The 53,740-nt window shown below is 60.6% G+C and carries 37 protein-coding genes and 1 riboswitch (1 of these 38 cut by a window edge); of the genes, 16 read left to right on the forward strand and 21 right to left on the reverse strand.

Features of this window, described 5'->3' with window-relative positions:
- The 4 genes from HMPREF2712_RS07540 to HMPREF2712_RS07555 all read right to left on the reverse strand — a co-directional run.
- On the reverse strand, positions 1-697 hold the beginning of the coding sequence (locus HMPREF2712_RS07540) for a primosomal protein N' family DNA-binding protein (protein ID WP_070819654.1). Its footprint begins 1,715 nt before the window's first position; the window shows 697 of its 2,412 coding nt (coding positions 1-697); its start codon is at positions 695-697; the stop codon falls past the left edge of the window.
- Positions 698-728: 31 nt separating this feature from the next.
- Entirely contained in the window at positions 729-1,934 is a 1,206-nt protein-coding gene (gene metK / locus HMPREF2712_RS07545) for a methionine adenosyltransferase (RefSeq protein ID WP_049353130.1), read from the reverse strand.
- A gap of 175 nt (positions 1,935-2,109) precedes the next feature.
- Positions 2,110-4,050 carry an excinuclease ABC subunit UvrC gene (gene uvrC, locus HMPREF2712_RS07550; RefSeq protein ID WP_070616317.1) on the reverse strand — a complete coding sequence of 647 codons (1,941 nt, stop codon included), beginning with the start codon at positions 4,048-4,050 and terminating at the stop codon, positions 2,110-2,112.
- A gap of 193 nt (positions 4,051-4,243) precedes the next feature.
- On the reverse strand, positions 4,244-4,924 hold the full coding sequence (locus tag HMPREF2712_RS07555) for a lysophospholipid acyltransferase family protein (protein ID WP_070819655.1): 681 nt from the start codon (positions 4,922-4,924) through the stop codon (positions 4,244-4,246).
- A 630-nt stretch (positions 4,925-5,554) separates the two neighbouring features.
- On the opposite strand from HMPREF2712_RS07555, the gene HMPREF2712_RS07560 reads away from it, so the two are divergent.
- From HMPREF2712_RS07560 to HMPREF2712_RS07575, 4 genes are all read left to right on the forward strand, one after another.
- On the forward strand, positions 5,555-7,972 hold the full coding sequence (locus tag HMPREF2712_RS07560) for a nitric-oxide reductase large subunit (RefSeq protein ID WP_005509139.1): 2,418 nt from the start codon (positions 5,555-5,557) through the stop codon (positions 7,970-7,972).
- Positions 7,973-7,974: 2 nt separating this feature from the next.
- Positions 7,975-8,817, forward strand: coding sequence for a transposase (locus HMPREF2712_RS07565; protein ID WP_005509140.1), 843 nt, complete (start codon positions 7,975-7,977; stop codon positions 8,815-8,817).
- A gap of 286 nt (positions 8,818-9,103) precedes the next feature.
- Positions 9,104-9,877, forward strand: a complete 774-nt coding sequence (locus HMPREF2712_RS07570; RefSeq protein ID WP_005506196.1) for a slipin family protein — start codon at positions 9,104-9,106, stop codon at positions 9,875-9,877.
- Between the two features lie 252 nt (positions 9,878-10,129).
- Positions 10,130-10,840, forward strand: a complete 711-nt coding sequence (locus HMPREF2712_RS07575; RefSeq protein ID WP_158676578.1) for a YoaK family protein — start codon at positions 10,130-10,132, stop codon at positions 10,838-10,840.
- 457 nt (positions 10,841-11,297) lie between these two features.
- On the opposite strand, the gene HMPREF2712_RS07580 is transcribed toward HMPREF2712_RS07575, so the two are convergent.
- The 3 genes from HMPREF2712_RS07580 to HMPREF2712_RS07590 form a co-directional block, all read right to left on the reverse strand.
- Positions 11,298-13,058, reverse strand: coding sequence for a bifunctional hydroxymethylpyrimidine kinase/phosphomethylpyrimidine kinase (locus HMPREF2712_RS07580; protein WP_083323949.1), 1,761 nt, complete (start codon positions 13,056-13,058; stop codon positions 11,298-11,300).
- Positions 13,047-13,245: riboswitch (TPP riboswitch) on the reverse strand. (Overlaps the previous gene by 12 nt.)
- Positions 13,246-13,479: 234 nt before the next feature.
- Positions 13,480-15,228 (reverse strand): ABC transporter ATP-binding protein, encoded by a 1,749-nt coding sequence (locus HMPREF2712_RS07585; protein ID WP_070819656.1) that lies wholly within the window; start codon positions 15,226-15,228, stop codon positions 13,480-13,482.
- Position 15,229: 1 nt separating this feature from the next.
- Entirely contained in the window at positions 15,230-17,125 is a 1,896-nt protein-coding gene (locus HMPREF2712_RS07590; protein ID WP_070819657.1) for an ABC transporter transmembrane domain-containing protein, read from the reverse strand.
- A gap of 446 nt (positions 17,126-17,571) precedes the next feature.
- On the opposite strand from HMPREF2712_RS07590, the gene HMPREF2712_RS07595 reads away from it, so the two are divergent.
- Positions 17,572-20,172 (forward strand): DEAD/DEAH box helicase, encoded by a 2,601-nt coding sequence (locus HMPREF2712_RS07595; protein ID WP_070819658.1) that lies wholly within the window; start codon positions 17,572-17,574, stop codon positions 20,170-20,172.
- A 93-nt stretch (positions 20,173-20,265) separates the two neighbouring features.
- Positions 20,266-21,717, forward strand: coding sequence for an alpha/beta fold hydrolase (locus tag HMPREF2712_RS07600; protein ID WP_070819659.1), 1,452 nt, complete (start codon positions 20,266-20,268; stop codon positions 21,715-21,717).
- Between the two features lie 115 nt (positions 21,718-21,832).
- Here the strand turns inward: HMPREF2712_RS07600 and HMPREF2712_RS07605 are convergent, their stop codons facing one another.
- From HMPREF2712_RS07605 to HMPREF2712_RS07615, 3 genes are all read right to left on the reverse strand, one after another.
- Positions 21,833-23,038 carry a TerC family protein gene (locus HMPREF2712_RS07605; protein ID WP_070819660.1) on the reverse strand — a complete coding sequence of 402 codons (1,206 nt, stop codon included), beginning with the start codon at positions 23,036-23,038 and terminating at the stop codon, positions 21,833-21,835.
- A gap of 387 nt (positions 23,039-23,425) precedes the next feature.
- The gene (locus HMPREF2712_RS07610; RefSeq protein WP_049357055.1) at positions 23,426-23,974 is read right to left on the reverse strand and encodes an NAD(P)H-dependent oxidoreductase; all 549 of its coding nucleotides are present in this window, start codon (positions 23,972-23,974) and stop codon (positions 23,426-23,428) included.
- A gap of 137 nt (positions 23,975-24,111) precedes the next feature.
- Complete coding sequence (locus HMPREF2712_RS07615; RefSeq protein WP_070819661.1) at positions 24,112-24,714, reverse strand: NAD(P)-dependent oxidoreductase; 603 nt, start codon at positions 24,712-24,714, stop codon at positions 24,112-24,114.
- Positions 24,715-24,906: 192 nt separating this feature from the next.
- On the opposite strand from HMPREF2712_RS07615, the gene HMPREF2712_RS07620 reads away from it, so the two are divergent.
- Positions 24,907-25,350, forward strand: coding sequence for a winged helix-turn-helix transcriptional regulator (locus tag HMPREF2712_RS07620; protein ID WP_070616470.1), 444 nt, complete (start codon positions 24,907-24,909; stop codon positions 25,348-25,350).
- 177 nt (positions 25,351-25,527) lie between these two features.
- Here HMPREF2712_RS07620 and HMPREF2712_RS07625 read toward each other — a convergent pair whose 3' ends face one another.
- Entirely contained in the window at positions 25,528-26,307 is a 780-nt protein-coding gene (locus HMPREF2712_RS07625) for an ornithinee aminotransferase (protein ID WP_246828694.1), read from the reverse strand.
- A 165-nt stretch (positions 26,308-26,472) separates the two neighbouring features.
- Positions 26,473-28,641 (reverse strand): excinuclease ABC subunit UvrB, encoded by a 2,169-nt coding sequence (uvrB, locus tag HMPREF2712_RS07630; RefSeq protein WP_005509151.1) that lies wholly within the window; start codon positions 28,639-28,641, stop codon positions 26,473-26,475.
- Between the two features lie 422 nt (positions 28,642-29,063).
- Between uvrB and HMPREF2712_RS07635 the strand changes: the two genes are divergently transcribed.
- The 3 genes from HMPREF2712_RS07635 to HMPREF2712_RS07645 all read left to right on the forward strand — a co-directional run bounded on the left by HMPREF2712_RS07635 (position 29,064) and on the right by HMPREF2712_RS07645 (position 32,474).
- Entirely contained in the window at positions 29,064-30,206 is a 1,143-nt protein-coding gene (locus tag HMPREF2712_RS07635) for a FecCD family ABC transporter permease (protein WP_083309168.1), read from the forward strand.
- Positions 30,206-31,162 carry an ABC transporter ATP-binding protein gene (locus tag HMPREF2712_RS07640; protein ID WP_083323950.1) on the forward strand — a complete coding sequence of 319 codons (957 nt, stop codon included), beginning with the start codon at positions 30,206-30,208 and terminating at the stop codon, positions 31,160-31,162. The genes HMPREF2712_RS07635 and HMPREF2712_RS07640 overlap by 1 nt, the downstream gene beginning before the upstream one ends.
- 160 nt (positions 31,163-31,322) lie before the next feature.
- Entirely contained in the window at positions 31,323-32,474 is a 1,152-nt protein-coding gene (locus HMPREF2712_RS07645) for an ABC transporter substrate-binding protein (RefSeq protein ID WP_246828695.1), read from the forward strand.
- Positions 32,475-32,625: 151 nt separating this feature from the next.
- Here HMPREF2712_RS07645 and HMPREF2712_RS07650 read toward each other — a convergent pair whose 3' ends face one another.
- Positions 32,626-33,954 carry a 2-oxoglutarate dehydrogenase gene (locus HMPREF2712_RS07650; protein ID WP_070819662.1) on the reverse strand — a complete coding sequence of 443 codons (1,329 nt, stop codon included), beginning with the start codon at positions 33,952-33,954 and terminating at the stop codon, positions 32,626-32,628.
- Positions 33,955-34,496: 542 nt separating this feature from the next.
- A complete protein-coding gene (locus HMPREF2712_RS07655; protein ID WP_005506219.1) occupies positions 34,497-35,183 on the reverse strand; it encodes an IMPACT family protein in 687 nt (228 codons plus the stop codon).
- A gap of 58 nt (positions 35,184-35,241) precedes the next feature.
- Between HMPREF2712_RS07655 and coaE the strand changes: the two genes are divergently transcribed.
- Positions 35,242-35,877, forward strand: coding sequence for a dephospho-CoA kinase (coaE, locus tag HMPREF2712_RS07660; RefSeq protein ID WP_070819663.1), 636 nt, complete (start codon positions 35,242-35,244; stop codon positions 35,875-35,877).
- A 203-nt stretch (positions 35,878-36,080) separates the two neighbouring features.
- Here the strand turns inward: coaE and rpsA are convergent, their stop codons facing one another.
- A complete protein-coding gene (gene rpsA / locus HMPREF2712_RS07665; protein ID WP_070819664.1) occupies positions 36,081-37,535 on the reverse strand; it encodes a 30S ribosomal protein S1 in 1,455 nt (484 codons plus the stop codon).
- Positions 37,536-38,238: 703 nt separating this feature from the next.
- The gene (gene polA / locus HMPREF2712_RS07670; RefSeq protein WP_070629626.1) at positions 38,239-41,250 is read right to left on the reverse strand and encodes a DNA polymerase I; all 3,012 of its coding nucleotides are present in this window, start codon (positions 41,248-41,250) and stop codon (positions 38,239-38,241) included.
- A gap of 411 nt (positions 41,251-41,661) precedes the next feature.
- Here polA and HMPREF2712_RS07675 point away from each other — a divergent pair, with 411 nt between their 5' ends.
- The 3 genes from HMPREF2712_RS07675 (at position 41,662) to HMPREF2712_RS07685 (ending at position 43,926) form a co-directional block, all read left to right on the forward strand.
- Positions 41,662-42,939 (forward strand): dicarboxylate/amino acid:cation symporter, encoded by a 1,278-nt coding sequence (locus HMPREF2712_RS07675; RefSeq protein WP_070629625.1) that lies wholly within the window; start codon positions 41,662-41,664, stop codon positions 42,937-42,939.
- A 133-nt stretch (positions 42,940-43,072) separates the two neighbouring features.
- Positions 43,073-43,579 (forward strand): PaaI family thioesterase, encoded by a 507-nt coding sequence (locus HMPREF2712_RS07680; protein ID WP_070678042.1) that lies wholly within the window; start codon positions 43,073-43,075, stop codon positions 43,577-43,579.
- Positions 43,580-43,677: 98 nt separating this feature from the next.
- Positions 43,678-43,926, forward strand: a complete 249-nt coding sequence (locus tag HMPREF2712_RS07685; RefSeq protein WP_005506231.1) for a hypothetical protein — start codon at positions 43,678-43,680, stop codon at positions 43,924-43,926.
- Between the two features lie 240 nt (positions 43,927-44,166).
- On the opposite strand, the gene HMPREF2712_RS07690 is transcribed toward HMPREF2712_RS07685, so the two are convergent.
- The gene (locus tag HMPREF2712_RS07690) at positions 44,167-44,778 is read right to left on the reverse strand and encodes an ANTAR domain-containing response regulator (RefSeq protein WP_049327112.1); all 612 of its coding nucleotides are present in this window, start codon (positions 44,776-44,778) and stop codon (positions 44,167-44,169) included.
- Positions 44,779-45,218: 440 nt separating this feature from the next.
- Here HMPREF2712_RS07690 and HMPREF2712_RS07695 point away from each other — a divergent pair, with 440 nt between their 5' ends.
- Positions 45,219-46,121: a PIN-like domain-containing protein gene (locus HMPREF2712_RS07695; protein ID WP_070819665.1), complete on the forward strand. Its 903-nt coding sequence runs from the start codon at positions 45,219-45,221 to the stop codon at positions 46,119-46,121.
- Positions 46,122-46,254: 133 nt separating this feature from the next.
- Here the strand turns inward: HMPREF2712_RS07695 and HMPREF2712_RS07700 are convergent, their stop codons facing one another.
- Together HMPREF2712_RS07700 and ftsY are read right to left on the reverse strand one after the other, a co-directional pair.
- A complete protein-coding gene (locus HMPREF2712_RS07700; protein WP_070819666.1) occupies positions 46,255-47,301 on the reverse strand; it encodes a glycosyltransferase in 1,047 nt (348 codons plus the stop codon).
- Between the two features lie 205 nt (positions 47,302-47,506).
- Positions 47,507-48,616 carry a signal recognition particle-docking protein FtsY gene (ftsY, locus tag HMPREF2712_RS07705; RefSeq protein WP_070819667.1) on the reverse strand — a complete coding sequence of 370 codons (1,110 nt, stop codon included), beginning with the start codon at positions 48,614-48,616 and terminating at the stop codon, positions 47,507-47,509.
- Positions 48,617-48,796: 180 nt separating this feature from the next.
- Here ftsY and HMPREF2712_RS07710 point away from each other — a divergent pair, with 180 nt between their 5' ends.
- Positions 48,797-50,215 carry an MFS transporter gene (locus tag HMPREF2712_RS07710; RefSeq protein WP_070819668.1) on the forward strand — a complete coding sequence of 473 codons (1,419 nt, stop codon included), beginning with the start codon at positions 48,797-48,799 and terminating at the stop codon, positions 50,213-50,215.
- 83 nt (positions 50,216-50,298) lie between these two features.
- Here the strand turns inward: HMPREF2712_RS07710 and HMPREF2712_RS07715 are convergent, their stop codons facing one another.
- Both HMPREF2712_RS07715 and HMPREF2712_RS07720 read right to left on the reverse strand, forming a co-directional pair.
- The gene (locus HMPREF2712_RS07715) at positions 50,299-51,336 is read right to left on the reverse strand and encodes a hypothetical protein (RefSeq protein ID WP_141762573.1); all 1,038 of its coding nucleotides are present in this window, start codon (positions 51,334-51,336) and stop codon (positions 50,299-50,301) included.
- Positions 51,337-52,042: 706 nt separating this feature from the next.
- Positions 52,043-52,354, reverse strand: coding sequence for a hypothetical protein (locus HMPREF2712_RS07720; protein ID WP_141762574.1), 312 nt, complete (start codon positions 52,352-52,354; stop codon positions 52,043-52,045).
- Between the last annotated feature and the right edge of the window lie 1,386 nt (positions 52,355-53,740).

A 53,740-nucleotide genomic window follows, 5' to 3' on the forward strand; every position in this document is an offset into this window, starting at 1 on the left:
ACGCGTACGGGTCGGTAGCGTTGGAGGTAGCGGAGACGGCGGCAGGCTCAGATTCCGCGCTCTCGGAAGCCACATGCTCGGAAGCCGCATGCTCCGGATCCGCGCTCTCGGGAGCATCGGAAGTGCTTACCAGGGCAGAATCACCCAAATACGCCGACTCGTAACCCGGCAGAAGAGGCGCGTACTTCTTATCCAGCGCGGCAATGCGCGGCGGCACCGCAAGGCGCAGCACGTTCGCCACCGTGGAGGCGTAACGGTCGGCAAGCGCCTCGGCAAGCGCAAAAATTTCGGGCGCAACAGAGGGCACACGCGACAGCACCGACTTGAGCGGCAGTAGCGAAGTGCGCGTCCAATCGGTTGTGGCGGCGCGCTCCTCAATGTAGCCGGTCATCTCGTGACCGTTGAACAGCACGCGCACGCGGGCGCCGGGCACCGCATCCTCACTCAGCTCGGCGGGCACGCGGTAATCAAACGTGCGGTCCACCTGCGGCAGGGTGCTATCCACGCGCACACGCGCCACAGGGTTCGGCACACCGCTCGCCTCCAGCTCGGCGGCAACGTTCACCGGCTCCGGGGTAGCCGGAATCAGGGCATCACGAAGAGCAGGAAATCCCTGCAACAGGTCAAGCTGTTGCAGGGATTCCTGCTGAGCACCCAACGGTGCCGAAGAGTTCGATTCAGAACTGCTCTGAGTCACCCGAATCAGCGTGCTCCTACCCTGACAGATATTAGGAGGAGGACACTGCCGAACGCAGTGCATCCACGCGGTTCAGGCGCTCCCAGGTGAATTCCGGCTCGGTACGACCGAAGTGGCCGTGAGCTGCGGTCTTCTTGTAAATCGGGCGGCGCAGATCCAGTTCGTTAATGATTGCCAGCGGGCGCAGGTCGAAGACCTCATGCACAGCCTTCTCAATCTTGATCGGGTCGACCTTCTCGGTGCCGAAGGTTTCAACGTACAGACCGACCGGCGCTGCCTGGCCGATAGCGTACGCAACCTGAACCTCGGCGCGGTCGGCAAGACCGGCACCCACAATGTTCTTCGCAACCCAACGCATTGCGTACGCTGCGGAACGGTCCACCTTCGACGGGTCCTTACCGGAGAACGCGCCACCACCGTGACGAGCCGAACCGCCGTAGGTGTCCACAATAATCTTGCGGCCGGTCAGGCCCGCGTCACCCACGGGGCCACCCTGAACGAAGCGGCCAGCGGGGTTCACAATGAACTTAGCGTTGGAGGAATCCAGCTCGACGCTACCCAGAACCGGTGCGATAACGTGCTTCTCAATGTCTGCACGCAGGTCAGCCAGGTCGTAGCTTGCGGTGTGCTGGCTCGAAACAACGACGGTGTCCACGGAGACAGGCACGTTGTTCGAATCGTAGCCGAGGGTCACCTGAGTCTTGCCGTCGGGGCGCAGCTCAGTCAGCAGGCCGTCCTTACGGACCTTGGTCAGACGCTCAGAGAGGCGGTGTGCCAGCCAAATCGGGGCGGGCATCAGCACGTTCGTCTCGTTGGATGCGTAACCGAACATGATGCCCTGGTCGCCCGCACCCTGGCGGTCGTACTCGTCAGCAGCAATACCCTGACGAACCTCGAGGGACTCGTACACGCCGGCGTTGATGTCCGGGGACTGCTCGCCAATGGAGACAGACACGCCGCAGAACTCGCCGTCGAAGCCGCGGGTAGAGGAATCGTAGCCGATACCCAGAATGGTCTCGCGCACGATGGAGGGGATTTCGACGTAGCTAGAGGTGGTCACCTCACCCGCAACGTGCACCTGCCCGGTGGTTACCATGGTCTCCACAGCAACGTTCGCTGCGGGATCCTGGGCGATGATGCCGTCGAGGATGGCGTCAGAAATCTGGTCACAAATCTTATCGGGGTGGCCTTCAGTCACCGACTCGCTGGTGAATAGGCGCAGATGGTTATTACTCACGGTTTCCACTCTACTGGTTGAGGGCGCGCGAAGATAGCGCGCTCGTAATGATGACGGTTTCCTTCAATTATGACACGTTTGTTAAGCGCCATTACGAGGCGGGGTGCTGCGTTCACACCCCGGGCGGGCCTTCATCCAGCGCCAGCCAGAGGATTAGGTCAGCGCCAGCAGGCATTTAGGCAAGCGCCGCCAGAATCTTCTGAGCCAACGCCGGACCAATACCCGGCACCACCGTCAGCTCCTCGGCACTCGCCTGCTTAATCTGAGCCACCGACCCGAAATGCTTAATCAGCGCGGCACGCTTCACCTCGCCCAGACCGGGCACCTCATCCAGGGCGGAGGCGACCATCGCCTTACCGCGCTTGGAACGGTGGAAGGTGATAGCGAAACGGTGCGCCTCATCGCGGAGGCGCTGCACCAGGTACAGCGCCTGCGAGGTGCGCGGCAGCACGACCGGGTAGTCGTCGTCCGGTAGCCACAGCTCCTCCAGGCGCTTAGCGATGCCGGCAACGTACACGTCCGTGATGCCCAGGTCGCTCAGCGCGGCGGATGCGGCAGCCACCTGAGGCGGGCCGCCGTCCACGAGCACTAGGTTCGGCGGGTAGGCGAACTTCGCAGGCTCGGGCGTGGAGGCGTCAATCTCGCCGGAGTGCACGGGCGCAGCTTCGCGTTCCGCCTGCTGCGCCAGGTGCCTCTTGAAGCGGCGCGTAATGACGTCGTACATGCTGGCGGTATCGTCACGCGCGGCGTCACCGGTAATGCTGTAGGTGCGGTAGGCGTTCTTCGCGGGCATGCCGTCCTCAAAGACGACCATGGACGCGACCACGTTCGTGCCCTGCACATGCGAAATGTCGTAGCACTCGATGCGCAGCAGCGGGTCGGGCAGTTCCAGCGCCTCCTGCAGCTCCACGAGGGAGGCGCTGCGGGTGGTCAAATCACCGGCACGGCGGCTCTTGTGCAGGGTCAGCGACTGGCGCGCATTCTCGGCAACCGTCTTCATAAGTTCTGCCTTGTCGCCGCGCTGCGGAACGCTAATCTCCACGGGCCCGCCGCGCACCTCCGCCAGCCAGGACGCCAGCTGCTCCTTATTCTCGGGCTCCACCGGCACGAGCACGGAACGCGGAATATCGTAGCTGTTCAGGCTCTTCTCGGCGTCCTTCTGGGAGGCGAGGCTCGCCGCAATATCGCTGTACACCTGCGCGATCAGCTGCTCAATGAGCTGCGCATCGGTGCTGTCGTTGACCTTCTCCACGATCCAGCCGCGCTGGCCGCGGATCCTGCCGCCGCGCACGAAGAACACCTGAACGGATGCCTCCAGATCGTCCTCAGCGTAGGCGAACAGGTCGGCATCCACGGTCGCGCCAAGCACCACGGCGTTACGCTCAAACGCCTTAGTCAGTGCGGCAATATCGTCGCGAAGAATCGCGGCGCGCTCAAAGTCCATATCAGCTGCGGCGGCTTTCATTTCCGCGGTCAGCTGGGCGATATGCTTCTCAGCGCCACCACCCATAAACCGGGTCAGCCCGCGCGCCAACTCGCGGTGCTCCTCGGCGCTAATCTTGCCCACGCACGGCGCCGCGCACTTATCGATATAACCGAGCAGGCACGGGCGGCCGCTATTCTTCGCGCGGTTGAACACGCCGTTCGTGCAGGTGCGCACCGGGAACACACGCAGCAGCGCATCCAGGGTTTCACGAATCGCCCACGCCTGCGAATACGGGCCAAAATAGCGCACGCCCTTACGGCGCTCGCCGCGGGTCACCATGGCGCGCGGGTACACGTCATTGACGGTAATCGCCAGGTACGGGTACGACTTATCGTCGCGGAACGCAATGTTGAAGCGCGGCGAAAACTCCTTAATCCAGGTGTATTCGAGCTGCAGCGACTCCATTTCGCTCGCCACCACGGTCCACTCCACGCTCGCCGCCGTATGCACCATTGCGTAGGTCTTCGGGCTCAGCGTCTGCGGCGACGCAAAATAGCTGTTGAGGCGGTTGCGCAGGTTCTTCGCCTTACCCACGTAGATGACGCGGCCGTCAGCATCGCGAAAACGGTAAACGCCCGGGTCGGTGGGGATTTCGCCGGGGGCGGGGCGGTAGCTGGAAGGCTCTGCCATGGGTACTTTCTCCTCGCTCTACTGGGCTTTCTGCTGGGGTGCCGGGGTCGGTGTGGGCCGCTGCTGGGCTGCCGGAGGGCATCTCAGGCTCGCGCATACGACAAACCGCGCATCCTACACCCATCTCCCCAATGCGCGGGGGTTGGTGCGTGAATGCGCGGTTTAAGTCTACGCGGTATAGGCGGCGTGTGCCCTAGCCTGCGTCACGTGCGGCTGAGGGCGAAACGTTGTACTCGTGCTTTCGCGCCTGACCGGACAGCTGAGCAATCTCATTCATGATCGTGTCGGTGGTGACGCGGCGCTGCTTGCCGGTCATCTTCTCGCCGATCTTCTCAAAGTAGAGCGGCTTACCCACACGAATCGTGAAGCGGCGCGGGTAAATCATGTTCGATCCGGGCTTCTGCAGGCGGTCGGTGCCAATCAGACCGACCGGCACCACGGGCGCGCCGGTCATGTGCGCCAGCCACGCCACACCAATCTTGCCGCGGTACAGGTAGCCGTCGCGGGAGCGGGTGCCCTCGGGGTAAATGCCAAAGACCTTACCCTCCTGCAGCTTCTCCAGGGCAATGTCGAGCGCCTTGAGCGACTCGGAACGGTCGGAGCGGTTCACGGGAATGATGTCGACGGCCTCAAAGAATGCCTTCATCATCTTGCCGCGCGGGCCGGGGGTGTTCACGTACTCAGCCTTGGCGAGGAACGCCACGCGGCGCGGCATCATGGCAGAAATAATGATGGAGTCCAGGAAGGACAGGTGGTTGGAGGCGACAATCACCGGGCCGTTGGCGGGGAAGTTTTCGAGTCCGGTCACGCGGGCGCGGAAGACGGTGCGCAGGATTCCGGTGATTGCTTTCTGGGTGGATTTGTAGAGAAGCACGTGAACTCTCCTGAGGTGCCGATAGATTGCGGGCTGTGGCGGCGACCCGCCGTGGATGCGGGGTGAGTGGCCCCTTCTGAATATACGCCGCCAAAGAGCACAAAATCTGTACTGCGGTAACCTGTGCCGCAAAAAATTTGTACTGTGTTTAGTAGCGTCGGGTTTTATTATTCCACACCCGAGTGTAGGCACGTGAGGGGTGCCGCGCTCCCCTTCCACATGCTGGGATGCGCCTCCCGCCCAGGTTCCTGCGAGTGCCCCGGTAGGAGCTCGAGTAGGAGCCTAAGCAAAAGCCCCGATTGAGGGAGTCTGCACAGCTTCCACCCCGGCGCCTCCTCCCCCGTTACAGGCGGGGAAGTGGCACGGAAGCTAAGGGTTCAACCTCAACGTAATATTTCAGGTTTTCCGCCTGATGATTACTGATTTCCCCGCCAAATAGCCGTGTCACATTATGACGCTACGTCAGCAAAGTTTCGTAAATGCGCATTTAATATGCAAAAATGAGAGCAGGGTGGGCTGTCGCACCTCCCTCAAGGACGATTCACCCTGAACATAGTGAGCCGCCCCTCCAGCGGATGTGCGTCGGGACCACTCCACCTACAAATTCCACGCACACTGGAGACATACACTATGGCTACAAAACCCGTCTCGCGTGCGCAGGCAGCAAAGATTGCCCGCCGCTCAGACACGGTCGGTGCCTATGCCGGAAAAGGCTGGGTACAGGCTGTTGCGTTTGTGATGCTCCTGGGCTTCACCATCATGGCAGTCCTTGCAATGCGCACCTACGCACTCTCCATGCCGCTCCCCGATAAAATCGTCGGCAACGACGGCAAAACTATCGCAACCCAAGAACAGATCCTGCACGGTCAGGAACTGTTCCAGGGACGCGGCCTGCAGCAGTACGGATCCGTCCTCGGCCACGGTGCCTACCTCGGCCCCGACTACACTGCAGAATACCTGCGCCTGACCACCGATGCTGCCGTCAAGGAGTACCGTGAACAGGGCAAGCAGGACCCCCGCGAACTCGTCAAGAACGAGTGGCGCAAGGAGAACAAGTACGACGAGCAGACTAAGACCATCACCTGGTCCGCTGGTGAGACCAAGGGCTACCAGCTCATGCTCAAGCACTACCGCGAAACCCTCATGAAGGGTGACACCTCGCAGGGCCTGTTCCCCAACGCCATTAAGAACGACGAAGAACTGCACGACATCGTCGCATTCTTCGGCTGGACCGCATGGGCATCGGCGGCAGACCGCCCCGACCAGCCCTACTCCTACACCAACAACTGGCCCTCCGAACCCAACGTGGACAACAAGCCCACCGCGGATTTGATGGTCTGGTCGGCACTCTCCCTGATTGCCCTCATCGGTGGTACCGGTCTGATGTTCGCCATCTACGGCCGCTGGTCCCGCGCTATCGGCTGGCACGCGGAAGAGGCACCCGTCCTCGACTTCCGTCAGCCCGACGAAGTTCGCCTGACCCCCTCGCAGAAGGCAGCCTGCCTGCTCTTCGCAACGATTCTGGTGCTGTTCCTGCTGCAGGCTCTGGTGGGTGCGCTCACCGAGCACTACCGTGAAGAACTCACCGGATTCTTCGGTATCGACATGGGCCAGTTGCTGCCCTACACGGTATCCCGAACCTGGCACCTTCAGCTCTCCCTCTTCTGGACCGCAGGCGCGTTCCTGGCGGGCGGTATCTTCATCGCCCCGCTGATTACCCGCCGCGAACCCAAGAAGCAGGGTCTGCTCACCTATGTTCTCATCGGCGCCGTGGTCTTCGTGGTCCTCGGCTCGCTGCTGAACGAATGGTTCTCTCAGAAGGGCCTCATCCCCAAGGAATTCACCGGCTTCTTCTCGCAGCAGTGGGAGTTCCTGGACCTGCCGCGATTCTTCCAGATTCTGCTCACCGCGGGTATGTTCATCTGGATTGTCATCGTCTGGCGTACCCTCTCCGCTCGCCTGAAGGGCTCGAAGAAGACCTCCCTGCCGTGGCTGTTCCTCTTCTCCGGCCTCGCCATCCCCATGTTCTACGCAGTCGGCCTGCTCGCAGGTCAGCGTACTCACGTGACCGTCGCCGAATTCTGGCGATTCTGGGTGGTTCACCTCTGGGTGGAGGACTTCCTCGAACTGTTCACCACCGTCATGGTGGCGTACATCTTCGTGCTGCTCGGTGTGGTCCGCGAGCGCATCGCGATCTCCATCATCATGATGGACGCCGTGCTCTACTCCGCCGGTGGTGTGATCGGTACTCTGCACCACACCTACTTCGTCGGTACCCCCTCCGAGCAGATGGCATTCGGTGCGTTCTTCTCGGCTGCTGAGGTTATCCCGCTGACCTTCCTGACCGTTGAGGCGTGGGGCTTCATGCAGCTGGGTGCTCGCCAGTACTCCAACCGCACCAAGCCTTTCCCGCACCGTTGGGCTGTTATGTTCCTGATTGCTGTGGGCTTCTGGAACTTCCTCGGCGCAGGTGTGTTCGGCTTCCTGATTAACCTGCCGATCGTGTCCTACTTCGAGATTGGTACCGCGCTGACCGCAAACCACGCACACGCATCCATGATGGGTGTGTACGGTATGCTCGCAATCGCGTTCGCGGTGTTTGGTCTGCGCTACCTGATCCCTGAGGACAAGTGGCCTGAGAAGGGTCTGAAGTTCTCCTTCTGGACCCTGAACATTGGTCTGCTGTGGATGTCCTTCATCTCGCTGCTGCCGCTGGGTATTGCTCAGCTGTACAAGTCCGTGGGTGAAGGCTACTACGAGGCTCGTTCCTTCGCGTTCATTCACGACGGTGCTTCCGCCGTGATGGGTTGGATGCGTATGCCCGGTGACGTCATCTTCCTGGTCGGCATTATCCCGCTGATTAAGCTGGCGCTGCTGGGTATCAAGGAGATCTTCTCCAAGAACGCTAAGGAAACCGTCCTGGAGCTGCCCGAACCGCCGCTGTACGAGGTGGTTGAGGACGCTCGCATCGCAGAGTTCGCCGGCGCTAAGGCTGCCGAGGAGCTGCCCGAGCAGACCAGCCCCTACCGTAGCGATCGTCGAGGCTAACCATGCCTGAGCAGATTGCTGGAGTTTCTTTCCTCGTGTGGCTGGCCTGCGTGTACGCGCTCGGCCTGGTCGCCGTGGGTTGGGGCTTCGATATTCTCGCCAAGCGCACCAGCCAGCGCATGGTGGCGGCGCGAACCTTCGGGTTCACCTACCACCAAGAGAGCGACGCGTGGCTCTGCCCCGAAGACCAGTGGCTGTGGGCGACCGCATTCGACTCGGACAACCGAGTGATGCGTTACCGCGCCAAGCCCAGCGTGTGCAACACCTGCCCGATTAAGGACAGCTGCACCGTCTCGGCGAACGGTCGCGAGCTCACCCGCGAAGTGGATGAATGGCCCTACTCCGAGTCGGGTCGTTTCCACCGCGGGCTCGCGGTTGCCGTGTCGCTGCTGGGTGTGGTCATCCTGATTGGTGCCGCCATCGTCTGGCACTCCCCGCTGGAGCTTCTGGTGGAGGGTGCCGCCGCGGTGGTCTGCCTGTCGCTGACCTACCCGCTGGCTGTGAAGCTCATGCGTTCCCCCGCGAACTTCGAGAACGATCCGAAGCATATTCACGCATCCACCGCTGACGAATCGGTGAACGTGAAGATGGACCGTTTCGCGGCGAAGTGGGGTGGCGTGTCGAATGAGCGTAAGCGCCGTACCGAGCAGACCCGCAAGCAGATGATTGCGGATGCAACCCTGCCGGTTCGTACCTCTGCCCTCGACCCGGACCGCCCCGCATGGAGCGGTACCGGCACCTCGGTTAAGCGACTGCACAAGACCACGAATGAGGTCCTGCAGGAGCAGAACCTGGCTGAGGTTGAGGCTGCCGAAAAACTGGCAGAGCAGATGGCGAAGAAGTAGCGCTGCACAAGTTTTTCCGTTCCGGCGGCTGACCGGTCGATTGGTCCCGTCTGTTAGCTTCGGCGGCCACCCCGTGTGGAATTCTCTTTTATTCCTCTTTTGAGTTTTCCATGCGGGGTGCCGCTAAAGCACCGACCGCCGCGAGGTACGCCGGGACGGAAAATTCCCCTCCCAAAACTCCCCCACACACAGCCCGGTACCGGGCACCCCCTACTACCTGCACCGTACGAGGCGCGGGCAGGTGGGCACACATACCGTCCTCCCCCAATATTTGTGAAGGAAAACCATGGATCCCGTCACTTTGGCAACTATCCTCATCCCAGTTGCCGTCATTGTTCTTTTTATTCTGATTCGTATGTTCCGCGTCATCCCCGAATACGAGCGTGGCATCTCTTTCCGCTTCGGCCACCTGCGTTCGGAGCTGAAGCCCGGCCTGAACGTCGTCTTCCCCCTCGTTGACTCCCTGCAGCGCGTTGATATGCGTGTTATCACCCTGACCATTCCCCCGCAGGAAGTCATCACCAAGGACAACGTTCCCGCCCGCGTGAACGCCGTGGTCCTCTTCCGCGTGACCAACGCCAAGAACGCGGTGCTTGAGGTTGAGAACTACCCGATTGCCACCAGCCAGATCGCGCAGACCACCCTGCGTTCCCTGCTCGGCCGCGTTGACTTGGACACCCTGCTCGCACACCGCGAGGACCTGAACGAGGACCTGCGTTCCATCATCGGTTCCCGCACCGAGCCGTGGGGTATTCAGGTGGAGCTCGTCGAAATCAAGGACGTTGAGATTCCCGAGGCTATGCAGCGCGCCATGGCTCGCGAGGCTGAGGCTGAGCGTGAGCGCCGCGCAAAGATCATTTCGGCACGCGGTGAGCTGGAGGCTTCCAGCGAGCTGAAGGAAGCATCCGACATTCTGAGCCAGTCCCCCGCTTCCCTGCAGCTGCGTTACCTGCAGACCCTGCTGGAGCTGGGTGCCGACCAGAACTCGACCGTGGTCTTCCCGCTGCCCATGGACGTGATTGGTCCGCTCGTGGGTGCACTCAAGGGCGAGAGCAAGTAAGCTACTCTCCCCGAGCTAAAAACCGAATAGTATGCAGGCCCCGAGCAGACACCTGCTCGGGGCCTTCGCTTTAACAGGGGTTACCCGGCGGGGTGCTTATCCTCTCCGGTACCCTGCTGACTTATGCCGTAGCATGGAACCAGCGGCATTACTGCTACGCACAGACCCACCCACCGTGAGAGAAGGCGCATGCTACACCACCTCCGCGAGATGCTACACCGCATCCCAGCACCTCGACGCTACGGGCGCGTCATGGCTCTGCTCCTCGCCTCCCTGGGCGGCGCAGTGGACGTCTTCTCGCACATCCACTATGAAGCGCTCGTTGCCACGCAGACCGGTAACTTTATTCTGCTCATCGCCGATCTGCACCGTGACGCACCGCATGTGGTGCACCTGCGCTGGCTCTCCGTTATTCTTTTCAGCTTCGGGTATCTGGCAGGGCATTTCATTCATGATCTACTCGGTCAACGTGCCCGGATGAGACACTGGCGCATCGGCACACTCCTGCCGTTCCTTCTGGTCTGCTTCGCGGTACCCTTCATGGATAGAACTCTGAGCAATAGCTTTCAGGTGGGCGCGCTGGCGTTCACCGTCGGTCTGATGATTCACGCCCTCGCGGATACACGCATTGGCGAAAACCCCTTTTCGCTCTTCATGACCAGCGGCAACTGGCGCAAAATGCTCAGTGCCTGGTACACCGCCGGTTCGCTGTACCTCACGCGGAAAACCCCCGACGGAGACACAAAAAATGAGGCGAAGGCACAGCGCCGTACGGCTCTGCTCAAAGCCATTGATTACTCTCTCGTAGTCGCCTCTTTCATAGCTGGCGTGATTCTCATGGCGCTTGTCACCCGATGGTTTGGCGTATTTTCCATCTGGTTGGCGGCGCTGATCGCGGGCGCTGCGTTCTGCTTCGGCTACCAGGCGGAAAAGAAAGAGGTTCGTGAGAACCAGGGCGCATAAGATTCACCCAATCTGCGGCTATAGACGAGGGCAGAGCAGAAAACAGAACAGCAAAATATCCCGTGCAGATGAGAGTATCTGCACGGGATATTTCTATGCGGGATTTACACGCCACACGCTTTCAAACGAAGCCCCGAAAACTGGGAAGGAAGGCGTTTGGCCCGCCGCGGGGGTTGGATGAGGTGGTTGCGACGGGCCAAACTGGTCGGTTACACGCCGTAGAGGTGCGGGCGCGGCAGGTACATCAGCCAGTTGGGTGAGGGCCGGAATCCTGCCGCTAACGGTTTTCACCGACGCCTTAAGCATAACCGGCAAGGCACCCGAACCGGCGGCAGGTTGAGTGAAGCATCAATCACCCATCTCACGCCATGCCGGGGCGGTATTCAGCCCCAAAATCGGCACCTAAAGCACCGGCGTCCCAAACCCCGCGCGAGCCTCTAGCGCAGCGCCCGACGAACTACCGCAGTGCCCGGTGAGCCTGGTCGAAGAACTCACGCTCATACACGCACGCCGACAGGTACGCCCGCGCCGCGCGGACACGCTGAGCCGGTGAAGCCGCCTCAAACGCACGCTCCACCTCCGCGAGACTACGCTCCACCTCCGCGGCGAACTCTTCGCCACCGTACAGGCTCAACCACTCCGCGTACGGGTGGTCCGCGTGGTTCTGCGAGGAGAGCACAGCGCCCACCTCTTCGTACAGCCAGTAGCAGGGCAGAATCGCGGCAGCGCCGACCACATAATCCTCACCAGCTGCGGAGGCACGCAGGAAATTCGTGTACCCCATGGTGATGGGCGAAGGCCCACCCAGGCGTGCGCGGTTCGCCAACCAGCCCTCGTGCAGCTGCGATTCGGCGGCAATCGCCTCATGCGCGCCAGCCGCCCAGTGCACCTGCGCCTCAGCGGTGTCGGCACGCGCCGAAAGGGTCGCGAGCGCACGCGAATAGTCGCGCAGGTAGAGGGCGTCCTGGTCCAGGTAGAAGGAGAACAGGTCCTCGTCGAGGGTGCCGTCGCCGAGGGCACGCACGAAGGGCAAGTCCAGAATCTGGCGCCAGGTTTCGCCTCCCGCAGCCCAGAGCGCGGCGGTCCAGGGGCCGGCGGGCTTTACGACGGCTTCACCGGCGGATACGGGGCTGACCGGCAGCAGTCGCTCCGGGCTGGTGCCATCAAGAGCGTTGCCCTCAGAGTCGGTAGTGGCGAGCAGGTGATGCCACGGGTAGGCGGAGGCTGCAGCCTCCAGACGGCGGGCACGGGCGGCGTGATCCACCGGGCCGTGACCCTCACCGGAACCGACCTGCAAACCGGCACCTGCGGCAATGGACTCGTGGAGCCAGCGGGTGCTCCACTGCAGGGCGCGGTGGGTATCGTCGCTGGTCAGAGTGTTCTTCTCGCCCGCAGAAGATTCTGCGGCTTCGGTGTGCTGCAGCAGCTCCACGCCCAGGCGGGTTGCCAGCGAAGAGGATAGGGAGCATCCGGTGCCGTGCGTATTGCGGCTGTCCAGACGCGGGGTGCGCACGTGCGCGCAGGTGCCGTCCGGGAAGACCGCGGTGTTACCGGCGTCCTGACCGCACAGGTGGCCGCCCTTCACAATCACGGTGGTTCCGGTCGCCGCCGCAAGGTTCGCCGCCTGCTCGTGCGCCTCATCGAAAGTCTGGGCGGGCTCCTTCTGACAGAGCACGGCGAGCTCCGGAATGTTCGGGGTAATCACATTCACGAGCGGCACGAGGTCGCGCAACGCCTGCTCCGCTTCTGCCTGCAGCAGGCGGTCACCACTGGAAGCAATCATGACCGGGTCGAGCACGACCACGGGCACGGGATGCTCACTCAGCCAGGTACGAACCGTGCGGATCGTGTCTGCGTCGCCGAGCATGCCGATTTTCACGGCGTCAACCGTGACATCATCAAAAACGGCGGAAAGTTGCGCGGTCAAAAATTCCAGGGGCGGGGTGAATACTTCACGAACCCCGCATGTGTTCTGGGCAACCAGTGAGGTGGTCACGCACATGCCGTAACCGCCGGATGCGGCAATGGACTTGAGGTCCGCCTGAATACCCGCACCGCCGGAGGGGTCGGTTCCAGCAATGGAAAGAACCCTCGGCACTCGAGCTGCCTGAGGTATCTGAGCTGTCTGCGGTGCCCGGGATGCTCCGGGGGTGCTCGCGTCGGGTACATGGTTGGTGGTGGGTGCGCACGCGGGCGCGGTAGGCTGCTCTGCCATCATCGATAATCCCTTCGCTAGTTCGAACTAGAGCAGGTTCAATGGGTGATTCTCTCAGCCTTGAGTGTTCTTACGCTGTTTCGTGCGTCCACTGTGCCGTAGCTCTTCGCTGTGCCGTAGCCCTTCGTTGGGCGGTCAGTTGGGCGGGTTAGCGGGTCGCGGGCGTCTCAAGGCACCCCATATCGCTCTGCCAGGTTATCACAATGGTTCTTAGTAACTGAAAGTTTTACGGGTGACAAGTGAATCTCTCCGAAATTTTCGTTTGAGTCTTGCGTTACGGCAAGGGCTCCCCGCCGCCGATTTCAGCGCACCCTTGTGCGGAAACCACCCGTTAAACAAGTAGTGCCCGGCACCGCTTCACGCAGTGCCGGGCACTATCAGCTGGACATATCGCCGGGCATATCCTCCGGGCTTAGGTCAGAGCTTAGGTCAGGGCGAAAATCTCTGCCGGTGAGCCCTCCGCAATGATCCTGCCCTCGTGTAGCAGGACCGCACGGTCAGCCAGCGAGGCGATACGCGCATCGTGTGAAATAATCAGCACCGCACGGTTCGCCAGCACGGCCCTCAGGGACTCGGTTGCGTCCGCGAGCTCCAGCTGGGTGGTGGATTCGTCCAGAATCACGGCGTGCGGGTCAGCAAGCACAATACGTGCCAGTGCTAGCTGCTGAATCTGGTCACGAGTCAGAGGCGAATCCGCGCCGCTGACGATGGTGTCCATGCCCTGCGGCAGGTCGCGCCACCAGCGGGCACCGATAGCGTCCAGTGCCTCGCCCATCTGCTCGACGGTTGCATCCGGTACGACCACCGTAAAGTTATCGGCGAGAGTACCGAAGAAGACGTGTGCTTCCTGGGTGCAGACCAGCAGGCGCGGGCGGCCATCGGCGGCGGCATCGGTCGGGAAGTCGCCGTGACCGACCGGGTGCCCCATCACGTTAATGGTGCCGTCCAGGGCGGTCAGCGAACCACCAATCAGACGAGCCAGGGTGGTCTTACCCGAACCGGAACGGCCCACCAGGGCGAGCGCCTCACCGCGGCGAATCTTCAGGTTGATGTCTTCCAGAACGAGGGCATCGGGCGAGTAGCCGTAAGAGACGTGGGAGCAGTCAATGGCGTACTCCGGGTTCTTCACGGCTTCATCAGAAACGGCAGCGAACGCTTCGGCGCGGTGCTGTGCACGCTCCTCACGCTGCTTCTTCGCCAAGGAGACCACGCCGAACACGCGGCCCATGTTCACAAGCATGATGCGCAGGTTACTGACGTGATTGTTCAGCATATCAGCGAGGGTTCGCAGGCTAAAAACCATGACCGAGGCGGTCGCCACGGCGCCCCAGCTTGCCCAGCCGAGAGCCACGCAGGCGGCACCCCAGAGCATACACAGAACCGTGGGGATCCAGGCGTTGATGGCGTCCACGGTGAAGTACAGCTGGCGGATGCGCACCATGCCCAGCTGCGCGGCGAACTGGCGCTTGTTCTCACCGGCGAAGGCGTCTTCGCGGGCGGTGTGAACACCCAGCTCACGAATCGTGGAGGTGCCGCGAATGTTCTCGGTCAGCACACTGTTGAGGTCGCTCACGCGCTCCTGGGTGGTCTGGTTGCGTGCCGCCATGAGCGGTAGCATCTTCGACATGATGAGGGCAAGACCAGCAATCATGGGCAGCATAATCAGACCCATTGCGGGGCTCACAAACGCCAGAGAGATCGTGGAAACCAGGAAGTACAGGACCACGTAGATTGCACCGAGAAGGTCTGTGCTGACAGCGTTTGCGGCCGAGGACAGGTCGTCGGTCACGCGGGTGAGCAGGTCGCCGCTGCCGGCTTCTTCCACGGTGCGTGCATCCAGGTCGAGGGTGCCGTCGAGGGTGTCCTGGTTGGCGTCACGGGTGACGAGCGCACCCAATCGGGCCGCACTGTACGAGGAGACCATGAGGGTTATCGCCTGCACGATGAACGCCGCCAGGATAATCAGAATCGGCTGCCACGGGTAGCTGGAGAACTTGCCCGTCACCACGTCGTCCACGGTGGCACCAATCTGCAGAGGCACCACCGCACCCATGAGGGTGCTGACCATGTAGATGACGAAGGTGTAGAGGGCTCGCCCCTTATGCGCTGCGAGGTAGTTCCACATGCGGCGTGCCACGTAGGCGGGGGTTTCGATGGGGAGCTGCTTTGCCATGCTAGTTCACCTCCTGATTCTGAGTGGTTTCGGTCTGAGCAGTTTCAGACTGAGCGGTTTCCGGGTAGCCGTCACGTTCCATGCGGCGGGTCGTCTCCGCGGTCGTGGAGATAACGTAGACCTGCTCCAAATCCTGTAGCAGGCCGGGGTAGCCGACGGGCAGGCGGTCGCTACCGATCTGGGTTTCCATCGCATCGTAGATGTAGCGCTGGCTGGGTTCGTCCACGGAGTTCAGCGGCTCGGTCAGGATGAGCACCTGCGCGTCCTGTGCGAGCGCACGGGCGAGTGCCAGACGCTGACGCTGACCACCGGAGAGGTTCGCGCCTTCGCTGGTGATGCGGGCGGCGAAGTAGTCTTCGGGGTTGCGTCCGCCCAGTCGGTAGGCGATTTCGCGGGAGTCGGTAATCTTCAGCAGCTCCTGGTCCTTTGCCTGTGCCAGCTCCTCGTCGGGGTTCGGCACGGTGCCCAGGCGCAGGTGCTCCTGCAGGGTTCCCGCGAAAATCATGGGGTTCGGTTCGCTCAGCAGCACGCGGCGGCCGGTAGCGTCCTTGAGGTCCTCTCCCCCGCGTCGCAGGGTGCGGGCAAGCGCCTCGGCGTAGTCTTGCGCGGTGAGGTTGTAGTCGCGCGGGTTGACGTACACGATGCGCGGGTTGCTAGCACCGGCGGGGGCGACGGGTACGGGCACCTCGAAGGTGCTCGCCTCGACTGCCTGTTCGGCGCGTGCCAACTGCGCCATTTCTTCGTCGGTGCGCGGGCTCTTCAGCACGCCCTGGCGCACGCCCGCGTGACCTTCGAGGCGGGCGACCTTGGCGAGCGCAATTTTGGCGTAACGCCATTCCGTCAGAAAGTTCTGGGTAATCCAGATGGGGCCACCCATCATCGCAATAATGGAGGCAACGGTCACCAGGGACGCGGCGGGGGTGTCGGAGACCCAGCGGCCATTTTCGACATGGCCGGTGAGGGCGAAGCCGACGCCGAGCAGGGTCACGGCACCGCCGAGCAGCGCGCGGATGAGGAACATCCAGCGGTGCGTCTTTTCATAGCGCATGTAGCTGTCGAAGACTTCGTCAGTGCCGCGGTGGTAGCGCTCACGCATCTGTTCTTCGGCACCGAGGCCGGCGATGGTGCGCAGGCCGGTGGCGATGTCGGAGGCGCGTGAGGAGGCTTCGCCATCCTTCTCACGGTATTCGCCAATCTTGGATTCGAGGAAGGACGAGTACCAGGCAATCACGCCGACCACGATGAGCGTACCGATGAGGGTGACAATCGCGGTGACGGGGTTGATGAGCCAGAGCTGCACGGCACCGAGGGTCGCGATAATCATGGCATTGACGAATAGCGGCAGTGAGAAGTAGACGGCCGTGATGCGGCGTACGTCTTTGTTCATGACGGTGACTGCTTCACCCGCATCAACGGTTGTGCGGGTGCGTCCCATGAGTCGGTTGATGTAGACGCGCCAGTCGCGGCCGAGTTCTGCGCTGAGGGTCATGGAGGTGCCCCAGCCGAAGAACTCGTTGATCACGATGAAGGTGATGGCTGCGACGACCACCCAGAACATGGGCCAGGCGTCGGGGGCTTTTCCGGCGATGTGCTGGTTAATGAATTGGCCCACCATGACGGGGATCAGGATTGCGCCGATGCCTGCGGTGGTTTCACCCACGATGGGGATTGCCCAGCGGTGCCAGGGGTATTTGTGTCCGGGCGCGGTGACGCGCAGGGCGAGGCGCTTTTTGAGGGCTTCTTCTTCAGCCTTGCGCAGTTCACTGCTGGTTATTTCCTGTGCAGGTTTTTTCTGCGCGGCTTTTTCCTGCGTGGTTTTGTTATGCATGTATTCTTCATGCATAGCTTCTTCACGCGCAGCGTTTTCTTGTGCCTTGTCAGCGTTGTATTCAGTCATTCAACGTCTCTCCTTTCTCTTACCCTATTCCTTTATCAATGTGGCACGCAACACTATTTGCGTCATAGATGGGCGTGTCGTCATTTATGCAACGTATTTTGGGGCGTGCATCAGCCGCTCAATATGCACCGACATCAATCGGCGGATTCTGCATCTACGCGGTAATCTATGCGGCATGGAGGCCTACGTTTTCGACCTTCTGAGCACCAGGTTTTTGCACCACTGCACTTTTAGTGCTTTGTTCTACACTACACGAATTTGGGGAATTCCCACGTTAGCGCGGCACCGCGCCTCCCGAACGCCCTATAAACGCCCCGCGAAGGAACCGCGAACCACCCTGCAAAGATGCAGCGAACACCCCCGCAAACACTCCGCGAGTACCCGTTTGTTCCCTCGTAACGATAACGCCCCCGCGTCCGCGTTATTCCCGATAGACTGGAATTCTCATGAGTATTTTGAATTTTCTTTCTCCCACGCTGGGTGAGAATCCCGGCGACTACAATCGACGCGATTTTAAGGGCAACCCCCTCACCGCCGAAGAAATCTATGAATCCTTCACCGAGTGGATTTCGACCCGCGGCATGACCCTGTACCCCGCCCAGGACGAGGCCGTTCTGAGCATTGCCGCCGGACATAACGTGGTGCTGGCAACCCCGACCGGTTCCGGTAAGTCCACTGTGGCTGTTGCCGCGCATTTTACGGGCCTGGCGACCGGTCAGCGCTCCTACTACACCGCCCCCATTAAGGCGCTGGTGTCTGAGAAGTTCTTTGACCTGATTAATATTTTTGGTGCCGAAAACGTGGGCATGATTACCGGCGACTCCGCCATTAATACGGAGGCGCCCATTATCTGCTGCACCGCGGAAATTCTCGCCAATATTGCCCTGCGCGAGGGTAAGGATGCGGACCTGTGCCAGGTCATTATGGACGAGTTCCACTTCTACTCCGACCCGCAGCGCGGCTGGGCGTGGCAGCTTCCCCTGCTGGAGCTTCCGCAGGCGCAGTTCCTGCTGATGAGCGCGACCCTGGGCGATACGACTCGCTTCCAGGAGGAGATGACGGCGCTGACCGGTCGTGAGAGTGACCTGGTGGCGCATTCTGAGCGTCCCATTCCGCTGCATTTCTACTACTCCACCACCCCGGTTCAGGAGACGGTGCAGGAGCTCGTGCAGACCAAGCAAACTCCGGTCTACATTGTGCACTTCTCGCAGAAGGCGGCGCTGGAGCAGGCGAACGCGCTGCTGTCGGTGGCTATTGCTTCCAAGGAAGATAAGGAACGCATCTCAGAGCTCATCGCGAAGTTCCGTTTCGGCCCGGGCTTCGGTAAGGCGCTGAACAAGCTGGTGCGTGCCGGTATCGGTATTCACCACGCGGGTATGCTGCCCAAGTACCGCCGCCTCGTGGAGCAACTGGCTCAGGAGGGTCTGCTCAAGGTCATCTGCGGCACCGACACCCTGGGCGTGGGCATTAACGTGCCGATTCGTACCGTGCTGATTACGGCGCTGTCGAAGTTCGACGGCGCCCGTAGCCGTCGTCTGCGCGCCCGCGAGTTCCACCAGATTGCTGGACGCGCTGGCCGCGCCGGTTTTGATACCGCCGGTACCGTGGTGGTTCAGGCACCCGAGCACGATATTGAGAACGCTCGCCTGCTGGCTAAGGCTCAGGCGAAGTTCGGTGACGACACCAAGCGCATTAACCAGTCGCTGTCCTCCAAGCGTAAGAAGGCGCCGGAAGGCTTCGTTGGCTGGTCCGAGAAGACCTTCGAGCAGCTGGTAGAAGCAGCCCCGGAGCCGCTGACCTCCTCCTTCGACATCACCCATTCGATGCTGCTGAACCTGATGCACCGCCCGGAGAACCCGGTCATTGCCGCGTACCGCATCATTCAGGAGAACCACGAGAGCCCCGCGCGCCGCCGCGAGCTGCTGCGCAAGGCAATCGGCATCTACAAGGAGCTGCTGACCGGCGGCGTGATTGAGCGAACCAACACCCCGGACGAGCACGGCTCCTACCTGCGCCTGACCGAGGATCTACAGGATAACTTTGCCCTGAACCAGCCGCTGTCCGCTTTTGCGGTCGCCGCGCTGGAACTGCTCGACCCCGAATCCCCCAGCTACGCGCTGGACGCGCTCTCCCTCATCGAGGCGACCCTGGATTCGCCGAACCAGGTGCTGTACGCACAGGAACGCAAGGCGAAGAACGAACTGTCGGCACAGCTGAAGGCGGACGGTGTGGACTACACCGAACGCATGAACGAGCTGGACAAGGTCACCTACCCGCAGCCCCTGGCGGAGCTCATCGATCAGGCGTACACGACCTACAAGCAGTCCGCGCCGTGGGTGGCACGTTTTGAGCCGCGCCCCAAGTCAATCGTGCGTGACATGTACGAACGCGCGATGGGCTTCAACGACTTCGTGCAGTACTACTCGCTCGAACGTGCCGAGGGCGTGCTCCTGCGTTACCTCTCTGACGCATACAAGGCGCTGCGCCACACCATCCCCGATTCTGCCGTGACCGACGAGCTCGACGACATTATCGAGTGGCTCGGCGAGCTGGTACGCCAGACCGACTCCTCTCTGGTGGACGAATGGGAGAAGCTGGCTGCCGGCGAAGATACCGCGACCATTGCAGCCGAGCACGCCTCCATCGAGGAGGAAGAGCCTCCCGCCGTGACGAAGAACCTGCGTGCCTTCCGCGTGATGGTGCGCAACGCCCTCTTCCGCCGTGTGGAGCTCTTCGCTGACGAGCGTGACCGCGCCCTGGGCGCCCTGGACAAGTGGTGCGGCTGGGATGCCGACCGCTGGGCGGACGCCATGGACGACTACTTCGACACCTACGACGACATCTACACGGACGCCGACGCGCGCTCGCCTCGCCTGGTCAGCATGGATGAGGACACCGCCGCTCACCCGGGCGTGTGGAAGGTTCAGCAGAGCTTCGCTGACCCCGAAGATAACTTTGACTTCGGTATTCGTGCCGAGGTTGATCTGGCGGCCTCCGATGAGGCGGGGTACCCGGTGCTGAAGATTCTGAGCGTGGGCGAGTTCTAAGACTCCGATTGAGGCTCCGAAAGAGACTCCGCCCGAGGCTCTGCCCAGATGTTGCCCATAGTGGGCTAGAATACAGAGTATCTATCTATTTGAATGAAAGAAGGTTCACCGTTGACCGTTTCTTCGCTTCCCAAGGTTGAGTACCGCAAGGGTTCGGTCGTCAAGCACGACGGCTACGAGATTACCGACCACTGGTTCCAGGTTCCCCTGACCCACGGTCTGATTTTCTCCAAGGGCAAGGATGCCGCTCTCTCCTCCCGTTTCGCGGACCAGACCATCACCGTGTTCGCCCGCGAGGTTGTGAGCACCAACGAGACTCTGACCGTTTCGGCTGATAAGCGTCCTTACATTGTGTACCTGCAGGGTGGCCCTGGTTTCGGTTCGCCGAAGACCGGCTCCATTGGCGGCTGGATTGCTGAGCTGGCGAAGACTCACCGCGTGGTTCTTCTGGATCAGCGCGGTACCGGTATGTCTTCCCCGCTGTCTGCTCGCACCATCACCGCTGTGGGTGACGCGCAGGTTCAGGCTGAGTACACTGAGCTGTTCCGTGCGGACTCCATCATCGCTGACGCGGAGGCTGTCCGCGAGGTGCTGCTGGCTGACCGTGCCGACAAGCGCTGGTCCACCATTGGTCAGTCCTTCGGTGGCTTCCTGACCCTGTCCTACCTGTCGTTCGCACCGCAGTCGCTGCGTGACTGCCGCATCACCGCGGGCCTGGCGCCGATTCGTACCTCCGTGGACAACGTCTACCAGCACACCTTCGACCGCATGAAGGAACGTGTTGAGGAATACTACAGCTGGTTCCCCGAGGATGCTGAGCTCGCTACCCGTATCGCTGAGCACCTGCGCACCCACAAGGAGTACCTGCCTACCGGTGAGCGCCTGACCGATCACCGCTTCCAGATGGCTGGCCACTTCCTGGGTGGCCGCTGGCGTGAGCGCGGTCTGCACTACTTCCTGGAGACCGCTTTCGCTGAGGGTAACGACCACCTCTCCGATCAGTTCCTAACCGCTATGGGTGCCGAGGTGACCTTCCAGGCGAACCCGCTGTACGCCCTGATGCACGAGACCATCTACGCTGACGGCCCCGCTGACGGCGTTCTGCCCGGCATCCCCGGCTACGAGCTGTCCCCCTCCCCCGCGCCGACCAACTGGTCTGCTGCTCGCGTGGCGGCTTCCCGCCCCGAGTTCGCACCGGATGCGGACCGTCTGCTCTTCACCGGCGAGCACATCTTCCCCTGGTACTACGAGGAGGATCCCTCGCTGCGTCCGCTGGCTGAGGTTGCAAACCTGCTGGCTGAGAAGAAGGACTGGGGTCGCCTGTACGACCACGCACAGCTGCACAAGAACGAGGTTCCCGTGGTGGCTGCGGCGTACAACCCGGACGTGTACGTGGACTTTGAGCACTCCATGGAGACCGCTCGCTGGGTCGGTAACACTCAGGTGTGGACCTCGAAGACCCACCACCACGACGGTTTCGGTTCTGACTCGCTGACCATTCTGGGTCACCTGAAGAACATGCTGGCTGAGGTTCACAACCAGTAATTCTTCTGAAATATCTCTGATATAGCTAAAGCCCCTCACCCCGGTTGATCCGGTGTGAGGGGCTTTAGTGTTAGCGCTTAGCCTGGTGAGGCCGCATACTCAGTAGCTCAAACTACTACTTCGAGGAGGAAGCGTGCGCATCCTGTGCGGTGCGGGCACGCATCACGAGGGCGTGGTATTCGTCTTCCTTCTCGATCAGCTCGTCACGCAGCTTCTGCGGAATAGTCTTGAGCTTCTCGGTTTCCTGCTGCCAGCGGGCGGTGATGTCCGCACGCTCGGCGGCGGGTGCATCCTCGGGCAGTGCCAGGTACTTCTCGGAGAGCGCCTGAACACGCTGAATGGTCTGCAGTGCGCGGCCCTTGGGGCTGAGCAGCGAGGCAAGCACGGTAATGATCAGGACGCCCACGATGACCATCAGCGACATTTCGGTGCTGATTTCGACCACGTGCACGGGCTCGCCGTGGTTGATGAACGGCAGGTTGTTCTCGTGCATTGCGTGCAGGATGAGCTTCACACCAATGAACGCGAGGATGGTCGCCAGGCCGTAGGAGAGGTAGACGAGGCGGTCCAGCAGGCCGTCAATGAGGAAGTACAGCTGGCGCAGACCCATGAGGGAGAACGCGGTCGCAGTGAACACGATGTAGACGGACTGGGTGAGGCCGAAGATCGCGGGGATCGAGTCGAGTGCGAAGAGCAGGTCGGAACCGGCGATAGCGACCATGACGAGCATCATGGGGGTCATGACGCGCTTGCCGTTTTCGATGGTGAAGAGCTTGTCGCCGTCGAAGTGGTCGCTGGTCTTCAGGTACTTCTTGGCGAGGCGGACCATGATGTTGTCGGCTTCGTCGTCACCGTCGCCTTCAGTGATTTCGTCCTTGAGCAGGTTACCTGCGGTCATGAGCAGGACCAGGCCGAAGATGTAGAACACCCAGGCGAAGGAGTTAATGATTGCTGCACCGGCGAAGATGAAGGTACCGCGCGCCAGGATCGCGAAGACGATACCGAAGAGCAGGACCTTCTGCTGATTCTCACGGGCGACACGGAAGGTGCCCATAATGATCATGAAGACGAAAAGGTTATCGACCGAGAGAGCTTCTTCGGTGATGTAGCCTGCATAGAATTCGGTGGCGGCGGATGGGCCGTTCGTCACGAAAATATACAGACCGAACAGCATCGCGATGCCGATGTAAATACTCGACCAGATGGCCGCTTCCTTGACGGAGGGTTCGTGCGCCTTACGAACGTGGAACACGAAGTCGAAGGCCAACAGACCCGCGATGATGAGAATAGTAACCAACCATTGCAACCCGGTAACTTCCATGGGGAGCCTTTCTTGTGGTGTGCGTACAGGACCACAAGTCTCTCCCGCCGACCTGAATGGAGGTCGGCTCGATTCACCGGTTAGGCGCCTTCGGCTAACGTGCTGACGATGAGTCGATTGGTGGGATACTCCCTTGCTCGGTGAACGATTATACCTTAGGGTTCATGATTCCATGAAGGTCCAGTGAAGTTTTTATATTTTTGGCGGTTTATTAGGCGGCTTGAAGGGTAAGGATTCACCGGTATTTATAGGGCGCTTTAGGGCTCCAAAGGTCGTGTCCGCACAGTACGCACACCTCCACACGCGCGCGAAGAGGGGCTCGAAGTTGCCACTCCGAACCTCTCCCCAAGTGAAGAGCCTCCACGGTTTAAAAACAGCGGTATAGGTTTAGATATTCAATTCACGCAAACGTGCTACAAGCTGCTGGCCCAGGTCAACACCTGCAGAACGAGCAATATCTTCGGTGCCCGGCATGCTCAATGCGCTGTAAACGTACACGGGTTCCGCCCACTTCATGCGTGAAAACGCAGCGGTATTCTCCAAGGGGTTGAAGATTTCAGGGAAGTTGTTCGGCAGCTTCTCTGCATAGATTTCTGCGTTTGCACCGGCACTTGCTGCAACTACGAGAGTCTTACCCGCAAGCTTATCGCCGTCGCTCCCGTAGGCAAATCCGTAGGTGAAAACATCATCCAGCCACTGCTTAAGCAAAGCGGGAACCGAGTACCAGAAGACGGGGAACTGCAAAACGATAACGTCCGCTTCCATGAGAGCCTGCTGTTCTGCGGCAATATCAAATGAACCGTTGACGCGGTGGGATGCGAGTTCGCGCACCTCTACGTTTTCTCCCAGGGTCTCAGTGACAACCCGGAGAGTTTCAGCGTTAGCGGTCGAGAGTTCGGGAGTGGGGTGACCGTAGACGATAAGAGCCTTAGACATATGTCTTCTTTCTGTACTGTAGTTTTCTATTAGTAGTTATGAATGATTCCAGCAGGATGAACTAGAGCTGGAGTTAAATGCGCTGCAATAATCAGCTGATGCAGTGTCCAATGAGCGCAGTCTTTAGTTGGCACTGTCTAGTTGGCAACGGTGAAGCGGCGGCCCGCGTGCTTGGGCTCTTCTGCCTCATCAATCAGGGCGACCGCAAAGTCCTCGGCGCTAACGAACTCGCCTGCGGGGGTGTCCAGTGCGGTGTTGTACTTGCCGGTACGCTCACCCGGTGCGATTTCGAACGCCGGGGAGAGCATGGTCCAGTTCAGACCCTCGGATGCTCGGTACTCGTCGAGAATCTGGGCGAATGCCTTCGCCTCGGGCTTGTAATCTTCCGGGAAGCCTTCGCCATCAACGAAGCGGTTGCCGTTGCCGTCCTCGAGGGAGCCAGCGCCACCAACGACCAGCAGGCGACCGGTAGGTGCCGCCGCGATCAGTGCACGGTGTGCGTCGATAATCGGCTGCGCGGAGGTGCCGCGACCGCCAGGGACGGCAACAATGGTGACGTCGTGGGTGTTGACGATGTCGACCAGTGCTGCGGTGTCTGCAAGGTCGATGCTGTGGGCGGTAGCGCCTTCGGGTGCATTGCCGGAGCGGGTGTAGGCGTCGACCCGGTGGCCGCGGGAGATTGCTTCTGCTGCGGCGCGTGCGCCGACCATGCCGGTTGCGCCGATGATTGCGATGTTCATGAGGGGTTCCTTTCGGGTAGGTCTTCTGTAGTTTTTCTTGCGGTGTTCCGCGTGATGGTTTTATAGTATCTATTAGAAATCGGGTACCTCAAGGTAACTATTAGGGGTGTGTGGAAAATATTTAAAAATATTTTTCGCACCCCTCACCACCCCCATAAAACAGCCCCTCAGCAGATTGAAAAGACAGCAGCTATGACCACCACGCTCACCTCCCCCACACGAGAAACCATAGAAGCCGCCCGCACCCCGCAGGACGACCTGCCCGCCAATATTCTCGCCAGCGCCTGCCCCTCCCGCACCGTGATGCGCCACCTCACCGACCGGTGGACCCCGCTCATTGTTGCGGCGCTCTCCGAGCAGCCCGTCGCCCGCTTCGGCGAACTCAAAGCAATGATTCAGGGCGTCTCCCCCAAGGTCCTGACCCAGACCCTGCGTTCCATGGAACGCGACGGCCTGGTGGAACGCCGGGTCACCGCATCCATTCCGCCGCGCGTGGACTACGAACTGACCGCGCTCGGTACGACCCTCATTGAGCCGATGACCGCCCTGCGCCACTGGGCGCAGGACAATATGCAGGCGGTACTCGAAGCCCGCGAGCGCTACGACGCCGCCGCACTAGAGAACGGCGACGTATAAAAGGCACAGCGTAAAAAAGACACAGTATAGAACGCGGCGCATTGCAGACCAGCACGCGCAGATTGACACCGCGCAGACCAGCACGCGCCGCAAGCCCACATAAAAGTAGCCCTCCCCGTGAACTATTACGGGGAGGGCTACTTCTATATTTCATTCAGTTAGGAGACCAGGTTGAATTTAGGAGACCGTGTTGAAGGTCGGCGGGGTGAAAGCAATCGCGTTGACCTGCTTGTTCGTATCCACCGTGCCGTTCTCCTGAATCGTCGGGACGGTAATAACCACCTCGAACTGGTACATGCCTTCCATGAGCGTATTGCCACGCAACGCAAAACGCGCGGAGATGCCGGTCGCCTTATCATTCACGCTCGACGCAAACGGAATGACCTGGCCCTGAACGGTCTGAGTCTTGCCGTTGCGGGTCATGACGGTTGCCTTGCCGGTCGGGTCAGTGGTGAAGATCTGGCGGTCAATGATTTTACCCTCGGGCGAGAAGAGGTAAATGTCCATGGACGGGTGCAGGTGCGTGGTGCCGGTCGTCGCCTCCAGGGCGGAGACGTTGTAGGTCATCACGAACTCACCGCAGTTCAGGTTGAGGTCGCCCTCGGGGCCGTGAGTCGCCTCGTACACGGACATGAGACGAATCGTTGCGGGGTTCGGTGAGGTTGCATTCTCCATGGACCACCACGCCTGACCGGTCTCCGGCGCAGTCACGGGCTTGTTCTTGGTGCGCGACTGCAGGGCGCCACTGGCGGGGTTGGTAATCATCCAGCCGCCGACCTGGGTGAAGTCCGGGCCGTGTACCGTCTTGCAATCATCAGCCGAAGCAGCGAATGCGGGTACCGCCGTGGAGGCGGCAATAGCGGGCACAGCCCAAAGCGCGCCGCGGGTGAGGTTGCGGCGGGTAACGGAACGAGCTCCCGTGGTGTGTGCATCTGAAGAGTTATTCGAAATGGTCACAGATTTTTCTTTATCGTTCGGAAGCATCAAGGTTTTATTTGACACGTAAAACACCTTGATAGTTTACAGCATGTATCTGCACTCAGTAGAACTTCATGAACAATGAGTTACCTCATGGCGAAAAACCCACGTCGGCCCCTAAACGCTGGGCTTAGAACGCCGGGTTTAGGCGTGACCCGCCTCCTTCATCAGACGCAGCTCCTTCTTCAAATCGGCAAGCTCATCACGCAGACGCGCCGCCAACTCAAATTGCAGGTTCTCCGCCGCCACGCGCATCTGCTCGTTCATCTGCTCAATCAAATCCAGCAGGTCCTCGGCGGGTGCCGCCGCCAGGCCGTCGGCACGAACGCGCGCCTCCGCACGGGCGAGAAGCTCCTCCGACTCCGGGGTGCTCGTGGCAATCTTCGACGAGGTCGCAGAACCGGTCTTCGCACCCGCGCTCACCGTGCGGGCGCCCTTCTTACCGCTCTTACGCTGCTGCAGAAGCTCGCGGGTATCCTCTTCCTCGCGGGCGAGAACATCCGTAATATCGGCAATCTTCTTACGCAGCGGCTGCGGGTCAATGCCGTGCGCACGGTTGTACGCCTGCTGAATCTCGCGGCGGCGGTTCGTCTCATCAATCGCCACGCGCATAGAATCCGTAATCTTATCGGCGTACATGTGCACCTGGCCGGACACGTTACGCGCCGCACGACCAATCGTCTGAATCAGCGAAGTGGTCGAACGCAGGAAGCCTTCCTTATCGGCATCCAGAATCGCAACCAGTGACACTTCGGGCAGGTCCAGGCCCTCACGCAGCAGGTTAATACCAACCAGCACATCGAAGGTGCCCAGGCGCAGCTCACGCAGAAGCTCCACACGGCGCAGGGTATCCACGTCAGAGTGCAGGTACTGCACCTTCACGCCGTGCTGCAACAGGTACTCGGTCAGATCCTCCGCCATGCGCTTAGTGAGGGTCGTGACCAGCACACGCTCATCACGCTCAACGCGCACGCGAATCTCTTCGAGCAAATCATCAATCTGACCCTTGGTCGGCTTAACCACGATCTCCGGGTCAATCAGGCCGGTGGGTCGAATGATCTGCTCCACGTAACCATCAGCCTGCGACAGCTCATACTTACCGGGGGTCGCCGAAAGGTAAATCGTCTGGCCAATACGCTCCAGGAACTCCTCCCACTTCAGCGGGCGGTTATCCATCGCCGACGGCAGGCGGAAACCGTGCTCAACCAGGGTGCGCTTACGGGACATATCACCCTCATACATGGCGCCAACCTGCGGGACCGTCACGTGCGACTCATCAATAATCAGCAGGAAGTCATCCGGGAAATAATCCAGCAGACAGTTCGGGGCGCTGCCGGGGGCACGACCATCAATATGGCGCGAGTAGTTCTCAATGCCATTGCAGAAGCCCATCTGCTCCATCATTTCCAGGTCGTAGGTGGTGCGCATACGCAGACGCTGCGCCTCCAGCAACTTGCCCTGGGACTCGAGGGTCTGCAGGCGCTCGCGCAGCTCATCCTCAATGGAGGTAATAGCCTTCGCCATGCGCTCCGGGCCGGCAACGTAGTGGCTTGCGGGGAAGACATACATTTCTTCTTCCTCGCGAATCACCTCGCCGGTCAGCGGGTGCAGGGTGTAAATCGCCTCAATCTCATCACCGAAGAACTCAACGCGGATCGCGTTCTCCTCGTACATGGGGATGATTTCGACGGTATCGCCGCGCACGCGGAACGTGCCGCGGTGAAAGTCCATGTCATTACGCGCGTACTGCATCGCCACGAACTGGCGCAGCAGCTCGTCGCGGTCAATCTCCTCACCGCGACGCAGAGTCACCATCTGCTCAATGTACTCCTCGGGCGTGCCCAGACCGTAAATGCAGGACACGGTCGCAACCACCACCACGTCGCGGCGAGTCAGCAGGGAGTTCGTCGCCGAGTGGCGCAGACGCTCCACCTCCTCATTGATGGAGGAGTCCTTCTCAATGAACGTATCGGTCTGCGGCACGTACGCCTCAGGCTGGTAGTAGTCGTAGTAGGAGACGAAATACTCCACCGCATTATTCGGCAGCAGTTCGCGCAGCTCATTCGCCAGCTGCGCCGCCAGAGTCTTATTCTGCACGAGCACCAGAGTCGGACGCTGCACCGCCTCAATCAGCCAGGCTGCGGTCGCGGACTTACCGGTACCGGTAGCGCCCATCAGCACAATGTCCTTCTCACCGTTCTGCACGCGCTCGGTGAGCTCGGCGATAGCCTTTGGCTGATCACCGGCAGGCTGGAAGGGGCTGACCACTTCAAAGGGGGCGACGATGCGGTTAATTTCGGGTGCGTAACTCATGTATCCATCCTAGGGGAAAGCCGCCCAATGCGCCTCAGGATTGGTTGCCCTTTTCTGCTGGCGCAATAGTCCAGACACGACAGGTAACAAGCCATCACCATGAAAGTGCCCAAGTTCATAAAAGAAAGGACGCAAAAGATAAGGGGTATTCGACTGGTTCATCTGCGCCACAGGGCAGGAATCGAACAGGAGCGTTCTCCCGCGCAATTCCCGCACAATAACGCCGTACTTACGGGTGTTCCCATTCCCCCGAACGCATCGCGGCGCAGGCACGCCGAGCAACAAAAGATAAGGGAGAAAACATAAAGACTTATGACGGGCGCTCCGCGCTCACCCCCTTTGCCTCCTTGATGTGGCTCACATATGTTTAGAGCGCATACACGCAGACAGAACGGGACCACAAGAGCGCACGGAAGGACTCCATGAGCACGACCACGGAGACAGCTTCACAGGCAACTCCGAACGAATCCACAGAAGCGAACCCGGAGGCGAACCCCACCGGCGCGCCGGTTGCCACCTTAGCTGCCAAGGCCGAGCATCGCAGCACCCTCTTCGCGTCCTCGTACCCGCTGATTCTGCTCATCGCCCTCACCATTCTGCTGGGCGTCACCTACCTCTCGCTCATCACCGGCAGGTATCCGCTCGAATTGGATGAGCTCTTCCGCATTCTCGGTAAGAACTGGTTCGGCATGGACCTGAAAGTCTACAAGCCCGCCGAAAACATGTTGCTGACCGTGCGTATTCCGCGTCTGCTCGCCGCCGGGCTCATCGGTGCAGCCCTCGCCATTGCGGGTGCCACCTTCCAGGCGGTCTTCCGTAACCCGTTGGTCTCCCCGTACCTGCTGGGTGTTTCGCAGGGTGCGTCGGTGGGTGCCGCCTCCGCCATTCTGCTGGGTGTGGGCACGAGCATCGCCATTCAGGGTTCTGCCCTGGCTGGTGGTCTTGCCGCCGTGCTGCTGACCGTGAGCATCCCGCGCCTGCTGAAGAATCAGTCCACGCTCATGCTGGTGCTCTCCGGCGTGATTGTGGGTGGCTTTGGCACCGCCGCGCTGGGTGCGTTGAAGTTCATTGCGAACCCTGAAACTCAGCTGGCGCAGATTGTGTTCTGGCAGATGGGCTCCCTGCAGGACGTACGCGCGGAAGCACTCACGCAGTTTGCGCTGGTGGCGGTGCCCTGCATTCTGTTGCTCTTGGCGATGCGTTGGCGCATCAATATCCTCTCGCTCGGTGACGATGAAGCGCGCACCCTCGGCATTAACCTGACCCGCACCCGCGGTATCACCATTCTGCTGGCAACCCTGGTCACCGCGACCAGCGTGTGTATTGGCGGCCCGATTTCTTGGGTTGGCCTGGTCATTCCGCACCTGTGCCGCCTGCTGGTCGGTAGCGACACGACCAAGCTCATGCCGCTATCCATTCTGATGGGTGCTTCGTTCATGATGTTCGTCGATACCCTGGCACGTAGCCTCACCAGTGCGGAGGTGCCTTTGAGCGTACTGACCGGCTTCATTGGCACACCCCTGTACGTGGCGCTACTGCTGTTTGGAAAGGTTCGGGTGAAGTAATGTCGTCTTCCATTCCCGATGCTCAGCACCGCACGGATGCGAGCGCCGAGGTTCTGCTACACCTGGACGGTGCGGGCTTCCGTTACGGCCACCGGGGCGGGCACATCAAGCGCCGCCGCACGGATCACCGCGCTGGTCTGCACCGTTCAGGGCACCGCTCCAGCCGCTGGATTTTCCGCAACGTGAACCTGCAGGTGCGACGCGGTGAGGTCCTCGCCATTCTGGGTCGCAACGGTGTGGGTAAGTCCACCCTGTTGAACTGCCTGATCGGTTTGCATTCGCTCACCGAGGGCAGCATTCACCTGGGCGGTGAGCCGCTGGATTCTTTGACCGCGACTGAGCGTGCCCGCCGCATCGCCTATCTTCCGCAGATGGAGGGTCGCGGCATCTCCTACACCGTGACCGAGTACCTGCTGATGGGTCGCGCACCCTATATTGGGTTGTTCTCTTCGCCCTCGCGCCGTGACCGTGAGCAGGTGCACACCGTGATGGAGGAGCTGGGTCTGCTCGACCTGGCGCACTCCCCATTGGATGAGCTGTCCGGCGGTCAGCGTCAGCAGGTGGGTATTGCCCGAACCCTGGTGCAAGACGCCCCGCTCATCGTTCTGGACGAGCCGACGAGCGCCCTTGATGTGGCGAATCAGGCGAAGGTTCTGCGGAAGATTCGGCAGCTGCGCGACGCCGGGTACGGGGTCATCTTCACGACCCACAACCCGGATCACGCCCTCATGCTGGATGCGACCGTCGCTCTGCTTAGCGCACACGATATGCCCGATACCGTGCCAAACGCAACGCCGCAGGTACCTGCAGATGCGCCGGCTCAGCTTTTGACGGGCCGCGCCTCCAAGGTGCTCACGAGCGAGGTTCTCTCACGCACCTTCAATACCGGCCTGACGGTGACCTACTCCCCCGAGCTGGGCCGTTCCAGCGTACACATGACGAGCCTCGATAGCTGAGGCTCCGCAGCGTTTAGATTTCCGGCGGTGGTTTGGGTGGCACACAAGAGATACGGTAGAGGTGCCCTTTGTCTTGTGGGAGGCGTGTCCCTAGCACGCCTGCCCCACCCAGGCCGCCGCCGGGTTATTCACCCACCCTATCGACACAGAAAGACACATCATGAAGATTACGAAGTTCCACACCGGCATTGCCCTGACCACTTCCCTGCTGCTGGCTGCGCTGACCGGTTGCGGTGCCGCGAACACCGCCTCCTCCTCTGCATCGGGTTCCGCCTCGAGCTCGGTGTCCGCTTCCGCCTCCTCTCAGAGCTCGAAGAAGCACACCAGCTTCTTCGTGAAGGATAACGGTGACGGCACCAAGGTCATTAAGGACATTGACGGCAAGGAGGTCACCGTACCCACCACCCCGGAGCGCATCGCTGACCTGTGGCACGCAAACAACCAGGTGGTTCTGCTGCTCGGCGGCGCTGAGAAGCTGGTGTCCACCACCTCTACCGTGAAGTCCCTGGCATGGTTCAAGCAGGTGTACCCCGGTATTGAGAAGGTTGACGCGCCGGTGAAGGGCACCGACGTGAACATGGAGCAGCTGCTTGCCGATAAGCCGGAGGTGCTACTCGCCTCCTCGAAGGAGCAGATTGCGAAGGCATCTGAGGCGGGTATCCCGGCGGTGCACGTGGAGTTCCAGAACTTCGCGGATCTGAAGCGCACCGTTGAGCTGACCGCCGAGGTCATTGGCACCGATGAGGCGATTGAGCGTGCCGAGAAGTACCTGGCGTACCTGGAGAAGAACGAGAACCTCATCAAGGAGCGCCTCAAGGACGTCACCGAGTCCCCGAAGGTGCTGCACATTGCGGGCGGTTCCGACCTGACGAAGGTGGACGGCTCGAACTCCCTGATTGGCGAGTGGATGAAGCTTTCGGGTGCGAAGAACTCCCTGGACGGCGTGGAGAATCTGAAGAACATTTCCCTGGAGCAGATTATTGCCTCGCAGCCGGAGTACATCATCATTGGTGGCGCTGATGCGCAGAAGGGCGTGGACGCGATTAAGGCTGACGCCGCGTGGGCTGACGTTCCGGCGGTGAAGAACGGCAAAATTATTAAGAACCCGGTCGGCACCTTCAACTGGGACCGCTACTCCGCTGAGCAGGCTCTGCAGATTCTGTGGGCGGCGAAGCTGTTCCATCCCGAGAAGTTCTCCGACGTTGACCTGGTGAAGGAAACCCGCGAGTTCTACTCGACCTTCTACGGCTACCAGCTGACCGAGGATGAGGCGCAGCGCATCATCAATGGTCAGGGCCCGGCGGCTAACTAACGTGATGGCGGCTCACCTGGTGACCGGCTAGTTCGTTAAACACGTACCGCCCGGAACCGTGCTCACAGCAAGGTTCCGGGCGGTATTTTATTGGTTTGTAGCCGTGGGGCGCCACAGTGATAGTTGACGGCAGCGCTAGTTGACCGCAGTGTTAGCGCACCTCCACGGTCGCTCCGGCGAGGCTCATCAGCGCCCGGTTCGTCAGCGGCAGGTACCCGTTCAGGGCGCTCAAAATCAGCTGCATGGTGCGCTCTTCATCCTCCACGCTCAGCCCGCGAGGAATACCCACACCCGGCACGCAGATGCGCTGCTTATACAGGTCAATCACCGCGCACACGGTGCGGTTCGGCACGCCCAACACCGGCAGCATGCCTCGGTGATTGATGGTACGTAGGCCCTTACCGACCACGGCGGCGGTGCGGATATCCGGGCGGGCACTCCCCGCGAACCGGGAGGTGCCCACACCGTTCGCAAAAGCGGCAGGGTCGGGAATACTATTCGGCACCGCGCTCTTCTCGTTCAGCACAGACAGCAGCGGCTCCCCCACCGCGGCGGTGACCGCCACGTAGCGTACCTGCCGGTCCATGGCGTTGAGGAAGTCCAGTTCCGCGTACTCCTCCACACGGTAGTTTTCGACCAGGCCAGCTTCACCCGCCCCGGTTTCTTCCACGGTGCGGGTGATGACTTCTTCATCGTAGAAGCTTGCCACGCACACCTGCGGGGCGCCGCGCTCAATGCGGGCGCGGCACTGATAGTCGTCGTCGAGCAGCCAGAGGGACAGCTCGTAGCCGTCGGGCACATCGCGTACACCGGTCGCGAGCAGCACTTCGCTGCCGTCCAGGGAGAACGGCTCCCAGCCTGCCGGTTCGAAAGCGTTGAGGGCACCGTCCAGGGCGGGGTTGCAGGAGCCGAGGCTCGGCGCCTGATCAGCCGGGGTGAACGCCTCGGTGGAGGGCATGGCGATGGTGAGCCCGCGCATCCTGCCGGCAAGGCAGAGTTCAACCGCCATGAGCAGGTGACCCGCACCTTCACGGCTCAGTGCTGGGCTCTGAACCAGGTGCGCCACACCGGAGTTGTCCAGGCTGAGGTGTTCGCCAACTCCGCGGGCGGCGTTGGAGTAGCGGTTGTGCAGGCGCACCAGCTCGTCAATGGGCAGGGCGCGTCCCACGGCGCCGAACGCCTGGGCGATAGCGTGAACGTGTTCGGGGAAGACGCGGCAGAGCCTGCCGAGCTGACGGGCAAACTCCGCCGGACGCTGCGTGAGCACGCCCAGCAGGGTGCCGAGGTTCTGCTGGCGGTAGGCGTTGAGTAGCTGGGCGACGGTGGCGGGTTCAAGCTGCTCGACAGTGCCAATCTTGGGGAGGCGCGCTCCCTGGCGGTTGAGGGTTGCGGTGGTGCCACGGCTGCCCGCGGACTGCTCTGATGAGTTTTTGCCTGCTTGTTCGTCTACTTGTTGATAGTAGGTTCCCGACTGCGTCACGTTTTCACGACCTTGCGCTCTTCAGAGCGTTCGTTAGCTGATTCTTCGTAAGGTGACGGGCGGGGCTCAGCGCCTACCGGCAGATGGTTCGTGCACACACTCGACCGCCTGCCGGATCGTATAGTACCGGCATGCAGCTGTGTCTCGTTCCTTGAGCAACTAAGCTATAGCTTCAAGACGTCAGCATCAGGACCTCAGCGCTGAGATAGTACCCAGTTCTCAGCGCTGAGATGTCAGCGTTGAGCCCTACCCGTCAGTGCGGGCGCACGCATTCTCTCGTGGAGGCGCCGGGCTGGGTTACCGCTGGTGACGAACCCGTTGCCCGTGCCGTGGAGGGGCGTGTGCGTTCCGCAACGCTTTTTAGGCTATCAGCTTTAGCAGGCAATTACTAGGGCTAGAGTAACTATTAACTAAGGTTGGACTACCTTTTGAGTTTTGAAGACTTTAAACGGGCGCTCTAGCCAGGAAATTTGGGACTAGAAATTTAGAACCAGAAATCTAAGACCGGGAATCTAGGGATCGGCAATCTAGAGGCCGGTAACCTAGACCGGCAAATCCACCCACTGCGTATCCCCCCAGGTCACACTCGCCGCACCGGAACTCAAGCTCACCACCAGCTCCTCGGCACGCGCCAGCTCCTCCGGGCGGTCAAACACACCCAGGGAAATCGTGGCACCCTCCGCACCGTACTCGGTACCCAGCACATTCAGACCGGCTGCACGGATCTCGTTCTCCAGGCGGCCAGCATCAGCATGCGAACTGGGCACCTGACCCACTCGCAGACGCTCACGCGAATCAAATAGCGCACCATCCAGGGTCTGCACCACCGAATCAGTGTAGGCACGCACCAGACCGCCCGCACCAAGCTTAATGCCACCAAAATAGCGCACGACCACGGCAACCACATCCGACAGGTCGGTGGTGCCGTCCTCACGGGTCTGACGCGCCAGCAGCGCCTGCATCATCGGCACACCCGCAGTACCGGCGGGCTCACCGTCATCGGAGGAACGTTGAATATCGCGGTCAGCACCAATAATGAACGCCGAACACACGTGGCGGGCATCGTGGTAGGTCTTGCGCACCGACTCAATGTAGGCGCGCGCCTCCTCAACGGTGCTCACGCGCTTGATGTGACCAATAAATTCGCTACGCTTAATTTCGAGGAGGCTCTCATAGGGCTCATCGCCGCGCGGCACAAGGTATCGGTTGGCGCGAGTTTCTTCCTGCATGTGTCCTCCTCTAATCAGTACCTATCTATTGTGGCACAGCCCGTCAGGAGCACCGTCCATGTCCCAGCCTTCTTCCCCCGCTTCTACCGCCCTGCGCCGTTACGCCCTCACCGGCGGTATCGGCAGCGGCAAGAGCACCATCGCCTCCCTCTTCGTTGAGCAGGGCGCATTCCTGGTGGATGCGGACGCTATCTCCCGCTCCCTCATGGAGCCCGGCGAGGCGGTGCTCGCCCGCACGGTCGCGGAGTTCGGCGAGCATCTGCTCGATGAGGACGGCCGCCTCAACCGCCCCGCCCTGGCGCGTATCGTGTTCAATGATGAGCAGGCGCGCCTGCGCCTGAACGCGATTGTGCACCCCGCTATTCGTGAGCGCGCCGCGCAGCTGGTGGAGCAGGCGCAGTCCGAGCCCGGGTTCAGCAGCGTGGTGCTGGAGGACATTCCGCTACTCGTGGAGAGCGGCGACCCGTCCGCCTTTGAGGGCGTGGTCGTGGTGCGCACTCCCCTGGCAACTCGCCTGCAACGCCTCGTGTCCTCGCGCGGCATGAGTGAGGAGGATGCGCGCGCCCGCATCGCCGCGCAGGCAACCGACGAGCAGCGTGAGGCGGTCGCAACCTGGATCATTGATAATGGCGGCTCGCTGGAGGAGACCGCCGAGCAGGTGCGCACCGTCTGGGACCAGATGATCGCCGCCTAAAATCCTCCCCAGCAACACGGGGCACAGCAATACAGAGCACATCAACACCGGGCACGTACCCCGGCCCCCAACGCCCCCCAATAACGCAAAGAACCCCCTCACCTCCCAAACGGGAGATGAGGGGGTTCCTCTGCTCTAAGGCACCCCACGCGGGGGCTACCTATCGGCTATTACGCCTGATGAGTGCTCATCTGAGCGGCAGATTAGTTGCCGGTCAGCTTCTTGCGGAGCTCAGCCAGTGCCTCATCCGATGCGAGGGTACCTGCGGAAGCGGGCTCCTCGGAGGAGTAAGAGGTCGGTGCGGGCTCAGCTGCTACGGGAGCTGCTGCTGCAGCCTCTGCGTCAGCCTCGAGAGCCTTAGCAACCTGAACCTTGTGAGCCTCGAAGCGAGCCTGTGCCTCTGCGTACTGTGCTTCCCAAGCCTCGCGCTGTGCGTCGAAGCCTTCCAGCCACTCGTTAGCCTCGGGGTCGAAGCCCTCGGGGTACTTGTAGTTGCCAGCCTCGTCGTACTCTGCAGCCATGCCGTACAGAGCGGGGTCAAACTCGGTAGCGTTGGGGTCAACGCCCTCGTTTGCCTGCTTGAGGGACAGGGAGATGCGGCGGCGGTCCATGTCGATGTCGATGATCTTAACGAAGACCTCTTCACCAACGGAGACGACCTGCTCAGCCAGGTCAACGTGGCGGGTTGCCAGCTCGGAGATGTGGACGAGGCCCTCGATGCCGTCCTCAACGCGCACGAATGCACCGAAGGGAACGAGCTTGGTGACCTTGCCGGGAACAATCTGACCCAGAGCGTGGGTGCGAGCAAATGCCTGCCACGGATCTTCCTGGGTTGCCTTGAGGGACAGGGACACGCGCTCGCGGTCCAGGTCCACCTCGAGAACCTCGACGGTAACGGGCTGGCCAACCTCGACAACCTCGGAGGGGTGGTCGATGTGCTTCCAGGACAGCTCGGAAACGTGAACCAGACCGTCCACGCCACCCAGGTCCACGAATGCACCGAAGTTGACGATGGAGGAGACAACGCCCTCGCGGACCTGACCCTTCTCCAGCTCGTTGAGGAAGGAGGAGCGAACAGCGGACTGAGTCTCTTCCAGGTATGCACGGCGGGACAGAACAACGTTGTTGCGGTTCTTGTCCAGCTCGATGATCTTAGCTTCGATCTGCTGACCGATGTAAGGTGCGAGGTCGCGGACGCGGCGCATCTCAACGAGGGATGCGGGCAGGAAGCCACGCAGACCGATGTCGAGGATAAGGCCACCCTTGACAACCTCGATAACGGTACCGGTAACGACGCCGTCGTTTTCCTTGACCTTCTCGATGTCGCCCCATGCACGCTCGTACTGTGCGCGCTTCTTGGAGAGGATCAGGCGACCTTCCTTGTCCTCCTTGGTGAGGACGAGTGCCTCAACCTCGGAGCCGAGCTCGACAACCTCAGAGGGGTCGATGTCGTGCTTGATGGACAGCTCGCGGGAGGGGATGACGCCTTCGGTCTTGTAACCGATGTCGAGCAGAACCTCATCGTGGTCGATCTTAACGACCTGGCCGGAGACGAGATCGCCGTCGTTGAAGACCTTAATGGTCTGCTCGACAGCCTCGAGGAATGCCTGCTCGTCGCCGATGTCGTTGATTGCGACCTGAGGGATGTTGGTGCTCATGTAGTGAGGGCTCCAATTGGATTTCTAATAGGTCGACGCTGCCGGTTCACCGCTCAACGCCCCCTGGTGGAGGCGCCGGCCGGCTCACTTTTTCACCCCGGCGCGCACGGTATAGGACCGCTAACGCCTTTGAACGGGGTGAGGAAACGTCGAGCTGACGGATACTTACAATGTGTACCGCCCACCGGAAGCAGATGCTCTCAGCAGGGTGTGCGAGCGGTCTGTGCCCGTTTTCTCCCCGTTTTCTTAAGGAGAAAAAGAGCATAGAAAACCCGTACGTTGGTACACGCGATTAATAGTGTACGGGAATCCCGGGCGTGTCGTCAATGGTTACGCGCCCGGGATTCCCGTACTTATTTGCGGTTTTAGTAACGCTGGGATGCGAGGGGCTGTGCTCGTCCTCGTTCCTACAGGGGCACCCGCCCTCGCTTCGCTTCGGGCACCCTGATGTCACTACGGACGACACCGCCCCTCCTCATGCTCGCACCAGGCTGGAACGAGGGGTAGCTATACCCTCCGGAAGCGACATCAGGGTACCCTCTCGGGTGCTCTCCGCGGCGAAGCAAGGAGAGGGCGGAGCGCCCGAGAGGGTGGGTTCCCCTGCAGGAGCGGAGGAAGGGTATAGCGTACCCACCCACCCCTGCCTGTAGGAACGAGGACGATAACTGCCTTTCCGTGCGGAAATCAATACAAGGTAGTGAGCCTAGTGGCCCGCCTCCTGCCAAGACTTACCCCAGCCGACCTGCACATCCAGAGGAACACGCAGGGAGGCGGCACCGCTCATCTCCTCGACCAGCACGCGTTCGGCGGCTTCACGCTCACCGGTGGCGACTTCGAGGATGATTTCGTCGTGCACCTGCAGCAGCATGCGGGTCTTCAGGCCCTCTTCGCGCAGGCGGCGGTGAATGTTGATCATGGCGATCTTGATGATGTCCGCGGCGGTGCCCTGAATGGGGGCGTTGAGGGCGGCGCGTTCGGCGGCTTCACGGCGTACACGGTTGGGCGAGTCCAGGTCGGGCAGCACGCGGCGGCGGCCGAAAATGGTTTCGGTGTAGCCGTCCTGGTGTGCCTGCTTGAGTACGCCGCGCAGGAATCGTCCCACGCGTCCGAAGCGCTTGAAGTAGTTGGTGCGCAATTCGCCTGCTTCGTCGGAGCTGATGTTCAGCTGCTTGGCGAGGCCGAATCGGGACAGGCCGTATGCCAGGCCGTAGGACATTGCCTTGACCTTGGAGCGCTGCTCGGGGGTGACTTCTTCGGGGGCGACGCCGAAGACTTCGGAACCGACGTAACGGTGCAGGTCCTCCCCCGCTTCGTAGGCTGCGATGAGCTTCTCGTCGGCGGCGAGGTGCACCATGATGCGCATTTCGATCTGCGAGTAGTCGGCGGTGAGCAGACCCTCGTACTCCACACCGTCGACGGGTGCGGGCGCGACGATGAAGGCGCCACGGATGCGGCGGCCTTCTTCGGTGCGGATCGGGATGTTCTGCAGGTTCGGCGCGGTCGAGGAGAGTCGACCGGTGGAGGCGGCACCCTGCTGGAAGGTGGTGTGCACGCGTCCGTCGTCGGCGGCTGCTTTCTGCAGGCCTTCGACGGTCTGTACGAGTTTGATGTTGTCGCGGTAGGCGGCGAGCGCACCGAGGAATGCGGCACCGTCGGACTCCGGGGAGATTTTGGCGAGCAGTTCGGTGACGGATTCGGCGTCGGTGGAGTAGCCGGACTTGATTTTGCGGGTGTGCGGCAGGGCGAGCTTGTCGAAGAGCACGGTCTGCAGCTGTTTGACGGAGGCGAGGTTGAGGGGTTCTTCGCCGTCGTCGGTTTGGACGGTGTCGCCGATGATGGTGCGTGCGGCGTCCTGCGCCTGGTTAGCGCGTGCGGAGAAGGTGTCGTGCAGTTCGGCAAGGAGCGCGTCGGAGACGGCGATGCCTGCCTGCTCCATGTCTGCGAGGACGTAAAGTAGCGGCAGTTCGATTTCTTCGTAGACTTTGAGCTGGCCGTGTTCTTCCATTTCGTAGTGCAGCAGGCGCGCGAGTTCGTGGATGATGCGGCTGATTTGGGTGAAGTAGCGCAGGTTGTCGACGGGTTCGGCTTCGCCAGGCAGGCTGAAGAGGGAGGGTTCTGCCTCATCTTCTTCGGGCTGGAAGACGAGCTGCGCGTAGGGGTCCTTGGGGATCCAGAGGTAGCGTTCGGCGAGGTCTTCCATGCGTTCGGAGAAGAGTTTGCGGGTTGCGGTGGGGATGAAGCCGCACATGTAGGAGGACAGGGCGGGGTCTTCGACGGCGCCGGCGAGTTCGTAGCCGTAGGCGCGCAGGAGTTTGCGCTGAACCTTGAGGTCCATGACGATTTTGCGGGCTGCTTCGTCGGAGAGCCAGGCGGCGAGGGCGGCGTCGAGTTCCGGGTCGATGCTGCGGGTGTCGACCCAGAGGCTGGTGCTCTTGCTGGTGAGGAGCACGCCGAGCAGTTCGGGGTTTTCTTCGGCGGCGCGGATCTTGGTTTTGGTGACCTTGACGGCGGGTGCGTCGCCGATGGCGGGGCGCGCTACGGGCAGGTTGGTGACCGGGTAGAGGGTCACGGCGCCTTCGAGGCGTTCGGGTACGGCGATGGGCGCGCCCTGTTCGTCGGTGCCGTAGTTTTCTTCGGCTGCGGCGGCGCAGAAGGCGCGGAATGCTACTGCGTCTGCGTTTTTGGTGGGTGCGCTGGTGGCAATGGGTGCGTAGACGGGGCCGGTGGGTGCCTTCTTGGTGACGCCCTCCTCCCCTGCTTCTGCGGTGGAAACTGCAGAGCCAGCGGATCCGGCTGCGCGCACGATGGGGCCGAGGGTGTCGGCGGCGCGCTTGCGGATGGTGCGGAACTCTACTTCGTCGAAGAAGGTGTTGAGTGCATCCAGGTCGGGGGTGAATGCGGTGTCTTCGAGGGTGACGTTCAGGTCGAGGTCGTTGACGAGCTGGTTGAGTCGGCGGTTGCGCACGACGTTGTCGATATTTTCGCGTAGTGCTTCGCCCTTCTTGCCGCCGATCTTGTCGCTGTTTTCGATGACGGCGTCGAGGGAGCCGTATTCGCTGAGCCATTTGGCGGCGAAGCCGGGGCCTACGCCGGGTACGCCGGGCAGGTTGTCCGCCTGCTCGCCGGTGAGGGCGGCGAGGTCGGGGTACATGTGCGGGGGTACTTTGGTTTTCTTTTCGACGGCGGCGGGGTCCATGCGCTGAATACCCTTGGAGGGGCCGGTGGTGACCGGGTAGAGCAGGGTGACGTCGTCGGTGACGAGCTGGAAGATGTCGCGGTCGCCGGAGAGGATGAGAACCTTGTAGCCGGCTTCGGTGCCGCGGCGGGTGAGGGTTGCAACGATGTCGTCGGCTTCGTAGTTTTCGTAGGTGAGCGCGGGGATGTTGAGCGCGCCGAGCATCTTTTTGATGAGGTCGATCTGGCCGTCGAAGGCTTCGGGGATGGCGTTGCGGCCGCCCTTGTATTCGCCGTATTCGGCGGTGCGGAAGGTGCCGCCGGGCAGGTCGAAGGCTACGGCGATGTGGCTGGGCTGGTTGTCTTTGATGATGCTCAGCAGGGTGGAGAGGAAGGCGTGGACAGCTTCGGTGTGCTGGCCGTCGCTGCGCACGAAGATGTGCTGTCCGGTCCTTTCGGCCATGGTGTAGATGCCGAAGAAGGAGCGTAGGGCGAGGGAGTGTCCGTCAATGAGCAGGAGGGTTTTGTTCTCTGTAGTCACTCCTCTAGTGTATCGAGTCTGAGTTTTCTTGGTGGTTGGCTTCGTGGCTGCGGGTTTTGTGGTGGCTGCCGGTTAGGACTGTGGGGAGGCGCCCGCGCCGTGTTGGGTGCCGGTGCTGTGCCATATAGCGGAATAACGGGGTGTGTGGAAAGAGTTTTACCTCATATGTAGGTGCCGGTGGGGTGCGTTTGGTGAGTTTTCCCCCAAAAAATGTGCCCCAAGCCACTATGTAAGGTGGATAATAATACGGTTTCCAGATAATATATAACCTTATTATCGCCTCCAGCGTAGGAGCCCCCACACCCCGTGTATTCATAGGCAGAACTCTACCCAGAATTCACCGGCAGGATCCACCGGACCGTGAGGGCACCTCCCGCGCTTAACACACAACGAACCCTCATTTAGGAAACTATGAAGGCACTCAAAAAACTTCCCCTTCTCGCGTGGATTATCATCGCGATTGCATCGGGTGTGCTCATCGGCATGCTGACCCCCGGAATGATTAGCGGCATCAATGACGCAACCGGCGCATCCATCGCCACCGACTTTATTGTGCAGCTCTTCGTCTCCTTCTCTACCGTATTCAGTGCCTTCCTGAGCTTCGCGATTCCGCTGATTATTATCGGTTTCATCGTGCCCGGCATTGGTTCCCTCGCGCAGGGTGCGGGCAAGATGCTCGGCATCACCGTGGGTCTGGCGTACATCTCCAGCATCCTTGCTGGCTTCCTGGCACTGACCTGCGCACTGCTGCTCTACCCCATCATCCTGAAGGGTCAGCAGCTCGCTTCCTTCGATAACCCCGAGAACGCACTGTCCAAGGGCTACATCTCCTTCGAGCTGACCCCGATTATGGGCGTGCTGAGCGCACTGATTCTCTCCTTCATCCTGGGCCTGGGCATTACCGCTCTAAAGACCCGTGCGATGCTGAACCTCTTCGAGGACTTCCAGGTCATCGTTGAGAAGATGCTCGGCTACGTGATTATCCCCCTGCTGCCGGTGCACATTGTGGGCGTGTTCGCGAACATGACCCTCGCCGGTCAGGTGGCGAAGATTCTCTCCGTCTTCGGTCTTGTGTTCGTCATGGTGATTATTCTGCACTGGGTCACCCTGGCGCTGCAGTACTCGGTGGCTGGCGCGATTTCTCGCCGCAACCCCATCCAGATGCTCAAGACCATGCTCCCGGCATACTTCACCGCGATCGGTACCCAGTCTTCGGCTGCGACCATCCCAGTGACCGTGCGTTCGGCGAAGAAAGCTGGCATCTCCCCCCGCGTGGTGGACTTCGCGATTCCGCTGTGCGCGACCATTCACCTCTCCGGCTCCATGATTACCATTACCTCCTGCTCGGTGGCAGTGCTGTTCATGACCGGCCAGCACCCCGACTTCGGTAGCCTGATCCCCATGATTCTGGTGCTCGGCGTGATGATGGTTGCCGCTCCCGGCGTTCCCGGCGGTGGCGTGATGACCGCAATCGGTCTGCTGCAGTCCATGCTTGGTTTCGATGCCTCCATGATTGCCCTGATGATTGCCCTGTACCTGGCTCAGGACTCCTTCGGCACCGCAACCAACGTGACCGGTGACGCGACCATCGCAGCCCTGACCGAGCGTATCTCCAAGGCAATCGGAGCGAACCCCGATAAGGAAATCCGCGACGAGGACATCGAAAAGGCAGAAGCTATTTCCGCCTAATTCCTCATCCGCTTACATAGCGTTTTTCAGCCCCGCTTCCCCCTGTAGGAGGCGGGGCTGATTCGTACCCGGAAGCACTCGCGAAAAGCTATCCCACCCAAAGCAACAAAAACCAAGGAGTACACTGGAAGTCATGACTGAAAACAACACACAGCACGCACCCGTCCGCGCGGCAGCGCCCACCACCCTCACCGCAGAAGAAATCAAGGCGCAGCTGACCGAAAGCGGCATCCCCGAGCACCTGCACCCCTACTTCCCCCGCGGTCTGGGCGAGCTCATCCCCGCCATGGGCATTAAGTTCCAGGAACTCACCGCAGAACGCACCGTTGCGACCATGCCCGTCGCCGGTAACACCCAGCCCATCGGTCTGCTGCACGGCGGTGCCAACGTGGTTCTCGCCGAGACCCTCGGCTCGCTCTCCGCGGGTGTGCACGGCGGCGAAACCCTCGTAGCAGTCGGCGTGGACATCAACGCAACCCACGTGCGCCCGGCAGTCTCCGGCGTGGTCACCGCAACCTGCACCGCCGTCAAGCTCGGACGCACCCTGTGCATCCACACCATCGACATTGTGGATGAGCGCGGCCGCACCACCTGCACCGCACGCATCACCAATATGCTGATTCCCCGCCCCACCGCCTAACGTCCTACAACTTCAGCAAGTAGCCTAAAATCGTAGAAGCACGGGGTACACGGCACCCCGCCCACACCCCACCAGAAGGTACGACCAGAAGGAGCACCATGGCCCGCGAGCGCACCCCCTATTTCAAGCGTTACCCGAAGATTGTGCGCGCCAAGCGCATTGTCCTGCCCATCGCAATCGGCGTGATGCTGGTGTGCCTGGTGACCGCCATCAACAACCCCGGCAGCTTCTGGTGGCTGGGCGTGATGCTCGGTACCGGCGGCATGCTCTGGGCTGGCTCCCCCACGGATCGCCCCATCAGCGGCCCGAACAATGACGAAGACGATTTGAACCGCTACCTGCGTTAAGTTCCGTGTAGCGCCGGGTTCCCGCCCGCGTTAGGCACCCGATTCGCGGCGCACACCCGCGAACCGTTAAACACGAACGCCCCGTCCCTCAGCTTCATCGTGAGGGGTGGGGCGTTTGTGTGTCATGAATAAGGCGCTGGTTCATCAATGCACCAGCCGTGTGTGCTCAGCGGCGATTCCTAGTCTTCGCCGTAGCGTGCATTCGTACCTGTACCGATCTGTACTGTGTACGTCTCGTATTTAGGAGAGCTGCTTGATGATGGTGTCGGAAACTTCACGCATGGACAGGCGACGGTCCATGGAGGTCTTCTGAATCCAGCGGAATGCTTCCGGCTCGGTCAGGTTCATCTTGGTGATGAGCAGCGACTTTGCGCGGTCAACGAGCTTGCGGGTCTCGAACTGGTCACGGATGGTGCCGACTTCCTTCTCGAGTGCGCGAATCTGCTCGTAGCGGCTGATTGCCACCTCAATGGCGGGGACCAGGTCGTTCGGGGAGAACGGCTTGACGACGTACGCCATAGCGCCTGCCTCAACGGCACGATCAACGAGTTCCTTCTGGCTGAATGCGGTCAGCAGAACGACGGGAGCGATCTGCTCCTTTGCGATTTCTTCAGCTGCGGTGATGCCGTCCATAATCGGCATCTTCACATCCATGAGGACGAGGTCGGGGCGGTGCTTCTGCGCTAGCTCGACGGCGGTCTTGCCGTTATCAGTTTCTGCAACAACATCGAAACCCTGGTCCTTCAGAATTTCGACGATGTCGAGGCGAATCAATGCCTCATCTTCTGCCACGACGACGGTGCGAGCGGGACCCTGCTCCTCTGCCTGATCCTGAGTGGTCAGCTCTGACATTACTCTTCTCCTTTATCAAATTTCAGTCACTTTAAAGTCTACAGGAGGAAATAAATGTTCATCTACTTTCTCGCCTTGTCCCCCGCGTGTTATATGCGCCCTATGTGCAGGTGGGAGGAGTTTTCTTTCGTCATTTTTGAGCCACCACGCAGATTTTGCATCTTAATGCATGTTTTTGTTCTATACTGCTCATGACCACAAAGAAAAACCCGCACAACGCAGAGGTCACGCGGCGAAATTCACACCTAAAACATAGACCCGAAAATGACTCTGACATGCAATAACGCGTCATCGGGTTAGATACAAACGTAATAAACAAAATATTTATACCGAAACTCCATCACCTGCCAAAGAAGGCCGATACACTGGAATGGATTATTCTCCTCGACTTCTCCGGCACTCGCATTTGACCGACCATACTCGATACCCGGAGGGGATTCATGTCAATCACCCGTCAAGCACGCACCCTGTACTCAGACTTCGTCGAGTACAAGGAACTCGATCGCGCCCCGCTGACTTCCATTCACCCCGGAATTCTCATCGCCTTCGACTCCACCGCGCTTGCAAGCCTCTACAACTACCCAACCCACATTAGCAACGAAATCCTCCGCGCCTACTCACAGCTACGCGGACACGCCTTCCTCCCCCACCAGGCACTCAAAGAATTCTGGGCAGCACTCGACGGCGCATCCCCCGTGCCCGCCGCCGCAGAACGCGTCCGCTCAGCGCTCGCATCCTTCAAAGAAACCCTGCCCGAAGAACGCAACTCCCCCTGGAGTGCGCTGCGTTCCGTCACGCACCAGCTGGACCACTCCATCGCACAGATTATGCGGATCCTCGAACCCACCACCGACACCGGATCCATCAACATGGCACGCCGCGAAGATGACACGATCCTGCCGCGACTGAACCGCATCTTCACCGGACACGTAGGCGCAGCACCCAGCCCCGAACGCCACGAACAGCAGTGCCGTGAAGCGCTCGAGCAGGGACACCCGCTGCTCGCTAATGCCAGCTTTGACGCCGACTTCGCGCTCTGGAACCAGTGCGTTACCGAAGCCACCACCCGCGTGAAGGGCACCGACTGCGTCTTCGTCACCGGTGGTGTGCGCGACACCTGGCTACGCAACGGTCAGCAGGTACGCGCCGCATCGGGCGGCGAACCCGTACACCAGCTCGCGAACCGTCAGCTGTTGCGTGAATACGCTAAGGCAACCGGAGGCGGCGTATTCCGCATCTACACCGTCGAGGAGATCCTGCGCCTCACCTCCAATCAGTACGGCGTGACCGTCAGCGACGCGACCTACAGCGCGATTCGCGCGGAACAGCCCGTAGCTGTGTAAATTCGCCGTGCACAGTCACCGTTGAGAATAATCCCACCACACCCACCACCATTAACCCCGAGAAGCCACATGTGTTTCGAGAAGCCACTAATAACGTGGCTTTTCGAAACACATGTGGCTTTTCAGCGTCTAGCTAGTTCTCACGGCTGGTGCGGTACAGCTCAGCGGCGCGCTCCTCCAAGGACTCGTCATCACCGAGCATCAGGTAGCACAGGTATAGGGTGAAGGCGGCGCGGCAGTCGGCGGCGGGCGCCTCCGCGTCATCACCCTCAGGGGTGCTGAAAGCGATAACGTCGTGCGCCTGGGGCAGGGCTGCGATCAGGTGCGCGGCGGTTTCGTAGCCTTCCTGGTTGCCGGGCAGGGTGAACTGGTGCGGCTCCTGGTTCTTGTCAGCAGCGCCGGATTCCGCACGAGCAGCGGAAAAGTTAGTCTTGAGGACGTCCTCAACACGGCTCATCAGCTCAGCATCGGGCAGGGTGCGGTCATCCGCGGCGAACGCAACGTGGATGCTGTTCAGGGTCTCGTAGGGGTGCTCACCCGCGTAGTATCCGGCGGCGAGCGCGTAGCCGGTGAGCAGCTGCGCTTCGTCGGCGGTGAAGGTGCCGCGCGCCTCACGCAGGGCGGGTAGCAGAAGCTCGGTCAGGAGGGGGTGCAGGGACTCGGGGGCGTTCGCGATAGCCTCCTGCAGGTACTCTTCCGCTTCCGCGGTGGGCTCGGTGTTGAGCAGGGTCAGGAAAGCATCTTCGGGGGCATCCCAGTAGCGGGCAATCAGCACGAGGGTCGCAATGAGCGCGAGAAGCTCACGGTAGTTGCCCGAACGGTCAGCACCGAAGGTGTCAGCAACAACGCGGGCGAGCATGTGTGCGGCAATGTTCTCGAGGACAAACTCGTCGTAGGGGCTGTCGCCGGGCCAGTTTGCGGGGTCAGGAAGGTAGGTTTCGTCCAGGTAGCGCAGCACGGGTTCGAGGGGCGCGGGCGCATCCGTAGCGAGGTCGGGGCAACACTGCGCAACCCAGCTGCTCACGGTAGCCTCGTCGGCAATGCCGGTAGCCTCAGCGAGCTGGGCGCGCGAAAGGCTGTACGGCGCAACGAGCGTGGCGAGGTCGTCGCAGGCGCTGTTGGAGCGGTAGGTGGGCTGGTAGTTAGCGTTGGGGAGGGTTCCGGGGAGGGTGGTTGCCATGGTGGCTCCTTCGCTGAGGTTCGGGGTGAATTGGGTTGTATGGTGTGCGATGCTCGGGACCGTTTGAAGGGTCGGCGCATCTTCTAATTTCAGAATATCCCAGAGCCTCGAATCATGTACTGCCCGTCGTCATTACCCGCCCATTAACCGCGAGAAGCCACATGTGTTCACAACACATGTGGCTTCTCGGCGGAATATGAGGATGCTAGTCCAGTAGCGCGTCCACGAATGCTTCCGGGTCGAACGGTGCCAGGTCGTCCGGGCCTTCACCCAGGCCGATGAGCTTGACGGGAACGCCGAGCTCCTCCTGGATAGCGACCACGATACCGCCCTTTGCGGTGCCGTCGAGCTTGGTCAGCACGATACCGGTGACGTCCACGATATCGCCGAAGACCTTCGCCTGAACCATACCGTTCTGGCCGGTGGTCGCGTCAATGACGAGCAGAACCTCGGTGACCGGCGCTTCCTTCTCGATAACGCGCTTGATCTTGCCGAGCTGATCCATCAGACCGGACTTGTTCTGCAGGCGACCTGCGGTGTCCACGAGCACGGTGTCGACGCCCTGCTCCTTGCCAGCCTTCACGGCATCAAACGCGACGGATGCGGGGTCGGCGCCTTCCTTCTCGGAACGCACGGTCTTCACTCCCACGCGGTCACCCCAGGTGGTCAGCTGCTCGGACGCGGCCGCACGGAACGTGTCCGCGGCGCCCAGGAGCAGGGTCTGACCGTCAGCGACCATCACGCGGGCGATCTTACCGACCGTGGTGGTCTTACCGACGCCGTTCACGCCAACAACCAGCACCACGCCGGGGTTGCCGTCGCTACCGGCGGTCTTCAGTTCACGGTCCATGTCGGGGCGAACAATCTTCACGAGCTCCTCACGGAGCATCTTCTTCACGGCGGCAGGGTTGCTCGTACCTTCAACGCGCACGCGCTGCTGCAGCGCCTCCACCAGGCGGGTAGTCGGCTCGGAACCCAGGTCGGCAAGCAGCAGGGTCTCCTCAACCTCATCCCAGACGTCCTGGTCGATGCGGTCGCGGGAGAGCAGAGCCAGCAAGCCCTTGCCGAGCATGTTGTTCGAACGAGCCAGGCGGGCACGCAGGCGCACCAGACGACCCGCGGACGGGTCGGGCATATCAAGTTCAATAGCGCAAGGTGCCGAGCTTTCGGGTTCTTCCGCCGAACCGCCGGAGGCCTTAGCCGCCTCCTGGCGCAAAGACTGCAGGTTCGCGGTCTTCTTGGGTCGGCGCAGAACGGCGAAAAGTACACCGGCGATAACCAGTACACCCAGCACGATTGCGCAGATTATCATCATCGTTTCATTCACACTACTAGCTTACCGGTTTGGGTGGTTTGGCTGGTCGAGGTGACGCGCATGCCCGGCTGTCGGCGGAGTAGACTGGACACTGTTAAGTTTTTTAGCCGAGCACATGGTTGGCAGTTGCGGGTGGGGCCTGCGGCTGCCGCACGGCACCGCACGATTTCAAGGATGAGCATGAGGAACCCTGCCAAAACACCGCCTGTTTTTGACCCGCGCACGATTGATCCGAACCGTGTGCCGACCGGTTTGAAGGTTCTGATTGCTGCGTCGTTCATGATTGCGGTGGGTTTTGGTTTGGTGGCGCCGGTGCTGCCGAACTATGCGCAGAACTTTAATGCGACGGTCACGATGGCGACGATGGTGGTTTCTGCGTTGGCGATTACGCGCCTGATTTTTGCGCCGTCGGCGGGTCAGATGATTACCCGGTGGGGTGAGCGTCCGGTGTACACGATTGGCATGCTGATTGTGTCGGTGACGTCGTTTATGATTGCGTTTGCCTGGGATTATTGGGTGCTGCTGGGTTCGCGTGCGGTGGCGGGTATCGGCTCGGTCATGTTCACGGTCTCTGCGATGGGTCTGTTGGTGCGCTTGTCCCCGGCGCATATGCGTGGCCGTATTTCGGGCTATTATGCGACAGCGTTCCTGTTGGGTAACCTGCTGGGCCCGGTGATTGCGAGCGCGCTGGCGCCTTTTGGTATGCGTGCACCGTTTATTGTGTATGGTTTTTCGCTGCTGGCGGCGGGTCTGATTGTGTGGTTTTTGATGCCGTCGCAGGCTGCGCTGGAGGCGGAGCGTGACGCGATTATGGAGGCGGCGACACTGGCTGAGGGTAAGGGTACTGGGGTGTTGCCTTCGGCGGCTCCCTCCCCTGCTGACACTCAGGCTGGCGCATCCGGCAAAGCGGCTAAGCCTGCTGCATCCGGCGGTGCTGCGGGTAAGAGCGACCTGCCGGCGATGACGGTTCGTGACGCGTTGAAGTTCTCGAATTACCGTTCTGCGCTGGTTTCGAACTGGGCGATTGGCTGGTCGGTGTTTGGTGTGCAGTCGTCGATTATTCCGTTGGCGGCGGCGTATTTGGCGACTGGCGGCGATATGTCGAATTCGGTGGCGGGTACCCTGTTGGCTTCGTTGGCGATGGCGACGAACTCGTTTGGTAATGCGTTGACGCAGACGTTCTCGGGTCGTTTTTCGGATCGTTTTGGTCGCCGTGTGATGGCGTTTTCGGGTCTGCTGTTGGCGGGTTCTGCGGTGACGTTTATGGGTTTCGCGCCGGTGGCGTGGGTGTTTGTGTCGTTGACGGCGTGTCTGGGTATTGGTGCGGCGTTTATGGGTCCGTCGATTCAGGCTGCGGTGTCTGATGTGATTGGTACTCGTCGCAGTGGTGGCCAGGTGTTGGCGGTGTATCAGATGTGTAGCGATTTCGGTATGATTTTGGGTCCGCTGGTGGCTGGCATGATTGCGGATGCGTGGGGCTTTGTTCCGGCGTTCATTATGAGTGGTTTGTTGTTGGTGGCGGCGGCGTTCACGTGGGCGCCGTTCCGGAAGGCGCGCTGGCCGAAGGATATTGCGGACGCGGACTATACGGGCCGCTAAAAGCTCTCTAATAAGTAAAAAGCCGGTGCCCGGTTCCTGTTGCGTGGCAGGAACCGGGCACCGGCTTTTAATCTATATGAGATTTAGGGAACGAGTACAATGATGCCAGCCATTATCTGATCACCCCAGAGAATCAAAATCCAGGGAATAGACAGCGCCATGCCTAATGCAACCAGCACGGGACGGTACCAGCGGCTCTTCGGCAGGTATGCCGATACCAGCAGTGCCAGCGGAAACAGCGGCAGCAGGATGCGGATGGTAGAGGAAATCGGGAGCCAGAAGATAAAAAGATACCCCATGTAGCATCCGGTCCACAGCCACAGAGCGGGGTGGATTAGGGAACGACTAAACTTACGGGAAATCCAGTAATAGAAACCCACCACTGCCATAATAACGATTATTGCAACAACAATCTTGGGAAGCACACCACCAAGGTAGTAGTAGATGCGCAGAATCCACTGAATGAAGAACTGGTGGCCTTCGCCGGGTTTGCGGTTACTCCATCCCAGCTCCGTCGCAAAATATGCGTCCATACGCCCTGTTCGCAGAGCAGCATGTAGAGGGTGTACGAACGCGAAGAAACAGACGAACAACGCGCTTATAAGCTGCCCGAACCTGCCCCGGAAGGAGCCCCACGCATCTGACAATGCAGAGTGCGATGCATCCTCGATACGACGGCGACGGTAGTCGTTCACCGTACACCACAGCCACCACAGACCAACAAAGGCACCGAGGGGTACGCCGACCGGGCGGGATAGTGCGGCGAGGAGCGCTACTGGGAGCAGCATGAGGTATCGGCCGCGGAGTACGCACCATACGCTCAGTGCAATCAGTAGGACGGATAGTGCTTCCGCGTAGCCGGTGATGAAGACGGGGCTGGCCATGCTGAAGGCGTACACTGCGACGGCCCATAGTGCGAGGCGGTTGCGGGACTCGTCCCCTACGAGGGCGCGGGTGTCGAAGATGCCGCGGTCACGCCAGTTGAGGCAGCCGATGAAAAGGCGGTGCAGAACATAAGCCAGGGTAAAACCTGCCACGATGGTCAAAGCAAGCGCTGCTACACGGTATCCGATACCGAACGTATCGGCAATACCACCAGCAATGAGGGGCTGTAATGGCATGAAGGCCCAGGTATTGTTGTCCACCGTGCCATCTGGACGCATGGGCAAATACTGAGGATACCAATTGGTATAAATACGCTCGTAGAGGTCGGCATCCCATTTACTCAGGAACCCGAGGAGATCACCGCGCCGGCTTGCACCAACGAGGTGGTTATTTTTGTGTTGCTCATGTGCAACAAGAAAAATGGCAAGATGAAAAACACAGGCAGCTGCCCAAATCAGCAGTGCAGAAACCCACGTACGGCGAGCAGGTAACAACCTTTGCTCAGAAGAAGTGTCAGCTCCAGAAGACTTAGCACCCCGGTCATCAAGAACAGGCACAGGACCAGTCAGAAAACCAGAAAAGAGCTTAGAAAAGACGGAGGACGGAGCAATCCATCCAAGATGTTTAGTCATAAGTATTCTCAATGTGTCAGTGTGAGTGATAATCGGCATCTCAACCATTTCAGCTCTCCGCCACGACGGACAGCATGCACTATACAGCCGGATATGCAGTGCATTTTAGTGAAATGTCCTCCATAGATTATCAGCTATTAACCCACCAGACACGTATAACAAACTCTCCACCTGTAATCTACCCATAGATTTATATCACAGGGCACCTGGTGGCTTGTTAAAAGACTGCAGAAAAGCCGGTACCTGCGAGGGAACAGGCACCGGCTTTATGTGTGCGAGAGGCAAGCCAGCAGAACAAGCTAACCCACTTTTAGGGCAGCAACCAGAAGGGACCGATGACGTCCGGGCCGCCCCAGAGCAGGCGCATCCACAGGGCGGAGCCGAGCAAACCGATAAGCACCAGCAGGAGGCGGTACACGCGGCTCTTCGGCAGGTAGGCGGCGACCAGCAGCGACAGAGGGAACAGCGGCAGCAGAATACGTACGGTGGATGACGTCGGGAGCCAGAAGATGAACAGGTAGCCGGCGTAGCAGGCGGTCCACAGCCACAGGGCGGGGTGCGGGTGAACTTCTGCGACATCCACCAGTAGAAGCTCAGGATGAGAAGCACCAGGCCCGCCCACATGATGATGGCGGGTACGGAGCCAACGTAGTAGAGGTTGAACTGGTGGACCCACTGGGCGAAGTACTGGTGGCCGTCTTCAACCTTGCGGAAGCTCCAGCCGAGTTCGGTGGCGAGGTACGCATCCATACGTCCGTTGCGCAGAGCCGCGTGCAGGGGGTGCACGAAGGCGAAACCGCAGACGAGCAGTGCGCCCAAGAGCTGGGCGAAGCGTCCGCGGAACGCAGCCCACGCATCCGATAGTACAGACTGTGAGGGTTCATCGGAGCGGCGGGCAAGATAGTCAGAAACGGTGCACCAGAACCACCAGAGGCCAACGAACGCACCCAGTGGGACACCCAGCGAGCGAGACAGCGCCGCCAGAAGTGCCACGGGCAGTAACAGAATGTAGCGGCCACGCACCACGCACCAAACACTCAAGGCAAGGAGCAGAGTGGAAAGAGCCTCGGCGTAACCGGTGACGAAGATGGGGCTTGCCGGGCTGAACGCGTACACGGCGAGCGCCCACAGGGCGATGCGGTTTCGGGATTCGTCGCCAACGAGTGCGCGGGTGTCGAAGACGTCTCGGGCACGCCAGTTCAGGGAGCCCACAAAGAGGCGGTAGAGTACGACTGCCAGGGCGAGGCCTGCGGCGAGGCTGACTCCGACCGCGGCGAGGCGGTATTCGATGCCGAAAATGTCAGCGACTTTACCGCTGATCATTGAGTGGAGGGGCATGAACGCCCAGGAGTTGAAGGATACGGACCCGTCGGCGCGCAGGGGCAGTTCGGTGGGGTACCACTCTTTGTAGATGCCCTGGTACCAGCCGGCGTCCCATATGTTCAGGTAGGAGAGGAAGCCGTTGTGGTTTTTGTTTTCGTGGCTGAGGGGGGTTCCGCTGGTCTTCGGCGAGCGAGTAGGCGAAGGTACCGAGGTGGGTTGCGCAGGCTAGTGCCCAGATGATGAGGGGGACCCAGGTGCGCCATGCGGCCAGCTTCTGGGGGTTGGCGGCGGGTTCGGTATTACGCATCTTAGTTTTTGTGGAGGGGCGCTGCGCTTCGAGAGCAGGCACGGGACCGGTGGAGGAGCCAGATTAGAGGTCGCGTTCGATGAAGGACACAGGTTTTCCTGGGGATTGAGCCATAAGTATTCTTGCGAGTGTAGTGTGGACGCATGATAGATATTCCGGTGCTGTGTCTATTGGTTCGTATCCATTAGATGCAACGTGTACTATTCGACCAATATGAGTGGTGCAGTTTGATGAAATATCCATGGGTAGCCTATCAGTGAACTACCTGAGCCTCAATGTGAACGCGCTACTCCGACGAATTATGACGAAAAGATGCGTAAAGCCGGTGCCCGGTTCCTGCTGTGTGGCAGGAACCGGGCACCGGCTTTACGTGTACGA

The sequence above is a fragment of the Rothia sp. HMSC064F07 genome (assembly GCF_001837265.1).
In the GTDB taxonomy this organism is placed as follows: Bacteria; Actinomycetota; Actinomycetes; order Actinomycetales; family Micrococcaceae; genus Rothia; species Rothia mucilaginosa.

Excerpts from the sequence above, each read along its gene's own strand:
- HMPREF2712_RS07645 (WP_246828695.1), top strand. The coding sequence starts at position 31,323 with ATGAAGATTACGAAGTTCCACACCGGCATTGCCCTGACCACTTCCCTG.
- HMPREF2712_RS07640 (WP_083323950.1), top strand. The coding sequence starts at position 30,206 with ATGTCGTCTTCCATTCCCGATGCTCAGCACCGCACGGATGCGAGCGCC.
- HMPREF2712_RS07685 (WP_005506231.1), top strand. The coding sequence starts at position 43,678 with ATGGCCCGCGAGCGCACCCCCTATTTCAAGCGTTACCCGAAGATTGTG.
- HMPREF2712_RS07600 (WP_070819659.1), top strand. The coding sequence starts at position 20,266 with ATGAAAGAAGGTTCACCGTTGACCGTTTCTTCGCTTCCCAAGGTTGAG.
- HMPREF2712_RS07575 (WP_158676578.1), top strand. The coding sequence starts at position 10,130 with ATGGCTCTGCTCCTCGCCTCCCTGGGCGGCGCAGTGGACGTCTTCTCG.
- HMPREF2712_RS07565 (WP_005509140.1), top strand. The coding sequence starts at position 7,975 with ATGCCTGAGCAGATTGCTGGAGTTTCTTTCCTCGTGTGGCTGGCCTGC.
- ftsY (WP_070819667.1), bottom strand. The coding sequence starts at position 48,616 with ATGATGATAATCTGCGCAATCGTGCTGGGTGTACTGGTTATCGCCGGT.
- HMPREF2712_RS07585 (WP_070819656.1), bottom strand. The coding sequence starts at position 15,228 with ATGGCAAAGCAGCTCCCCATCGAAACCCCCGCCTACGTGGCACGCCGC.
- HMPREF2712_RS07715 (WP_141762573.1), bottom strand. The coding sequence starts at position 51,336 with ATGCCATTACAGCCCCTCATTGCTGGTGGTATTGCCGATACGTTCGGT.
- HMPREF2712_RS07700 (WP_070819666.1), bottom strand. The coding sequence starts at position 47,301 with ATGGCAACCACCCTCCCCGGAACCCTCCCCAACGCTAACTACCAGCCC.
- HMPREF2712_RS07560 (WP_005509139.1), top strand. The coding sequence starts at position 5,555 with ATGGCTACAAAACCCGTCTCGCGTGCGCAGGCAGCAAAGATTGCCCGC.
- coaE (WP_070819663.1), top strand. The coding sequence starts at position 35,242 with ATGTCCCAGCCTTCTTCCCCCGCTTCTACCGCCCTGCGCCGTTACGCC.
- HMPREF2712_RS07590 (WP_070819657.1), bottom strand. The coding sequence starts at position 17,125 with ATGACTGAATACAACGCTGACAAGGCACAAGAAAACGCTGCGCGTGAA.
- HMPREF2712_RS07675 (WP_070629625.1), top strand. The coding sequence starts at position 41,662 with ATGAAGGCACTCAAAAAACTTCCCCTTCTCGCGTGGATTATCATCGCG.
- HMPREF2712_RS07620 (WP_070616470.1), top strand. The coding sequence starts at position 24,907 with ATGACCACCACGCTCACCTCCCCCACACGAGAAACCATAGAAGCCGCC.
- HMPREF2712_RS07695 (WP_070819665.1), top strand. The coding sequence starts at position 45,219 with ATGTCAATCACCCGTCAAGCACGCACCCTGTACTCAGACTTCGTCGAG.
- HMPREF2712_RS07605 (WP_070819660.1), bottom strand. The coding sequence starts at position 23,038 with ATGGAAGTTACCGGGTTGCAATGGTTGGTTACTATTCTCATCATCGCG.
- HMPREF2712_RS07570 (WP_005506196.1), top strand. The coding sequence starts at position 9,104 with ATGGATCCCGTCACTTTGGCAACTATCCTCATCCCAGTTGCCGTCATT.
- HMPREF2712_RS07680 (WP_070678042.1), top strand. The coding sequence starts at position 43,073 with ATGACTGAAAACAACACACAGCACGCACCCGTCCGCGCGGCAGCGCCC.
- HMPREF2712_RS07595 (WP_070819658.1), top strand. The coding sequence starts at position 17,572 with ATGAGTATTTTGAATTTTCTTTCTCCCACGCTGGGTGAGAATCCCGGC.
- HMPREF2712_RS07635 (WP_083309168.1), top strand. The coding sequence starts at position 29,064 with ATGAGCACGACCACGGAGACAGCTTCACAGGCAACTCCGAACGAATCC.
- uvrC (WP_070616317.1), bottom strand. The coding sequence starts at position 4,050 with ATGGCAGAGCCTTCCAGCTACCGCCCCGCCCCCGGCGAAATCCCCACC.
- HMPREF2712_RS07690 (WP_049327112.1), bottom strand. The coding sequence starts at position 44,778 with ATGTCAGAGCTGACCACTCAGGATCAGGCAGAGGAGCAGGGTCCCGCT.
- rpsA (WP_070819664.1), bottom strand. The coding sequence starts at position 37,535 with ATGAGCACCAACATCCCTCAGGTCGCAATCAACGACATCGGCGACGAG.
- HMPREF2712_RS07615 (WP_070819661.1), bottom strand. The coding sequence starts at position 24,714 with ATGAACATCGCAATCATCGGCGCAACCGGCATGGTCGGCGCACGCGCC.
- HMPREF2712_RS07710 (WP_070819668.1), top strand. The coding sequence starts at position 48,797 with ATGAGGAACCCTGCCAAAACACCGCCTGTTTTTGACCCGCGCACGATT.
- HMPREF2712_RS07610 (WP_049357055.1), bottom strand. The coding sequence starts at position 23,974 with ATGTCTAAGGCTCTTATCGTCTACGGTCACCCCACTCCCGAACTCTCG.
- HMPREF2712_RS07655 (WP_005506219.1), bottom strand. The coding sequence starts at position 35,183 with ATGCAGGAAGAAACTCGCGCCAACCGATACCTTGTGCCGCGCGGCGAT.
- HMPREF2712_RS07580 (WP_083323949.1), bottom strand. The coding sequence starts at position 13,058 with ATGATGGCAGAGCAGCCTACCGCGCCCGCGTGCGCACCCACCACCAAC.
- uvrB (WP_005509151.1), bottom strand. The coding sequence starts at position 28,641 with ATGAGTTACGCACCCGAAATTAACCGCATCGTCGCCCCCTTTGAAGTG.